This window comes from Cognatundibacterium jejuense (assembly GCF_014284255.1).
GTDB classification, from domain to species: Bacteria; Pseudomonadota; Gammaproteobacteria; order Burkholderiales; family Burkholderiaceae_D; genus Undibacterium; species Undibacterium jejuense.
Genome location: NZ_JACOFV010000011.1, coordinates 115,343 through 173,013, shown reverse-complemented (window position 1 = coordinate 173,013; position 57,671 = coordinate 115,343). Strand labels below are relative to the sequence as shown.

Annotated in this window: 55 protein-coding genes (2 of these 55 running past the window's edge); 18 read left to right on the top strand and 37 right to left on the bottom strand. The window is 45.8% G+C overall.

Translation table 11 applies throughout. The features are described 5' to 3' along the window. The 3 genes from H8K32_RS13050 to H8K32_RS13040 form a co-directional block, all read left to right on the top strand. On the top strand, window positions 1-1,203 hold the 3' portion of the coding sequence (locus H8K32_RS13050) for a hypothetical protein (protein ID WP_186912969.1). Its footprint begins 309 nt before the window's first position; 1,203 of the gene's 1,512 nt are visible here — the last part of the coding sequence; the start codon falls outside the window, past its left edge; it ends in the stop codon at window positions 1,201-1,203. Window positions 1,204-1,348: 145 nt separating this feature from the next. Continuing rightward, complete coding sequence (locus tag H8K32_RS13045) at window positions 1,349-2,389, top strand: rhomboid family intramembrane serine protease (RefSeq protein WP_186912968.1); 1,041 nt, start codon at window positions 1,349-1,351, stop codon at window positions 2,387-2,389. A 262-nt stretch (window positions 2,390-2,651) separates the two neighbouring features. Then, entirely contained in the window at window positions 2,652-4,124 is a 1,473-nt protein-coding gene (locus tag H8K32_RS13040; RefSeq protein ID WP_186912967.1) for an aminoacyl-histidine dipeptidase, read from the top strand. 87 nt (window positions 4,125-4,211) lie between these two features. Here the strand turns inward: H8K32_RS13040 and H8K32_RS13035 are convergent, their stop codons facing one another. Beyond that, window positions 4,212-4,391: a hypothetical protein gene (locus H8K32_RS13035; RefSeq protein ID WP_186912966.1), complete on the bottom strand. Its 180-nt coding sequence runs from the start codon at window positions 4,389-4,391 to the stop codon at window positions 4,212-4,214. A gap of 260 nt (window positions 4,392-4,651) precedes the next feature. On the opposite strand from H8K32_RS13035, the gene H8K32_RS13030 reads away from it, so the two are divergent. Together H8K32_RS13030 and H8K32_RS13025 are read left to right on the top strand one after the other, a co-directional pair. Further along, window positions 4,652-5,257: a DUF3617 domain-containing protein gene (locus H8K32_RS13030; RefSeq protein WP_186912965.1), complete on the top strand. Its 606-nt coding sequence runs from the start codon at window positions 4,652-4,654 to the stop codon at window positions 5,255-5,257. Between the two features lie 151 nt (window positions 5,258-5,408). Continuing rightward, entirely contained in the window at window positions 5,409-5,996 is a 588-nt protein-coding gene (locus H8K32_RS13025) for a hypothetical protein (RefSeq protein WP_246447344.1), read from the top strand. Window positions 5,997-6,157: 161 nt separating this feature from the next. Here H8K32_RS13025 and H8K32_RS13020 read toward each other — a convergent pair whose 3' ends face one another. After that, window positions 6,158-6,844 carry an outer membrane lipoprotein gene (locus H8K32_RS13020; protein ID WP_186912964.1) on the bottom strand — a complete coding sequence of 229 codons (687 nt, stop codon included), beginning with the start codon at window positions 6,842-6,844 and terminating at the stop codon, window positions 6,158-6,160. A gap of 401 nt (window positions 6,845-7,245) precedes the next feature. Further along, the gene (locus tag H8K32_RS13015; protein ID WP_186912963.1) at window positions 7,246-7,818 is read right to left on the bottom strand and encodes an outer membrane beta-barrel protein; all 573 of its coding nucleotides are present in this window, start codon (window positions 7,816-7,818) and stop codon (window positions 7,246-7,248) included. A gap of 438 nt (window positions 7,819-8,256) precedes the next feature. Here H8K32_RS13015 and H8K32_RS13010 point away from each other — a divergent pair, with 438 nt between their 5' ends. Continuing rightward, window positions 8,257-9,006: a response regulator gene (locus tag H8K32_RS13010; RefSeq protein ID WP_186912962.1), complete on the top strand. Its 750-nt coding sequence runs from the start codon at window positions 8,257-8,259 to the stop codon at window positions 9,004-9,006. 197 nt (window positions 9,007-9,203) lie between these two features. After that, window positions 9,204-10,469 carry an MFS transporter gene (locus tag H8K32_RS13005; RefSeq protein ID WP_186912961.1) on the top strand — a complete coding sequence of 422 codons (1,266 nt, stop codon included), beginning with the start codon at window positions 9,204-9,206 and terminating at the stop codon, window positions 10,467-10,469. 132 nt (window positions 10,470-10,601) lie between these two features. Here H8K32_RS13005 and H8K32_RS13000 read toward each other — a convergent pair whose 3' ends face one another. Next, on the bottom strand, window positions 10,602-11,012 hold the full coding sequence (locus H8K32_RS13000; RefSeq protein WP_186912960.1) for a PilZ domain-containing protein: 411 nt from the start codon (window positions 11,010-11,012) through the stop codon (window positions 10,602-10,604). A gap of 159 nt (window positions 11,013-11,171) precedes the next feature. Further along, on the bottom strand, window positions 11,172-11,750 hold the full coding sequence (locus tag H8K32_RS12995) for a GNAT family N-acetyltransferase (RefSeq protein ID WP_186912959.1): 579 nt from the start codon (window positions 11,748-11,750) through the stop codon (window positions 11,172-11,174). Window positions 11,751-11,931: 181 nt separating this feature from the next. Here H8K32_RS12995 and H8K32_RS12990 point away from each other — a divergent pair, with 181 nt between their 5' ends. Beyond that, a complete protein-coding gene (locus tag H8K32_RS12990) occupies window positions 11,932-12,318 on the top strand; it encodes a VOC family protein (RefSeq protein ID WP_186912958.1) in 387 nt (128 codons plus the stop codon). Between the two features lie 86 nt (window positions 12,319-12,404). On the opposite strand, the gene H8K32_RS12985 is transcribed toward H8K32_RS12990, so the two are convergent. The 6 genes from H8K32_RS12985 to H8K32_RS12960 all read right to left on the bottom strand — a co-directional run bounded on the left by H8K32_RS12985 (window position 12,405) and on the right by H8K32_RS12960 (window position 17,939). Beyond that, window positions 12,405-13,130 carry an ABC transporter ATP-binding protein gene (locus tag H8K32_RS12985; RefSeq protein WP_186912957.1) on the bottom strand — a complete coding sequence of 242 codons (726 nt, stop codon included), beginning with the start codon at window positions 13,128-13,130 and terminating at the stop codon, window positions 12,405-12,407. Continuing rightward, entirely contained in the window at window positions 13,130-13,900 is a 771-nt protein-coding gene (locus tag H8K32_RS12980; RefSeq protein WP_186912956.1) for an ABC transporter ATP-binding protein, read from the bottom strand. Before H8K32_RS12980 ends, H8K32_RS12985 begins: the two co-directional genes overlap by 1 nt. A gap of 11 nt (window positions 13,901-13,911) precedes the next feature. Further along, window positions 13,912-15,093, bottom strand: a complete 1,182-nt coding sequence (locus H8K32_RS12975; RefSeq protein WP_186912955.1) for an ABC transporter permease subunit — start codon at window positions 15,091-15,093, stop codon at window positions 13,912-13,914. Between the two features lie 11 nt (window positions 15,094-15,104). Beyond that, window positions 15,105-16,034 (bottom strand): branched-chain amino acid ABC transporter permease, encoded by a 930-nt coding sequence (locus H8K32_RS12970; protein WP_186912954.1) that lies wholly within the window; start codon window positions 16,032-16,034, stop codon window positions 15,105-15,107. A gap of 509 nt (window positions 16,035-16,543) precedes the next feature. Next, the gene (gene ispH / locus H8K32_RS12965) at window positions 16,544-17,479 is read right to left on the bottom strand and encodes a 4-hydroxy-3-methylbut-2-enyl diphosphate reductase (RefSeq protein WP_186912953.1); all 936 of its coding nucleotides are present in this window, start codon (window positions 17,477-17,479) and stop codon (window positions 16,544-16,546) included. A 4-nt stretch (window positions 17,480-17,483) separates the two neighbouring features. Continuing rightward, a complete protein-coding gene (locus H8K32_RS12960; protein WP_186912952.1) occupies window positions 17,484-17,939 on the bottom strand; it encodes an FKBP-type peptidyl-prolyl cis-trans isomerase in 456 nt (151 codons plus the stop codon). Between the two features lie 116 nt (window positions 17,940-18,055). Here H8K32_RS12960 and radC point away from each other — a divergent pair, with 116 nt between their 5' ends. The 3 genes from radC to rpmG all read left to right on the top strand — a co-directional run bounded on the left by radC (window position 18,056) and on the right by rpmG (window position 19,287). Beyond that, window positions 18,056-18,730 carry a RadC family protein gene (gene radC / locus H8K32_RS12955; RefSeq protein ID WP_186912951.1) on the top strand — a complete coding sequence of 225 codons (675 nt, stop codon included), beginning with the start codon at window positions 18,056-18,058 and terminating at the stop codon, window positions 18,728-18,730. A 127-nt stretch (window positions 18,731-18,857) separates the two neighbouring features. Further along, window positions 18,858-19,094: a 50S ribosomal protein L28 gene (gene rpmB, locus H8K32_RS12950; protein ID WP_162021243.1), complete on the top strand. Its 237-nt coding sequence runs from the start codon at window positions 18,858-18,860 to the stop codon at window positions 19,092-19,094. A gap of 25 nt (window positions 19,095-19,119) precedes the next feature. Then, the gene (gene rpmG / locus H8K32_RS12945; RefSeq protein WP_110257750.1) at window positions 19,120-19,287 is read left to right on the top strand and encodes a 50S ribosomal protein L33; all 168 of its coding nucleotides are present in this window, start codon (window positions 19,120-19,122) and stop codon (window positions 19,285-19,287) included. A gap of 462 nt (window positions 19,288-19,749) precedes the next feature. On the opposite strand, the gene H8K32_RS12940 is transcribed toward rpmG, so the two are convergent. The 16 genes from H8K32_RS12940 to H8K32_RS12865 all read right to left on the bottom strand — a co-directional run bounded on the left by H8K32_RS12940 (window position 19,750) and on the right by H8K32_RS12865 (window position 35,780). Further along, window positions 19,750-20,952, bottom strand: a complete 1,203-nt coding sequence (locus tag H8K32_RS12940; protein ID WP_186912950.1) for a DesA family fatty acid desaturase — start codon at window positions 20,950-20,952, stop codon at window positions 19,750-19,752. Window positions 20,953-21,082: 130 nt separating this feature from the next. Continuing rightward, window positions 21,083-22,402 carry a mechanosensitive ion channel family protein gene (locus tag H8K32_RS12935; protein ID WP_186912949.1) on the bottom strand — a complete coding sequence of 440 codons (1,320 nt, stop codon included), beginning with the start codon at window positions 22,400-22,402 and terminating at the stop codon, window positions 21,083-21,085. A gap of 58 nt (window positions 22,403-22,460) precedes the next feature. Beyond that, window positions 22,461-23,717, bottom strand: coding sequence for an RsmB/NOP family class I SAM-dependent RNA methyltransferase (locus H8K32_RS12930; RefSeq protein WP_186912948.1), 1,257 nt, complete (start codon window positions 23,715-23,717; stop codon window positions 22,461-22,463). 157 nt (window positions 23,718-23,874) lie between these two features. Next, a complete protein-coding gene (gene purN / locus H8K32_RS12925) occupies window positions 23,875-24,480 on the bottom strand; it encodes a phosphoribosylglycinamide formyltransferase (RefSeq protein WP_186912947.1) in 606 nt (201 codons plus the stop codon). Window positions 24,481-24,725: 245 nt separating this feature from the next. Further along, complete coding sequence (locus H8K32_RS12920; protein WP_390311616.1) at window positions 24,726-25,121, bottom strand: barstar family protein; 396 nt, start codon at window positions 25,119-25,121, stop codon at window positions 24,726-24,728. 33 nt (window positions 25,122-25,154) lie between these two features. After that, the gene (locus H8K32_RS12915) at window positions 25,155-25,526 is read right to left on the bottom strand and encodes a guanyl-specific ribonuclease (protein ID WP_390311617.1); all 372 of its coding nucleotides are present in this window, start codon (window positions 25,524-25,526) and stop codon (window positions 25,155-25,157) included. Between the two features lie 98 nt (window positions 25,527-25,624). Then, window positions 25,625-26,821, bottom strand: a complete 1,197-nt coding sequence (locus H8K32_RS12910) for a patatin-like phospholipase family protein (RefSeq protein WP_186912944.1) — start codon at window positions 26,819-26,821, stop codon at window positions 25,625-25,627. Window positions 26,822-26,948: 127 nt separating this feature from the next. Then, a complete protein-coding gene (locus tag H8K32_RS12905; protein ID WP_186912943.1) occupies window positions 26,949-27,707 on the bottom strand; it encodes a 3-hydroxyacyl-CoA dehydrogenase in 759 nt (252 codons plus the stop codon). Between the two features lie 322 nt (window positions 27,708-28,029). Next, window positions 28,030-30,225 (bottom strand): sodium-translocating pyrophosphatase, encoded by a 2,196-nt coding sequence (locus H8K32_RS12900; protein ID WP_186912942.1) that lies wholly within the window; start codon window positions 30,223-30,225, stop codon window positions 28,030-28,032. 221 nt (window positions 30,226-30,446) lie between these two features. Continuing rightward, window positions 30,447-31,103, bottom strand: a complete 657-nt coding sequence (gene adk / locus H8K32_RS12895; RefSeq protein WP_186912941.1) for an adenylate kinase — start codon at window positions 31,101-31,103, stop codon at window positions 30,447-30,449. Between the two features lie 227 nt (window positions 31,104-31,330). Continuing rightward, window positions 31,331-32,101, bottom strand: a complete 771-nt coding sequence (gene kdsB, locus H8K32_RS12890) for a 3-deoxy-manno-octulosonate cytidylyltransferase (RefSeq protein WP_186912940.1) — start codon at window positions 32,099-32,101, stop codon at window positions 31,331-31,333. A gap of 24 nt (window positions 32,102-32,125) precedes the next feature. Continuing rightward, entirely contained in the window at window positions 32,126-32,311 is a 186-nt protein-coding gene (locus tag H8K32_RS12885) for a Trm112 family protein (protein ID WP_186912939.1), read from the bottom strand. After that, a complete protein-coding gene (lpxK, locus tag H8K32_RS12880; protein WP_246447342.1) occupies window positions 32,292-33,308 on the bottom strand; it encodes a tetraacyldisaccharide 4'-kinase in 1,017 nt (338 codons plus the stop codon). The genes H8K32_RS12885 and lpxK overlap by 20 nt, the downstream gene beginning before the upstream one ends. A gap of 263 nt (window positions 33,309-33,571) precedes the next feature. Beyond that, on the bottom strand, window positions 33,572-34,021 hold the full coding sequence (locus H8K32_RS12875; protein WP_186912937.1) for an ExbD/TolR family protein: 450 nt from the start codon (window positions 34,019-34,021) through the stop codon (window positions 33,572-33,574). Between the two features lie 2 nt (window positions 34,022-34,023). After that, window positions 34,024-34,629: a MotA/TolQ/ExbB proton channel family protein gene (locus tag H8K32_RS12870; RefSeq protein WP_186912936.1), complete on the bottom strand. Its 606-nt coding sequence runs from the start codon at window positions 34,627-34,629 to the stop codon at window positions 34,024-34,026. Window positions 34,630-35,465: 836 nt separating this feature from the next. Next, a complete protein-coding gene (locus tag H8K32_RS12865; protein ID WP_186912935.1) occupies window positions 35,466-35,780 on the bottom strand; it encodes a hypothetical protein in 315 nt (104 codons plus the stop codon). A 3-nt stretch (window positions 35,781-35,783) separates the two neighbouring features. On the opposite strand from H8K32_RS12865, the gene xseA reads away from it, so the two are divergent. The 3 genes from xseA (at window position 35,784) to H8K32_RS12850 (ending at window position 38,911) form a co-directional block, all read left to right on the top strand. After that, the gene (gene xseA / locus H8K32_RS12860) at window positions 35,784-37,148 is read left to right on the top strand and encodes an exodeoxyribonuclease VII large subunit (protein WP_186912934.1); all 1,365 of its coding nucleotides are present in this window, start codon (window positions 35,784-35,786) and stop codon (window positions 37,146-37,148) included. 156 nt (window positions 37,149-37,304) lie between these two features. Beyond that, a complete protein-coding gene (gene sodB, locus H8K32_RS12855) occupies window positions 37,305-37,883 on the top strand; it encodes a superoxide dismutase [Fe] (RefSeq protein ID WP_186912933.1) in 579 nt (192 codons plus the stop codon). A gap of 152 nt (window positions 37,884-38,035) precedes the next feature. Next, window positions 38,036-38,911 (top strand): DMT family transporter, encoded by an 876-nt coding sequence (locus tag H8K32_RS12850; protein ID WP_186912932.1) that lies wholly within the window; start codon window positions 38,036-38,038, stop codon window positions 38,909-38,911. A 133-nt stretch (window positions 38,912-39,044) separates the two neighbouring features. Here H8K32_RS12850 and H8K32_RS12845 read toward each other — a convergent pair whose 3' ends face one another. From H8K32_RS12845 to H8K32_RS12835, 3 genes are read right to left on the bottom strand one after another with little or no spacing between them, the layout of a single operon-like run. After that, on the bottom strand, window positions 39,045-39,983 hold the full coding sequence (locus tag H8K32_RS12845; protein ID WP_186912931.1) for an ABC-2 transporter permease: 939 nt from the start codon (window positions 39,981-39,983) through the stop codon (window positions 39,045-39,047). Further along, window positions 39,983-40,837 (bottom strand): ABC transporter ATP-binding protein, encoded by an 855-nt coding sequence (locus H8K32_RS12840; protein ID WP_186912930.1) that lies wholly within the window; start codon window positions 40,835-40,837, stop codon window positions 39,983-39,985. Before H8K32_RS12840 ends, H8K32_RS12845 begins: the two co-directional genes overlap by 1 nt. Continuing rightward, a complete protein-coding gene (locus tag H8K32_RS12835; protein WP_186912929.1) occupies window positions 40,834-41,226 on the bottom strand; it encodes a GntR family transcriptional regulator in 393 nt (130 codons plus the stop codon). Before H8K32_RS12835 ends, H8K32_RS12840 begins: the two co-directional genes overlap by 4 nt. 434 nt (window positions 41,227-41,660) lie before the next feature. Between H8K32_RS12835 and H8K32_RS12830 the strand changes: the two genes are divergently transcribed. The 3 genes from H8K32_RS12830 to H8K32_RS12820 all read left to right on the top strand — a co-directional run bounded on the left by H8K32_RS12830 (window position 41,661) and on the right by H8K32_RS12820 (window position 46,884). Next, window positions 41,661-44,378, top strand: coding sequence for a S9 family peptidase (locus H8K32_RS12830; RefSeq protein ID WP_186912928.1), 2,718 nt, complete (start codon window positions 41,661-41,663; stop codon window positions 44,376-44,378). 222 nt (window positions 44,379-44,600) lie between these two features. Then, entirely contained in the window at window positions 44,601-45,662 is a 1,062-nt protein-coding gene (locus H8K32_RS12825) for a zinc ribbon domain-containing protein (protein WP_186912927.1), read from the top strand. Window positions 45,663-46,047: 385 nt separating this feature from the next. Then, window positions 46,048-46,884: an HDOD domain-containing protein gene (locus H8K32_RS12820; protein WP_186912926.1), complete on the top strand. Its 837-nt coding sequence runs from the start codon at window positions 46,048-46,050 to the stop codon at window positions 46,882-46,884. 90 nt (window positions 46,885-46,974) lie between these two features. Here H8K32_RS12820 and H8K32_RS12815 read toward each other — a convergent pair whose 3' ends face one another. Next, window positions 46,975-48,054, bottom strand: coding sequence for an acyltransferase family protein (locus H8K32_RS12815; RefSeq protein WP_343068001.1), 1,080 nt, complete (start codon window positions 48,052-48,054; stop codon window positions 46,975-46,977). A gap of 536 nt (window positions 48,055-48,590) precedes the next feature. Here H8K32_RS12815 and H8K32_RS12810 point away from each other — a divergent pair. Beyond that, window positions 48,591-49,910: an MFS transporter gene (locus H8K32_RS12810; protein ID WP_246447340.1), complete on the top strand. Its 1,320-nt coding sequence runs from the start codon at window positions 48,591-48,593 to the stop codon at window positions 49,908-49,910. A gap of 19 nt (window positions 49,911-49,929) precedes the next feature. On the opposite strand, the gene H8K32_RS12805 is transcribed toward H8K32_RS12810, so the two are convergent. The 6 genes from H8K32_RS12805 to H8K32_RS12780 form a co-directional block, all read right to left on the bottom strand. After that, window positions 49,930-52,302, bottom strand: a complete 2,373-nt coding sequence (locus H8K32_RS12805) for a PAS domain-containing sensor histidine kinase (RefSeq protein ID WP_186912924.1) — start codon at window positions 52,300-52,302, stop codon at window positions 49,930-49,932. Then, window positions 52,299-53,144: a phosphate/phosphite/phosphonate ABC transporter substrate-binding protein gene (locus H8K32_RS12800; protein WP_186912923.1), complete on the bottom strand. Its 846-nt coding sequence runs from the start codon at window positions 53,142-53,144 to the stop codon at window positions 52,299-52,301. Before H8K32_RS12800 ends, H8K32_RS12805 begins: the two co-directional genes overlap by 4 nt. Window positions 53,145-53,463: 319 nt before the next feature. Continuing rightward, window positions 53,464-54,678: a DUF5009 domain-containing protein gene (locus H8K32_RS12795; RefSeq protein ID WP_186912922.1), complete on the bottom strand. Its 1,215-nt coding sequence runs from the start codon at window positions 54,676-54,678 to the stop codon at window positions 53,464-53,466. Continuing rightward, a complete protein-coding gene (locus tag H8K32_RS12790) occupies window positions 54,678-55,805 on the bottom strand; it encodes an ABC transporter ATP-binding protein (RefSeq protein WP_186912921.1) in 1,128 nt (375 codons plus the stop codon). The genes H8K32_RS12795 and H8K32_RS12790 overlap by 1 nt, the downstream gene beginning before the upstream one ends. A 115-nt stretch (window positions 55,806-55,920) precedes the next feature. After that, window positions 55,921-57,435, bottom strand: a complete 1,515-nt coding sequence (locus H8K32_RS12785; RefSeq protein WP_186912920.1) for a glycoside hydrolase family 3 protein — start codon at window positions 57,433-57,435, stop codon at window positions 55,921-55,923. After that, a protein-coding gene (locus H8K32_RS12780) for a carbohydrate ABC transporter permease (RefSeq protein WP_186912919.1) crosses the window boundary here: on the bottom strand, window positions 57,432-57,671 show its final stretch. The gene runs 582 nt beyond the window's last position; the window shows 240 of its 822 coding nt (coding positions 583-822); its start codon lies beyond the right edge, outside the window; it ends in the stop codon at window positions 57,432-57,434. The genes H8K32_RS12785 and H8K32_RS12780 overlap by 4 nt, the downstream gene beginning before the upstream one ends.

Sequence of the window (57,671 nt, the reverse complement as noted above, 5' to 3'; positions counted from 1 at the left end):
TCTCCTTCTTTATCGATTGAACCGGGTATGTACATCGGTGGTGGCGGTGGCGGTAGTGCTGGTGTTGGTGGTGGTTTGATGCTGCGCCCTCATCTTGATCTGATGTTGCGCAACAAAGGTTCATCTTTTGGTTTATCGATTTCACAAGTACGCTTTCCTAGCGGTCACATAACAAGTAATCAAATCGGACTGGTTGCCAGTCTGGATGAAACCTTTATCTACACCCAGCCAGAACTCGCCGGGCAATCGATGCTGAGTTCTGAACGTGGCGGCCTTGGCTTTGATCGTATTATGATCAATGGCGGCAGCTATCAACCACGTTCTGGTACTACAAAGCTCGATGGCAGCACTGCAGGCAAGATTGGCTATGCGGGTTTCCGCGCTGATCATTTTTTACATGAACATGTGTTTTGGGGTCTGGAGGGTGGCGCTTTTGCACATGGATCTTCAGATGGTTATGCCGAAGTATTAGGCGCGGTGGGCATCGAATATCCGCTCATTTCAAATAAGTTCAAAGTCGGCGCGATTGCCGCATTGGGGACTGGTGGCGGCGGCAGAATTAACGTCGGTGGTGGTGCATTGGTCAAAGGTAGCGTGTACGCACAGTGGCAAATCACTGATCAGGTATTTATTGGCCTGGAAGGTGGCATGGCTAATTCGCCGAATGGTAACTTCAGATCACGTTACGAACTAGTACAAATAGGGATGAAGCTCGATAGTGCCAATAAGTCATCCCATAGCGATGATCTACGTCAAATTAACGGTGCTGAATGGGCGCTGGATGGTGCTGACTATTTGAAAGCCGCACGCAAATCAGGGGCTAAGGAAAGTTTGCAAACCATCGGCTTTGTAATGAACCGCGACATTACCAGCTCGACTTATCTGACGGCGCAGGCACATAGTGCCCTGCGTGGAAACGCCGGTGGCTTTTCTATCGGCCTGGTTGGTGCGGGTATCCGCTCACCGGAAATTGGTCACGGTATCTCATTTGGTTTAGAAGGCTTGATCGGTGCAGCAGGTGGTGGCGGTGTTGACTCTCAAGGCGGTGCTGTGGTTCAAGCCATCCCGTATGCAAATTTTGCGTTAAACAAACATATAGGATTACGCTTAGGTGTTGGTCGCATTCACTCTTTGAAAGGCGAGTTTAATTCGAACGTGGCCAATGCAGCGCTGGTGGTTAAGTTTGGATTACCAAGTCGATAAATAAACTTAGAATAATAGACACAGAATATCGCAAGTGGGTTCGGCATATTAGTAGTAGCTCCCTACTTGCGATCAGTGCTCAGCTTGGGTGCTATCCCCCTCCTCCTCGCTACCACCACTCAGCTCTAATCACTGGAAAGTCATCATGAAGCACCGCTATTCCATCGTTTCAATCGCCATTATTTTAATTTGCGTGGCGATCGCAGTTATTTCAAAACTTGGAAATTCAATTGACGCACTTACCCCATTGTTTATCGCCAGCCCTGGTAGCCAAGGTTTGAATGATGTCATGGGTGGGCAAGTATGGCGTCTGGTGACGCCGATGTTTATTCATTTCGGCATCATGCATCTGGTGTTTAATTTAATGTGGGTATGGGATTTGGGGCGGTTGATTGAGGACAAAAAAGGAGCCGGCTTTTATCTGGCGTTTGTTCTGATGGTCGGCGCGCTGTCGAATCTGGTGCAGTATTTTTTTACAGGCTCGCCTTATTTTGGTGGCATGTCTGGCGCGCTATACGGCATGTTTGGCTATATCTGGATACAGGGGAGGCATAATCCACGATTTGCCGATGATTTGCGTAAAGATACGATAGTGATGATGCTGGCATGGTTTGTTTTATGTTGGACAGGTTTGCTGGGACCCATTGCAAACTGGGCGCATACAACCGGACTCGTTGTCGGTGTGGTTTGGGCGTATCTCAGCAATACCGTCAACACCAATGCTCATATCGGCGAAAAGCAAGGGATACTCGCAGGTAATCAACTTCCACAAAAGCACAGCCTGCAATATTTGTCCACAGCCGACATACTGAAAATTGAAGCGCAAAGGCAGTGGGTACGTGAACACTATTTGCCAGAAGCGCGCCAGAAATACGATAGCGTCGAAGGTAAGCTCGCCATTATCGATGCGATTGTGATGCAACAACATGGTATCAAATTTTCTGCCGAAGAAATACAGTCGCTGGAAATCACATTTGGTGATGCACTGGTGCACGCAACTGGCATGGAATGGGCAACACTCGAAGACCGTTCATGCAGAACCCCAGTATTGATGACGCCAGAAACGCCACCGCGACTCTGGCCTATGAATACGGTATCGCAATGGCTCGCGCGCGGTCAAACCACCGGCATACAAGCGGCTTTTGAGGAAGCAGTGCGCCTGATAAAATCTGGCTCAACGGCTTAACACACTAACAATATGATTAAACATCTCTAGTAATATCAAGGCTTATCACTGATTTTGGTCTGGTAAGCCTTGATTTATATGGGGTTTTGATTTTTAACCATTAAGAATTTCACACATTCTCAGCCCAAGAAATTTTCATCGCGTAGTCACTCTGCGTCAGAGAATGACGTTCGTTCAGCGGGCTATGATAAACTTGAGGACCTCAGTCTCGGATATATCTATTCATATCTAGCCGGACTTTACCAGATCAAGATTCAGAAAAATGACTACTGCAACAGAAATCAATCAGCTTTTCCCACGCCCTTTGTGGCAATGGTTTGAACAAATTTGCGCGATCCCTCACCCTTCCAAGCATGAAGCAGCGCTCAGTGAATTCATTCAGCAATGGGCGAAAAGCCGCAATTTGCCCGTGGTCGTCGATCACGTCGGTAACCTGATTATCCGTAAGCCTGCCAGTGCAGGCATGGAAGATCGCAAAACCGTGGTCATTCAAGCGCATTTGGATATGGTTCCGCAAAAAAATGCAGACAAAGTGCATGATTTTGTAACTGATCCTATCCAACCATGGATCGATGGCGAATGGGTTAAAGCAACTGGTACCACGCTCGGCTCCGACAATGGCATCGGCATGGCATCTGCATTGGCGATTCTGGGTTCAAATGACATCAAACACGGTCCGCTGGAAGTGTTGTTGACAGTCGATGAAGAAGCCGGCATGACCGGTGCTTTTGGCTTGCAAGCAGGCATGTTGGACGCAGAGATTTTGATCAATACCGATTCTGAACAAGAAGGCGAAATCTACATGGGTTGCGCCGGTGGCGTCGATGCCGAGATCACCGTGCCTATGCAATGGCAAGCCGCTGATCAACAACATCAGGCATTTACACTCAGCATTGCGGGTTTAAAAGGCGGTCACTCTGGTGTTAATATTCATCTTGGTCGTGGCAATGCCAATAAATTGATCGCCCGCTTTTTAGCTGGACATGCGGTAGAGCTGAACATGGCGTTGAGTGAATTTAAAGGCGGTTCTTTACGCAATGCGATTCCGCGTGAAGCCCAATGCAGCTTTACAGTTCCCGCTGATAAAGTAGACTTACTGAATCAACGTATCGGGCAATATCTGTCCATCTTACAAGCAGAGTTAGCGACTGCAGAACCAGCGCTGAAACTGAGTCTGAACAGCACAGCATTGCCAGCAAACACGATGCAAATCGCAGCACAAAAAAAACTCATCAATTTGCTCAACGCCTGCCCTAACGGCGTGATACGCATGAGTGATGAAATTGCTGGAGTAACTGAAAGCTCATTAAATCTGGGCGTGGTAACAACAGAAGCTGAGCACGTCTCCGTGTTGTGTTTAATTCGTTCATTGATCGATAGTGGTCGTGAAAATATTGAAAGCACGCTGCAATCCTTAAGTGATCTTTCAGGCGCGGGGATTACTTTTTCTGGTTGCTACCCAGGCTGGAAACCAGACACCAGTTCACCGGTAATGGCGATCGTCAAAGAAACTTACGAAAGCATTTACCATAAAGAACCTGAAATCATGGTCATACATGCAGGTCTGGAATGCGGTCTATTTAAAAAGCATTATCCAACTCTGGATATGGTGTCCATTGGTCCGACGATACGCTTCCCACATGGCCCCGATGAAATGGTCAACATCACCACCGTTGGCCAATACTGGACTTTGTTGTTAGCGGTTCTGGAACGCATTCCGGCTAAGGTAGCCTGACACTCAATCCTGACTAATTGAGGGCAACACAATGGGAATCGCTAACGGTTCCCATTTTTTTGGGATGCGTGTAGAAGTTTTTCTTCATCACTTCTCTTTATGAACATCGGTATTGACGACTGGATTTACCATCACTGGCATCTGGATTAACGAACGTTCGACAATAATGCGACTGGTGTCGATAGGAGCTGACCTCTCACTGCTCACGATTTGCTCCGCGACTGCCTTGCGTGGACGCACAGGTTGCGGGTGACGCAGAAAAAACATGATGATCTCCTGGTGGCTTGTACAATTTGGATAGACGCCTTCAGCGCCATACAGCGTGCAAGAAGCGAATATGACGCCGAACATAGCAATTACAAGCGGCTACTACATTCAAATTCCAAACGCACGATAAATTACATTTGGTAAAAGAGTTTTTGTTTTAGGAACAAGTTTTTTGATAACATTTCAAGTCTTACTCACTTCATCTATCGAGCGCCACAACATAGGATGAGCGCAGATTGACCTAACATCAGGAACTATCCATGAAAAAAATCTCTACCTCGGCAGGTCTTCGCTTTTTATTGTGTACAGCGTCAGCTCTGACATTCAACGCCTATGCCGAGAACGTCAGCGTCAAAATAACACCAGGTCTTTGGGAAAGTGATCATGTCATGCTGGTCAATGGTCAGAATATCGTTGAGATGATGCGCAAGCAAATGGAAAAAAGCATGGCGTCAATGACAGCTGAGCAGCGCGCAGGCATGGAAAAATCTCTTGCCAATTCAGGAATGAGCGGTAAATCGCAATACTGCGTCACACCTGAGCAAGTAGCAAAAGGCATGGATGTCGAATCCTTCAAGAAAAAAATGGAATCCAGTCAAAAAAACTGCAAAGTTAACGTTATCTCTGCCAGCGAAAAAGGTGGCAAATTCAATGCGGTTTGCAACATGCAAAATGGTTCCACGTCGAATGCCACTGGCGAATACATCGTCAAGAGTGATAAAGAATGGACTTACAACATGGTCAGTGATGGCGTCATGGCTGCAGGAACTGTACCAGGCGCGCCAGCAGGCAAAATGCACGCGACCATTGATGCTCACGCACGATGGAAAGGCAGTGATTGTGGCAGCATCAAATCTGTAGAATAAATCAACGCGATATGTGTTATCCAAAATCCGGCCCGGAAAAACTTCCCGTCGGATTTTTCATTTGTAAGCACTAATTCCAGCCAATATAGCTTCACTTTACTAACGCTAACCGGCTCTATCAGATTAGCCAGAACACTCACCAGGGTGTAGGATGTCAGCTATTCTTACCTACTCAGGATTTGTTTTGCAGCACTCCACAACAAGCAATAGCATCACGGCAACAAATAACACCAGTGGCGACGCCGTCAACGCCGTTGAAGAAACGACAGAAGCAGAAAATCTGGCAATACGCGAACCCCGTTTATGGCGAGATAAAGGCTGGACCGCCCGCGTCATCAAAAACGACGATGACGAAGGCTGGGCAGTCGCCATGCTGAAAGATGGCGAACCAGAGCCTGCACTAGTCGGCCCATGGACCATGGGACGCGATAAAAAAAATCCTAAACCCCTCGATACCAATGCATTTAATACTTTGGTCAAAACAGCATCCGAAGTGATACGCAGGCACGAGCAGCAGTTGCATGCTCAGTTAAACAAAAGCATGATGCTAAGCACCGACGAAGCCGATTATAAAATTTTGCTCAATATCGTACCGGATGACGATGATCCATATGCCTATCTGAGCGCCGAAGACGCAGCAGGTAATTTGCTAGCAAAAGTCAAAGTCACTCCAAATTACAAGCTAAACAGGCAAAATGCGTTGAAATGGATAGAAAATGAATTCCGGCGACCAGAATAAGGTCGAAATAGCCGAAGAATTAAGGCTTTCTACTTGAGATACTTGATGGTCGGGAAATTTCATTACGCTCTGTATTTATTTACTTTTTCAAAAAATACAGAACGTTGATGATATTCCGTAGACTGGGTGCAGCCCGCGTTGTGCTTGCGGGCCTATGGCGTTTATCCGGCAACTACATTGCCATTAGCGATATGCACGCGATCACCTTCACGATATTCGGGTTGAAGGGAAGGCTTGAAGGTACGGACATGACCATTGTCCATCTTTACCCTGACTTCATACACGGTGCTTGTATGTTCGCGCTTTTCAATCGCATTTCCGGCAAACCCACCACCAACGGCACCCGCCACTGTCGCCAGACTACGGCCATTACCATTACCAACCTGGTTTCCCAATACACCGCCTAACACAGCGCCAGCAACGGCACCGAAACCGCTACCATGCTCAGCTTGTACTTCAAGCTTACGAACAGATTCGACGACACCACAAGTTTCGCAAATTTTGTGAGCAACAGGCTCAGAGTTCACGTCATTTTGCGCAAGCTTATTTTGTGCAAACTTGGGTTCTTCTTTTGAGTTACCTCGTTGTTCGGATGGAGGCAGATTTTCTTGCTTAACAATAGACTTAGGAACGGCTACATCAATATTTGTAGCGTTAGGTGGCAGCGCTGAAGTAGCTGCATTGCTTGCAACGCTCGTTCCAGTTTGATTGTCAACTTTTGGTGCGCTGTTCGAATTAGGCAAAATTCCCGTCATCGCTGCAACGCCAACGAGGCTGACCAATATGACTGACGCAGCGGCGCCGGCGACCAGAGGATGAATACGTTTGCTTACTTGGTTCTCTGACATGGAAAATTCCTGTAAAGATTAAAAATGTGGCATTGTGAGCTATTTAACGGTACGTAAGTGTGTCACGTTGACGCCAAGACCGTTTCATTCGTAAGCAGTTGTAACAAAATACATAGGGCTTACGCAAATTGTTCCAGCAAGGCATGGCGACGACAGTACGAGGGCACAGCCAGGAGCTATAACGCCGCTGGGGTGGTTTTGAGTAAATCCCAATACAAAGAGATGCAATTAAAATGTTGATTAAATAATATACGTGTCACGAAGCATACTCGTTAAAACGTAAAATATAAAAAAACCGGAAATATTTGCCAGAGCAAATCATTCCGGTTTTTCTGCTATAACAAAACGATCAAAACTAGGATCAATATTCGCTTGATATTCACTAGTTCAGATCATCTCAATCAGAAACTATACTGCATACCAACAGAGTAGTTAGTCACGGCTTCTTTATCACCGTTGTATTTGATCTTACGCGTTTCAACTTCACCACGCAGTGCCAGTTTATCGGTCAGCTTGTAAGTCAAACCTACACCAAACACTGGCGCAGTAGAAGTTGTGCTATCACTACCTGCGAAATTTTGATCTATGTAGTTATTTTTTGCTTTAATTCGCGCTACGCCAAGCTTCGCAAAACCAGTCAATTTGTCTGTCAATGCCTGGTTGTACAATCCAGACAATTCAAAACCAGTTCCTTTTAAGTTGTAAGCATCCAAACCTCCAGGTGTCATTTGTGTACCATTCACAGTACCTAAGGAGAAATAGCTTGCTTCAACCGCAAATTTTTCATTAATGTTGTAACCACCTAAAATTTTGTAGGCACTTGCATTTGTGGAGCAGCTAGATTGTCCTGTGCAATCTTCACTCCAAGATGCTTTACCAACTGTGCCACCAACGTACACTTGGGCGGATGCGGCTGCACTCAACATCAAACCAGAAGCGGCCAACAATGCAATCATCAATTTATTTTTCAACATGATTTCTTCCTTTTTTATCAATGTGTATTTAAATTCAACTACACACGAATTGTGTAGCGTATCTTCGGCAGAACTGCTTGTTAGCGAAGCACAGACGTAGTTTCTCATTCGCCAAAAACATTGAATATCAAAATCCGGGAAGTCTCACGTGACGAGACAAAAAGAATACTATTCCAATACTTATTTACAATTTAAATCATATTTGTAGCAAAATATAAGACACCAGCATATGTAAATCTCTAGGTTTTTTAATAGTAAATAACTGTCATGTGTTTAACTGGCAAAACCATTGCCATCTCGTGCAAACTCAGCAAGGGTAAATTTATCGTTTTTTAAAAGTTGATTGACCAAAAAAACACAAACACGCACAATAAGTTGTTCAAATTACTTATCTGCCAAAACCACTACCAACCAACGAATTTCGTGAGTGAATAAAACATGAATAAGGCTCAAGCAATGTTAGATGCATTGCGTTCCAATTATTTGACTGATTTGCCCTCACATATTGATGATATGGAAAGTTTGGTTTTAAAACTAGAAGCTCAAGGATTTGATTTAGAGGTTTGCCGTGACCTGTACCGACAAATTCATAGCTTAAAAGGCAGTGGGGGTACGTATGGTATGCACGTTATCTCAGATATTTGCCACCCCTTTGAGGACTTAATATCTGATCTGTTAGAACATAATGAATCGCTGTATCAAGGGTTCGTCGCCACAGCACTTGAATACATCGACTTATTGCGCAAAGTCACCTGTCAATACCAACAGTCAAAGAATCCCGGCGAAGACATCAAACTCAAGCTACAAGATCTTCGAAATCAAGCACTGCATAGCCCTTATTCTGCTTTGGTTGTAGAAAGCTCAGATGTGGTCGTCAACATCATTAAAGAGGTATTGAAACTTTATCGATTTCGCGTTGAAGTCGCAAAAGATGGATACCTTGGTTTGGGACGAATATTATCCGAACCTTTTGACTTGGTCGTCACTGGCTTGGAGACACCTCGCATGAACGGCATGGCATTGATCAGCGCCGCCCAACGCCTGGGGGGAAAATTCAAAAATACAAAATGTATTTTAATCACCGCGTCAAAACTTAAGCAAGATAAAGATATACCCGACTTCGTTTTACAAAAAGATGCCCTTTTCCGCGAGAGCTTCAATAGAGTTGTACATCGTCTGATTAACTAATATCGGAAGAAAATAAAGGAATTGCTTTAAGAATAGTGTATTCCTGCATTACTTCAGGTCTCATGACGCGGTACAATCAAGGACTACATGTTAACAGTAATCTGCTTGGGATTTGATCCGTCGCCGATTTATAACGTATCCTGAAGCGCACTTTTCGATTTGCCAGAATTTAGTCAGGCAAATCGATCCGTTCATTTATGCAAAATAAAAAATTCAACGCCGTATTTAATTCGTACCTGATTTATGTCGGCGTCGCGATTGCATCTGGTGGCGTCGCACTCTATACACCTATTATCGTTTCGCAAACCGGTAAGCACTTTTCCGGATTTTGGGCCGCATCCATTTTATTTGGACTCAATTTAGGGCGGGTTCTTGGATCGTATGCTGGTAGTCGATTCCCCAAGGCTGCGAATCATCCATGGGCAGTATCAGGCAATATTTTTTTAGAAGGCATTGCGTTATATTGCATGGCATTTCTTGATCATGCATGGGCATTAGCGACGCTGGCGCTACTTGCTGGGCTAGGTAGCGGATTATCTTTCCCGGGATTAAAAAACTATTTATTAAAGCTCAGGGAATTAGATCAATCAGCGCTATTTAGTCGCCTCGCATTTGCTATTCGTATGGGCTTGGTCGGGGGCTATTTGACCGCGAGCTGGGTTCCACACGATCATTTACAAGTTGTTTTTTTTATCGTTTTGGTCACCTTCATAGTTTATGGTGTGTTTATGCTCGTTGCCATGAAATCCATTGTAAAAAACGAGGCTTTGTATTTGACCGCGCAATCACAGGTAAGCATCGATGCAGGGATGATGACACAAGAAATGAGTGAAACCAATTACAGCGAAAATACGCCATCCAGAATTGCAGAATTGCCTTTAATGTTTTATTTGTCCAATGCCTTGTTTTGGTGTTTTGCGGTACAGCCAATGATAGGTTTCAGCTTACATATCCCTAAATTCACACCAGACATACCTGTCTCTACACCTTTTTGGTTAGCGGCACTGGTCATCATTTTTTTTCAGATTCCAATCTCTAAACGCGCAATCAGAACCCGTGATCATTTCAAGTTTTTACAAATTGGTTACCTGTGCTTATTCGTCAGCTTTCTGGTGATGATAATTTTTGGACATTCCAGTACTGCAGTGATCACATCCGCGATTCTACTATCGTTTGGACAAGTATTTTATGGCCCCTCACTGGATGTATTGACAGCACGCTTTGCCGACAAAGTTAAAGCTGACACCGGGCAGCTAATGTCGCGACAAATGCTATACCAAAGTATGGGGAATATGATCGGTAGTATGGCAGGTGGAGTTTTATTCGATCTGGCACAAAGTATGCACAATCCTGCGCTCAATTGGATCATATTAGCCATTGGCAGTCTGGCGATGGTCGTACTGAGCAAAAACAAGATTCCACAGTTTTATAGAAATGCGGGAAAATTTAACACTCCACATTAATCCGTGCCGTATTCATTTTTGATTAATCTTTTCGGGCACAAAAAAGAATACGGCATCATTTTGTATACCAACAAAATTTACTGCCATGGTGGACAGACCTTCGTCTGGCGGTAAGCGCTGACATATAACAGACTATACAGCCTGAAGCGGCGTCAACGCACAACGTACATAGGTCAGTTGACGTGTTTGCATGCGTTGCAAAATCAAAATAATAGTTTCACTATCGATGGGATTAAAACTAAATCCTGAGCGGATATGCATCCCACCTTCAGGTGAAGACCAAATATGTTTGAGTTGGATATTCGGCATTTCAAGCGTATTCTGATCCTCCTCTAAAATGCGCAATTGATACTGCGAAAACGCTATTTTCTCATCGAAAGAAGTCAATAACTGAATACCGCTTTCACTCATATCGACAAGCAGAGCGGACAAGCTATTCTCTTCTCCATCACGATTAAAAACCCAAACAGGAATAAATCCTTGATCCTTAGGTAAACGGAAGAACTGCACTCGCTGAAAACTACGGTTATCTGGCTGGGTCATATTCAATCGAAGTAAAAAGTTACGAAATATGGCAATACTGCGAATACATCATTAAAAAACCTTAACGACACAATAGATATTTTTTATTACTCCATCGTGACGACTGATGGGCGAGAGATTTACGAATGATGTGTTTCGCAACATCCTATCCTTTACTCTCTATCGAAAGGCACGATCGAATTGCTTACTTAACTTCACCATCCAACTTTGACTGACCTCATGGAAATGATTCTGAACGATCGCATAACCGTGTTTTTCATACAGTTTAATTAATTTATCATTGGTTGCTGCCGTCCAGGTTGTTGCCACCTTTTGTGATTGTGCTCGCATCCAGGCTTCACCTTGACGCAACAAAGCGCTGGCAAATCCCTGCTGACGATATCCGGGATCAATATAGCTTGTTGAAAATAAGCCTTCGCTTACGCCACTCTCGATAATTTCAATTCGAATAATTGTGTGACCGACAATATATCCAGTCTCATCCCCCATCAAAAATACTTGTCCCTGACATTGACTTTGATCGAGATGCCAGAGTAAACGGGCTTTTAACCAATCGACGGAATACATCGTATCTGCAAATTCCTGACTTTCAACTTCAATGAGCGTCTGACGCATCCTTGATGCAACTAAAGTGAGCTCTTGATCAGAATCTGGGTTCAAAGGACGAATCTGACTTAGCAAATCAGCATCTCTGTTCAACAAATCAGGTTCATATTCAGTTAAGTGTACGCTTCGCATTGGTAATCCTAGGTTTTTAACATTATCAGGCTATCGTCTTTTGAAATTAAACCAGCAAAGCTTTGCGTCGACTACTGACAGAAACTGACAATACATCTTCTTATTATAGCCATGCGTTAGCGCCTTTCGATGAACAGATCGGCAACACCTTTTAATGTTGTTCAATATTTGGAGATAAATAATGACAGACCCTAATTTCGTACTTTTATATGTAAGCCAACCAGCCGTCAGTGCGCAGTTTTATTCTGTTCTCTTAGGACATGAGCCTATTGAAAGCTCACCAACATTTGCCATGTTTGCGCTTTCTTCTGGCGTGATGTTGGGCTTGTGGGGCAAAGAAGGCGTATTGCCAAGTGCATCGTTGACCGGTGGCGGTGCAGAGATAGCCATTGCCGTTAAAAGCAATGCCGAAGTAGATGCGCTTTACCAGTTATGGTGTTCGCAAGGCCTGGTCATGATTCAAACACCTTGTGTATTGGATTTTGGATATACGTTTGTCGCACGAGACCCTGATGCGCATAGGATCAGAGTATTTTCGCCGTCGGCAATCGTCGCTCAAAGTGCATAGCGTTGACGGGGCGCATCTTGTATAAAAAAAGCCAGTCAGAAAAAAAACTGACTGGCTTTTTTGTTTCTCATGGTTGAATCTCAGACTTAAGCTTCACCCAGATAAGCCGCCTGGACCTTAGGATCGTCCAACATATCTTTCGCATTACCGCTCATCGTGATCAAACCTGAATCCATGACATAACCACGGTGCGCCGCTTGCAGAGCCAGCTTTGCATTCTGCTCAACGAGCAAAATAGTCACGCCTTGTGCTGATACGTTGCGAACCACTTCAAAGATTTTTTCGACCATGATAGGCGACAAACCCATCGATGGTTCATCGAGCAATAGCAAGTTTGGATGGCTCATCAATGCACGAGCCATCGCCAGCATTTGCTGCTCACCACCGGACAAAGTACCTGCCAACTGCGCCGAACGCTCTTTCAAGCGTGGGAAAACGGAGTACCATTTTTCGATATCGTCATTGATGGCGGCAGTATCATTTCTGGTGTAAGCACCCATCATCAGGTTTTCATGAATGGTCATACGGGTGAAAACACCGCGGCCTTCAGGAACCATTGCCAAGTGGCTAGTCACCAACTCAAATGACTTTTTACCACGGAGATTTTCACCCAAATAAAAAATATCACCCTCGACTTTGCAACTAGGCAAAGTGCCGGTAACAGCTTTCAAAGTGGTGGTCTTACCAGCGCCATTGGCACCGATCAAGGTAATCAGTTCACCTTTGTTGACTTCAAGATCAATGCCCTTAACAGCTTTGATACCACCATAAGCAACCTTCAGATTGCTGATTTTTAATACGTTCTCAGCCATTAGTGAGCACCTCCCAAGTACGCTTCAATCACTGCCTGATTTTTCTGGATATCTGATGGGATGCCCTCTGCAATCGGCTTACCATATTCGAGCACGGTGATGCGGTCACATAAACCCATCATCAATTTAACGTCATGCTCGATCAGTAAAACTGTTTTTCCTTCGGCCTTGATCTTGACCAGCAATTCGCGCAATGCCAATTTTTCGGTTGCATTCATACCCGCCGCAGGCTCATCAAGTGCCAACAATTTTGGTTCAGTTGCTAAGGCGCGAGCAATTTCCAGTCGGCGTTGATCACCATACGACAGGAATTTTGAAGTACGGTCGGCAAATTGACCAATACCTACAAAGTCCAGCAACTCTTGCGCACGTTGGCGCGTTTCCGCTTCTTCCTTACGTGCCGCTGCATGACGGAAAATCGCACCAAAAACACCTTGATGAGTACGAATATGACGTCCTACCATGACGTTTTCCAACGCTGTCATTTCACCAAACAAACGGATATTTTGAAATGTCCGTGCAATCCCTGCTTCCGCTACTTCATGCGGAGCAGATGGAGAATAAGGCTTACCAGCAAGTTCAAACGTACCGGTATCTGGCTGGTACAAACCAGTAATCACATTAAAGAAGGTCGTTTTACCGGCGCCATTAGGACCGATCAAACCGTAGATTTGCCCTTTTTTAATATTAATTCCTACATTCGAAAGTGCTTGTAAACCGCCGAAACGCTTATTCACACCTTCAATTTTCAACATTGTTTCTTCAGTCATCTTGATCTTCCTTAAGCTGCTGCTTCGTTCGTTTTAGCGATTCTGTCTTCGTGTTTAGGCGCTGGCCACAAACCCGCAGGACGATTCAACATCACAACCACCATCGTCAGACCGTACAACAACTGACGCAGAACTTCAGCTTCAATCCAGATTTTTCCGAACAATAGCATTTGAACTGGCTCTACCACGTGACGCAATACCTCAGGCAATGCTGCCAACAAGATTGCGCCCAGAATTACACCAGGAATATGACCAATACCACCCAATACCACCATCGCTAATACAACGATCGACTCCATCAGTGAGAACGATTCTGGAGAAACGAAACCCTGGAATGATGCAAACATTGCGCCAGATACACCACCAAACGAAGCACCCATCGAGAATGCCAGCAGCTTGATATTACGCGTGTTCAGCCCCATCGCTTTCGCTGCAATTTCATCTTCACGAATTGCCACCCATGCACGACCTAAACGGGAGTCTTGCAAACGCAATGAAACAAACACGATAAAGATACACAACGCCAGGAATAAGAAATAATAAGCGTTCACTGACGGCATCGAAAAACTGCCAAAGTTGACTATCCCCCCCTCACCCGCCAGTGACACACCAAACACGCGGATAGGATCAATCATATTGATACCTTGAGGCCCGTTAGTGAAATTGACTGGTGAATTCATGTTATTCATGAAAATACGTACAATTTCACCAAAACCCAACGTCACAATTGCCAGATAGTCACCACGCAATTTTAATGTTGGTGCACCCAGCAAAGCACCAGCCATACCAGCAATAACAGCCGCAAACGGTACAATTACCCAAACAGACAGATGAATGCCGTTTTTAGTAATTTCTGGTCCACATACTGCGACTAAAAAGTTACCGAGTGCAGGATAATTATCGATAAACGATTCGAGAATCGTTGCAAATTGCTGCGAACCAAAAATCGCCGCAAGATAAGCACCAGTCGCGTAAAACGCGATATAGCCCAAATCCAGCAAACCAGCAAAACCCACCACAATATTCAACCCCAGCGCCAGCATAATGTATAGCAGCGCGAAGTCGATAATACGCACCCATGAGTTACCGAAGTTAGCTGCCACGAATGGAAACAACAACAGCACAACTGCCAACAAGGCAAAGCTTGTGTAGGCTTTTTTTGGATTAGCTTTTACGTCAAATATAGTCGACATTGATCTTCCCCTTAAGCACGATCAGCAACACGTTCACCCATGATGCCGGATGGACGCAATGTCAGAACAATAATCAAAACCACGAAGGCGAAAATATCTTGATACTGGCTGCCTAAAATGCCACCAGTCAAATCACCGATATAACCAGCGCCCAGACTCTCAATAAGCCCAAGCAAAATACCGCCGACCATCGCACCGTAGATATTACCGATGCCACCCAACACCGCAGCAGAGAATGCTTTCAGACCGGGCACAAAACCCATCGCAAATTGTGCAGAAGAGTAGTTGGCGGTCCACATCACACCAGCAATCGCTGCCAAAGCGGCACCAATCGCAAATGTTGCGACAATCACTTTATTAGAGTCAACGCCCATCAAGCCAGCCACCCGCGGGTTTTCAGCTGTGGCACGCATAGCACGGCCCATTTTGGTTTTCTCCACCAGCAGTACCAGTCCTATCATGGCAATGGTCGCCAGAACCAGTAACAGAATCTGAATTTGAGAAATCACAGCACCGCCAATTTGTACCGGAACGGTCGGCATGATTGGTGGGAATGAAACCGGACTGCGGCCCCAGATCATCATCGCAAATGTCTGCACCAGAATAGAAACACCGATCGCTGTAATCAAGGGGGCCAGACGCGGTGCATTACGCAAACGACGATATGCAACACGTTCAATCAGTACGTTGACGGCGATACAAACTGGGATTGCGCCGATGATTGCGATCATCAGCATCGCAATACCTGGCATGCCAGGAGCGACTTCTTGCAGAACTTTAAGAATACTCAAACCGGCCATCGCACCAACCATCAGCACGTCGCCGTGAGCGAAGTTAATCAGATTAAGCACGCCATAAACCATGGTGTAACCGAGTGCGACCAGTGCATACATACTACCTAATACAAGGCCGTTAATAATTTGTTGGATAAAGGTATCCATATTTGCATCTCTCTCTATGAACGAATCGAAATTTCAACTGGCTTGGTACGAAACAGCGGATAAGCCTTCATACTTTTTACAGCAAAAATTGTTCCTGATAACAAAAACGGCACCCCTATCGAAAAGGTGCCGCTCAAGTTGTAGGGTAGGCTACCCAAAAAGGCGCGTCATCATACTGAGAGTGACAATATTACGTAAACTACACATGATTCAAATCTCCTCTGCAACTTTTGGTAAAAGTTTTTTCTAATATTTAGACTTCTTGAATACACCATGGAAGTGGCGGCGATTATACCCATCGACAGCCCTATCCTAGTGGTAAAAATACCACCCGTATCTACGTATTTTCCACAAATACGTTAATTCAGCATACACGTTTTACAAACTGGGGAATGCCCAAATTTGAATGTGCGCCATCATAAACACGAATTCACAAAATAAAATATCGAAAACCAGAGAAAAGCCTGATTTAAATCAAATCTAGAAATCACGCTTGTTGCATGGAGGTTTTACTTCGCTCCGCTTAATCCTTTTGGCATAGGAAAAGTAACGTTTTCTTCCACGCCGTCAAGTGGACGAACGCTGCGTGCACCAAGTTCACGCAAACGGGCGATTACTTCATCAACCAACACTTCTGGTGCCGAAGCACCGGCCGTCACGCCGACCCGCTGCACATCTTGCAGCCACTCAGGATTAATCTGAGTAGCATTGTCAACCATGTAAGCGGTCGCTCCCATCTTTTCTGCGACTTCTCGCAAACGATTAGAGTTGGAGCTATTCGGACTTCCGACAACGATGACTAATTCGACTTGCGGTGCCATAAATTTGACAGCCTCCTGACGATTCGTTGTCGCATAACAGATGTCACCCTTCTTCGGTTCGCTAATCGCTGGAAAACGCAGTTTCAGCGCCCCTATAATTTCCGCAGTATCATCCACGGACAGCGTGGTTTGCGACACATAGGCCAGCATGTCTGGATTAGTGACACTCAATGTCGCCACATCATCTACTGTCTCAACCAGATACATGCCGTCGTCACTTTGTCCCATGGTTCCTTCGACTTCAGGGTGTCCTTCGTGACCGATCATAATGATCTCACGCCCCTCACGTCGCATTTTAACGACTTCCATATGAACTTTTGTGACCAGCGGACAAGTTGCATCGAAAACGGTTACCCCACGTTCTTCCGCTTCTTTGCGCACTGCCTGCGACACACCGTGTGCAGAAAAAATTAAGGTATTCCCAGTCGGGACATCTTCTAAATTTTCAATAAAGACCGCACCTTTGGATCTCAAATCATTGACGACATAAGCGTTATGCACGATTTCATGACGAACATAAATTGGCGCACCAAATTGCTGCAAAGCACGTTCAACAATCTCAATTGCGCGATCAACACCAGCACAGAAACCGCGCGGCTGCGCTAACAGAATTTCCTTATCCATATTTTTACAAAATTCCTATGATCTTAGTTTCGAACAAGACAGATTGACCTGCCAAAGGATGATTGAAATCGAAAATGTAACCTTGCTCATCGACCGAGCGCAACACACCTGCAAAACGACCGCCTGAAGGCGCAGAAAATTCAACCAGATCGCCAATTACATATTGCTCACCAAAAGCGGAGTTTGCTTTCAATGTTTCAACTGAAACGCGCTGAACCAGTTCAGGATTACGTGGACCAAAAGCTTTTTCTGGCGCCAGCTCTTGTGTGACGTGCGAACCTTCGGCAAATCCTAACAAAGTATTTTCCAGTTCAGGTGCAAGCTGACCTGTACCCATTTGTAAAGTTGCGGGGCTTTCATTAAAGGTGCTGATAATATCTTGACCATCTAATGTTGCAAGTCGGTAATGTAATGTCAGGTAGGCGTCTTTGGTGACGACAGGGGTATCGGGTGTGGTCATATCTGGTTTAATCAAAATGAAAAGCTTCGACAAATAAGTCAGCGAATAAGCCAGTATTGTAAGCCAGCTTTTGCTCTTGAAAATTTTTCTCTCATCTCTTATAGGAGAATAAGGTAATGGCAATCAACGAATGGCCTGAAGATCAGCGTCCACGCGAAAGATTAATTAAATTAGGTTCGACTGCTCTTTCAGACGCAGAATTACTTGCCGTTTTTCTTAGAACAGGTGTCAGCGGCAAGAGTGCTGTTGATCTTGGGCGAGACATGATTAATCATTTTGGATCACTTTCCAAACTATTCAGTGCCAACATCAAAGATTTTTCTGCCTTACATGGCCTTGGAAGCGCCAAATTTGCACAATTACATGCAGTTTTAGAGTTAGCCAAACGTGCCATCAATGAAGAGTTAAAAGTCAATACCTCACTATCGTCACCTCAAGCAGTCAAAAACTATTTGCAATTACTTATAGGAAATAAAACCTATGAATCATTCGCAGTTTTATTTCTCGATATCAAAAACAGGCTGATCGTTTCAGAGGAGCTATTCAGAGGCACGTTGAATCACGCCAGCGTCTACCCCAGAGAAGTCGTCAAAACGGCACTGTTTCACAACGCTGCTGCCATCATCCTCGCCCATAACCACCCGTCTGGCTCGTGCGAGCCCAGTCGTGCGGATATTGATATGACGAAAAATTTACAACAAGCTTTAGGTCTGGTCGATATCAAAGTTCTGGACCATTTTATCGTTGCCAACCCGCATGTGTATTCGTTTGCGGAGCATGGTTTAATGTAGCAAAGTCAAATTGTTAAATTTTATAATCCAATAAGACACAATTGTTTTTCACAAGTCGTTGATAAATCACAGTTTTTTGTTTATACTCTCATTTTTTCCAATTTCGGAAACTATTAAGGAGTTAATCATGGCACGTGTATGCCAAGTGACTGGGAAGGGGCCAATGGTTGGCAACAATGTTTCCCACGCTAATAACAAAACAAAACGTCGCTTTTTGCCAAATCTGCAAAATCGTCGCTTTTTCGTAGAATCAGAAAACCGTTGGGTTTCTCTGCGTTTGTCTAATGCTGGTCTGCGCGTCATTGACAAAGTCGGCATCGATGCCGTTTTGGCTGACCTGCGTGCTCGCGGCGAAAAAGTTTAAGCTAAACTATTGTTAGGAAAATATCATGGCTAAATCTGGTCGCGACAAAATCAAGCTGGAATCTACAGCTGGAACTGGTCACTTCTACACAACCTCCAAAAACAAGCGCACTATGCCTGAAAAAATGGAGATCATGAAGTTTGATCCAAAAGCACGTAAGCACGTTATCTACAAAGAAACCAAAATTAAATAATTTTGCTTCTTTCTGGAAAGTAAAAAACCTCGCATTTTGCGGGGTTTTTTACTTTTAGCCTTTATGCTCAGACATCAATGCGATGGCCGCAGGTAGTGCCCACTACCAAAAAAACATTCTCTTACCTAAAAAGCAACGGCACTACGACGTTTCGTCGCTTTAAACACAGTAATTTGCGAATCAATAAATACCAATCAACGTAGTAGGGAGGATACAAATTTCGCCGAGCTTACAGTTTGTGCAAAAATAACGGTTTGGATCAACCCTATATCTGCTTCATTCAAGAACTCAGAATTCCTCCTCCCTCACAGCCTCTGCCTCTTCTTCCGTTTGCGCAAGAGTGATACATTCACGGCTATTTGTGACGACGCGTAGCAGCAAGAGCCTTAGAGTAAAGTCATCATCAATACTCGAAAAAAAAAGACACCCGCATGGTGTCTTTTTTAAACTAACTTGCCATCATTAGGCGTAGGTGCGTAAGCGACGGGAGAAATCATGCAAGGTTTGAATGCCCGATGCTTCAGCACGTGTGCACCAGTCTTGCAATTGCTGCACCAACTGTTCACGGCTCACGGTAGAGCGTTCCCAGATCAGCCCCAGTTCCACGCGCATCTCATGCATCGTCTTCAATGCAGCGCTATGTGCAAGCACTTCAGACAATTGCTGCTTCTGAGGTGCTTCCAGCTTTGTAGGTTCGCGTTGTAGTAATTTCTTTGTTAACTTCAGGCGTGCGGCTTCAAATTGCGCTTTTTCGCGCAAAGAAGCCACTTCATCACGCCAGGTACGACGCAGGGACTTAGTGTACTTTGCCATGACATCGTAGCGATGAGTAATGACAGCTTGCAAAGTTTCCATGTCAATCACGGACTTCAATTCCGCAAATTTTGGTTCCGGAGCAACTTTTTTAACCTTTGCCCAACCGATGGTTTCCATGCAGCGGATATACATCCAGCCGATATCAAACTCGTACCATTTTGAGGACAATTTTGCCGAGGTGCCAAAAGTATGATGATTGTTGTGCAGCTCTTCGCCACCAATCAAAATGCCGATAGGGAAAATATTTGTCGATGCATCAACGCAATCGTAATTGCGATAACCCCAGTAATGACCAATGCCGTTAATAATTCCAGCAGCTGTCACAGGGATCCACATCATCTGCACAGCCCATACTGTAACGCCAACGACACCGAACAACAGGAAATCAATAATCAGCATCAAGGCCACACCCTGCCAGCTGAACCGGGTGTAGACATTACGTTCCATCCAGTCATCTGGTGTACCGTGACCGTATTTTTGTATTGTTTCTAAGTTTTTAGATTCAATGCGGTATAACTCAGCACCTTCAGTTAAGACCTTTTTAATGCCGCGCGTTTGAGGGCTGTGAGGATCTTCTTCGGTTTCACATTTAGCATGATGCTTGCGATGAACCGCCGCCCATTCTTTAGTGACCTGGCCTGTCGTCAGCCACAGCCAGAAGCGGAAGAAATGACTTGGAATCGCGTGCAAATCCAAAGCACGATGCGCTTGGCAGCGATGCAGAAAAATCGTCACACTCGCGATGGTGATATGGGTAACAACCATCGTAAAAATAAAGACTTGCCATCCCGTAGCACGGGTAAAACCGTTGGACAGGAAATCGACAACTGTATCAATAAATGTACTCAAAATGACATGTACTCCGTTGTTAACGTATGCTTCTTAGCTTATATGACATAGAAGCGAGGGCGAAATAAAATATAAGCGCGACCGCATTGTACGCGCTTTTAGAGGATACGCACCAATTTATCATTATACCTTAGCGAACTGGAGGGACAATTGGGGTATTAGTGGCACCCGGAGATACTAAAGTAACCACACGCTGGGGATATGGTAGATCAATCTTATGCTCCTGTATCACCTGCCAGAGTGCGCGATTGACATTCGACAACACGCCAGTACGTCCATTTTCCGGGTCTGGAATCCAGAATGCAACACGTAGCTCTAAACCGTCGGCCCCAAATTTCATCAAGTATGCAGCAGGTGCAGGATCTTGGGCAACCCTGTCTACTTTTGCAGTTGCCTCAATTAACAAAGGCAAAATTGCTTCGAGATCAGTCTGGTAAGAAACAATCAGATCCGTCGTCATCACGACGCTGCGATCAGTCAGGGAGAAATTCTGTACCGGGCTCGAAACCAGCATTTCATTGGGAATCACTGATTCGGCGCCATCAAACCCTTTTAAGACCGTGTAGCGAGTATTAATCTGTGTCACAGTCCCATTAAACTTATCTACCGTGATCATGTCGCCGATGGACATACTACGATCGAGCAAAATAATGAAACCAGATACATAACTGCTGGTGATTTTTTGCAAACCAAAACCAAGGCCAACGCCTAGTGCACCGCCAAACACTGATAGGACCGTCAAGTCGATCCCAACAAAAGTCAGACTCACCAGAATAGCCACTAAAATTAACAACGCCCGCCCCACCCTCGACAACACAACCTTGAGCGAGGAATGCATGCTTGGCAAAAGCATGAGTCGCGCTTCTAGCGCTGCACTCGCCCACAATGCAATCACCATCGTCAAGACGACTGAAATACTCGCTTGCAGAATATTAAGCAAAGAAACTTTGTTTTTACCTATAGGCAAAACAATATCGTCAAGCGCTTGAAACACATCCGGCCAGAGTCCTGTGAAATGCAGAACAACACCGACCCAGACCAGACCTGCAAACAATTTTTCAAAGATGGCAAGAAAATTACCAATTTGGCCGTCACGCGAAAACGTCTTTCGCACCACATAAAAACCGAAGCGAATAATCGCTAAAGAGCCAATGATAGGAAATAATAAGGTCAACAAATGCGTATGCTGCCAACGCCCCAAAATCGCTTCACCAATCAGCAAAAACACCATGTTTAAGGCTGGCGAAAGTACCCGGGAAAAACTTTCTACACCTAAGCGCATCACACCATGAGTTGACTCACCGTGGGAAAAGAGCCTGCGCAACACACGCGAAAGTTGCCACGCCAATAAAAAGCAAACAACGACTGTGCCGACCTGCCATAAGAACTGCGGGGCACGAAAATCATCTGCTAAATCTGAAATGAGTGTCGTGATAATTTGAGCGGTCATAATGTAAATGACAAATAACTCACCTCCGCTGAGTACGGAGATGAGTAAATGAAGTGAATTATTTGTTGCGTTCGAGAATGGCGGCGAAGAAACCGTCAGTCTGATGGATGTGTGGATAAAGCTTCAGAAAGTCGCCCATTTCAAGCTCGACTTTTTGCTCGGCTAATACTTTAGAAGCAGGAACCAGCGTAAAGTCTGCGTGTTCCGCCAGGAAAGCATTCACGATATCTTCGTTTTCTTCGTCCAGAATACTGCACGTCGCATAAACCAGACGACCACCTGGCTTCACCATGCGTGACGCACTTGCCAGAATCGAAGCCTGTTTGACGTTCAATTCTGCTACGCCTTCTGCAGTCTGACGCCATTTCACATCAGGATTACGGCGCAAGGTGCCCAGACCACTGCACGGCGCGTCGACTAAAACACGATCAAGTTTGGCTGACAGACGTTTGATTTTTGCATCTTTTTCATGCGCGATCACTACTGGATGCACGTTAGACAAGCCGCTACGCGCCAGACGTGGTTTCAGCTTTGCCAGACGTTTTTCAGAAATATCGAAAGCATACAAACGACCCGTGTTGCGCATCAGTGCGCCTAATGCCAGCGTTTTGCCACCAGCACCAGCGCAGAAATCTGCCACCATCTCACCACGACGTGCGCCCACTAACTGCGCCAGCAATTGACTACCTTCGTCCTGGACTTCGATAGTGCCATCTTTGAAAAGAGGTAAATTTTGGATCGATGGCTTCTTGATGACGCGCAAACCACTCGCAGAATACGGTGTAGGCTCAGCCAGAATCGGTGCTTGCGCCAAAGACGCGATCACGTCTTCACGGCTACCTTTGATTGCATTAACGCGTAAATCCAGCGGTGCTGGTGTGTTTAAAGACGTGGTCAACGCCAACGCCTGCTCTTCACCAAAGCGGGTGTTCAATTTATCCCAGATCCAGGCAGGCATGTTGGCCTTCATTGTTACTGGCAAGTGGCTACGGTCAATTTGCATGACGCGCTCCAGCCACGCTGTTTCTTCTTCCGTCAGACCACCAAGAGAATCAACACCAACAGCGTCCGCCAGACCCAATAAAGTCAAACGACGCATCGCCGGACCAGAACCAGATTCAGAAAAACTGGTGTACACCGACTTATTACGTAACAAGCCATAAATTGCTTCAGCGATGACGCCGCGTTCACGTGAGCCAAGCCGTGGATGTTCGCGGAAATAACGCGACAAAGTACCATCCGCAGGGCCGGTAAATCGTAAAATCTCACGCAATACTTCTTCTGCGTGACCAATGATGGCTGGAGGTAATCTCATGGTGTTTCCTTAAAATACGATAGCGGTCAATGTGACCTTTTTTGATCTTCAAGAACTTAAGCACAATATAATCGTTCAGACACAGCAATTCACACCAGTCAATAGTGCAGCAAGCTAAAGCGGTGACGCTAAAAACGATGTTACGTAAGTCTGTCTTTTAGTCGTTGAATCTGACGATATTACCAACGATACTGATCTTACCTTCCACAAACTGACGTACAGCTCGTGGATAAATGATGTGCTCTTGCTCAAGCACGCGTTGAGCCAGACTGTTTTCAGTGTCATCGTTATGAACTGGTACCGCTGCCTGGGCAACAATTGGCCCATGATCCAGCTCTGCAGTCACAAAATGCACAGTTGCCCCATGTAATTTCACACCGGCGTCCAACGCCTGACGATGCGTTGCCAGACCAACAAAACTTGGCAGCAATGAAGGGTGAATGTTTAACATGCGCCCCGCATAATGCTTCACAAACGCAGGCGTGAGTATCCGCATAAATCCGGCTAAAACAACGATATCGGGCGAAAATTCATCAATTTTTTGCTGAAGTGCGGCATCAAATGCTTCACGCTGAGAAAACTCTTTACTAACCACGACCGCGGTTTGTATGCCCTTGCTTGCAGCATATTCTAAACCACTGGCATCTGTTTTATTGCTGATTACGGCGGCTATCTGAGCTGGCCATTTTTGGTTTACACAAGCTTCAACCACCGCTTGCATATTGCTACCACGACCAGAAATGAGGATAACAATCTTTTTCATGGCGGCATTGTACCGCTGTCCGGGCTTAAGCCCCAAATAAAAATGTTAAACAGGTGATTTATTTCAATAAAAACAATGGTGTAGACCTTTGAAAAACCCTTGCAAATAATCAACACGAAACCAGTGAGGGATAGCATAATTCGTAGGGAAGCTACAATCCGTGCGGATGACATGCAATGTGAGTTTCGGCGGGTTGCACTCGACCAAAAGTCAAGGCCGCCAAAGAGATTATTCAAAGGTTTTAATTATTCGAAAGAATAAAAAACTCTGAACGCCACTTTCTTCTCAGCCCAAAAATCTGCGGCATCTCGAAATACATCCAATAAAGTCTCACGGGCTTCTTTATCAAATTTGGGACTATCTGGTAATTGCTCCAACACAATGACAAAACCAGATTGCGGTCCAGCCTGGTCGATCAGATCAGTCAGACAATCAGACAAGGCATCGAGGTTTCTACATGTTTTGGGAAAACCAAACGATGCTGCAATCTTGGCAATGACTTGCAAGCGTGTTTCTGCCTCAAGGCAATAAGCATAAAGAAAGTGTTGTCCGGTCTTGGCAGCTTCCGCTTGCAGATCAGGAATATGAAAGGCGCGGATTGACTCCACCATGTTAGGTGCAGTACCTGCAAGTAAATCTATTTTTTCCTCAGTCATAGAATTCACCACTATTCACTATTCTTTGATACGACGAAAAGTCTGGTAATGATCATCGGTATAGTAATACTCGCCTGAACTGACGGGATCGGCGCCAGCGATAATTCGGCGTATACCGCGATTTCTGGCGCCCGGTGTGGGTACCGTATATTCATGATAGTAACCACGCCTTTGCCGCGGCAAGCGCGATTCATAGTTGCCAAAGGTGACGCCATCTTTGGCATACGGAAACGGACCACCTTGCTTGATTAAGCTCAATGTAGCCTGAGCTTCTCTTGGCAGTTCAGCTACTGCAATGTATGCACTATTATCTTTGGCGACGGAAAGCGAAGCAAGCAAAGAAAACAGTAAAAGCAACAAAAAACGCGACAAATATCTAACATTAAGCATCATATCGCTCAAAAAAGTAATTTTCAGAAAAGCATATTATTAACGTAAAGATCATAAAGGATTCACGCGGAATAGACAAACTCAAGATAAATCCTCTATCAGTCCTCCATCATGTCGCCTTGTGGCGGAGAGGCAAAGAAGTTGAGTACATCTTGCTTTCTGGCTTGCGTGTCTTTGCGACCTAGTTCAATTAGCTCCCGGGTGTAACTCGATTCAAATAACAAATACGAAGCCAGTGCAGAACCACGTGCCTCGGTCGCGCCGATACCACCCAACATCGTGCGTACCGGTAATGGCAGACTGTGCGTATGCCGATTTGCGATATCGTCAAGTCGCTCCGAAGGTGCAATCACCAGTAAATCCAATGGTCTGAGCGGTGTTTTCTCTAAAAATTCAGGAGGTAACATCGACAAAGTTTTGTTAATACGCATGAGTCGTTCAATATCCACTGCAAGGCTATCAAGAAAAATACTTGATAAAGCATGCCCTGCAATTTGCGCCAGACTAGGATAGCGCGCCACTTCGGTTCTGACTGAAGGTGGCTCTGCCAGACGTCCCGCACCGACGATAAGTATTTTTTGTGCGCCGAGATGAATTGCCGGAGAAATTGGCGCTAACTGGCGCATGGAACCGTCGCCGCAATACTCTAATTGACCACCCCAATTTAAGGGTACGGCCGGAAAAATAAACGGAATCGCTGACGAGGCCATCAGATGTGGAATTGCAATAAAATCCCTTTGCGCCAGGCGCTGACTTCTGACCCAAGGCTCAATATCGGCCAGGGTTTGATAAAAAGTCAGATGTTGTCCTGCCGTATAGGAAGAAGCAGTCACTGCCAAAGCGCGTAAGCTTCCGCTTTGAAATGCTGAATCCAGACGCGGCAAATCAAGCATGCGGTTTAACAGATCTTCTAGTGGCGAGTTATCCAGCAGAGAGTTTGGTGGCGACTTACGCCATTTATTCAACAGCCAACCAAATGACCACAGCGACAACCACCGCGCACCGCTTCGAATAACGCCAAGCGAGTCAGCGCGATAGACCTGTGCAGCATCAAAGTTTTCCCAAATGCTTAACACATTGGCGATGGATTCACCAAAATGGTCTGCACGGCAAGCGAGGGCGGTGGCATTGATCGCCCCCGCCGAGGTGCCGCAAATAATACCAAATGGATTCGTTTCGGACTTCCAGGAAGCCTCGATTAATATCTTAGAAATCTCGGACAAAACACCGACCTGGTAAGCAGCACGAGCGCCGCCGCCAGTCAGAATTAATCCCGTTGTTGCGTTGTGACTCATTCGACTCCAATAAAAAAGGGCAAATCGAGATTTGCCCTAGTGTATTAGCCTGCTAAGAAATTGTCATGCTGCATTGCCGTTCGAAATTGTGATTGATTGTCAAAAACAACAATCGACAATAGCCTGTTTATTTTGGCTGCATCCGAATTGCGCCGTCGAGACGTATTGTTTCGCCATTCATCATCACGTTTTCGATGATGGTTTTCGACAGGTGCGCATATTCTTCCGGTTTGCCGAGGCGTGGTGGGAACGGCACCATTTTTCCGAGAGCGTCTTGCACTTCTTGCGGCATGCCCAATAACATTGGCGTTTCGAAAATACCTGGTGCAATCGTCATCACCCGAATACCGCTGCGAGACAAGTCGCGTGCCATCGGCAGCGTCAAACCAACCACAGCTGCTTTAGAAGAGGCATATGCAGCCTGACCAATTTGTCCATCATATGCAGCAACTGATGCGGTATTAATGATTACGCCACGTTCACCTTGTTCTGTTGGCTCCATTTTCCCCATCGCATCGGCAGCCAGACGGCACATGTTGAAAGTGCCGATCAGATTGATATTCACAACACGTTGGAATACATCGAGTGGATGCGGACCATCTTTACCGACGGTTTTGATTGCCGGAGCAACGCCAGCACAATTCACCAGACCGCGCACCGCGCCCATTGCCAAAGCTGCGTCAACAACCGCTTTGCCATCGGCTTCGGAAGTTACGTCACATTTCACAAATTTACCGCCCAATTCAGCTGCCAACTTTTCACCAGCTTCAACCTGAACGTCGGCTAAAACAACTTTACCGCCGTTTGCCACGATCATTTTTGCGGTTGCTGCACCAAGGCCGGAGGCACCGCCAGTGATAATAAATACGCCATTCTGAATTTGCATGTTCTGTCTCTTTTCCGTTCGCTGAATAATGAAATAAATTCGCAGTGTTTGGGTTTAATCACCCGACCACCTGCACAGTCTGCTTAATATTGGCTTAGGTTGCCCTAGCTCGCGTTTATCTTAGCGTCTTCGCGTCAAAATAAACAGTTACGCATACGGTCATCGCATATTACGTTTACGTAAACGTCACATCTGTATTATTGCATCTAATTTTTGCGATGGAAATAAAAAAAGATGGCTAACGAGGCGTTTGCCATCTTTTTATTCGCGCACGATTTCGCGTTCAATTTCCTTTGAAACAATAATGAATACGTCAGCAGGATTATTGCTTGAGCACTGGAGTGGTTGCTTTAGCGTCTTTCAATGGTACGGATGAGAGCAAAGTGCTAACTTTAGCTGCCACCGGTAAGTCAGAACTCGCCGCATTGACAGCCACAGATTGTGTCGAAGCGGCGCTGAATAATGTCGTTCCAGTTGCGGGTAACAATGGGACTAGCAGCAAAGCAACAATATTGATAATTTTAATCAGAGGATTGACTGCTGGCCCTGCTGTGTCTTTGTAGGGATCGCCGACGGTGTCACCAGTCACCGCCGCTTTGTGCGCCTCGGAACCTTTGCCGCCAAAGTGACCATCTTCTATGTACTTTTTAGCATTATCCCAGGCACCGCCACCTGTTGTCATAGAAATCGCGACAAACAAACCTGTAACAATGGTTCCCATTAGCAAGCCACCCAAAGCTGCTGGCCCCAGCAAAAGCCCCACCAGAATCGGCACGATCACCGGTAACAAGGAAGGCAGGATCATTTCTTTGATCGCTGAGGTGGTCAGCATATCTACCGCTTTATCGTACTCAGGCTTACCCGTACCATCCATGATACCTTTGATTTCTTTGAACTGGCGACGCACTTCAACCACAACGGCACCGGCAGCACGCCCTACCGCCTCCATTGCCATCGCGCCGAACAGATAAGGAATCAAACCACCGATAAATAAGCCAACGATGACTTGCGGATTGGATAAATCAAACGAGGTCGATTTGCCGACCGAATCCAGCGCATGCGTATAGTCGGCAAATAATACGAGCGCCGCTAAGCCAGCAGAACCAATCGCATAACCTTTTGTGACAGCCTTAGTCGTATTACCTACGGCATCAAGCGGATCAGTAATAGCCCGTACTGAAGCTGGCATTTCCGCCATTTCGGCGATACCGCCCGCATTGTCCGTAATCGGGCCATAGGCATCAAGTGCGACAATAATCCCAGCCATCGACAACATGGCTGTCGCTGCAATCGCAATGCCGTAGAGACCTGCTAATGAATACGACACCAGAATCGCCGCACAGACTGCTAATACTGGCCACGCCGTTGATTTCATCGATACGCCAAGACCGGCAATAATATTCGTACCATGACCTGTGGTAGAGGCTTGCGCCACATGCTGTACGGGTTTGAAATCAGTACCGGTATAGTATTCGGTGATGTAGACCATCAAGCCCGTCAGCACAATACCCACAACAGTTGCGCCCATCATTTTGTAGCGCATCGCATCGTCTGGCCATACTTGCCAGGTCACGATAGCGAAGCCGATCAATGACAAACCAGCCGCCCACCATAAACCGGTGTACAGCGCCGACATGATTTTTTTACCAGGTTTGGCTTTGACTGCTGAACAACCGACGATAGAAGCAAGAATAGACACCGCGCCTAACAACAAAGGATACACAATCGCTTCTGTGACCGCATTGGTGATGACAAGCGCGCCCAATAACATGGTGGCGATCAGCGTGACGACGTAGGTTTCAAACAAATCCGCCGCCATACCCGCACAATCGCCGACGTTATCGCCGACATTATCTGCAATCACTGCTGGATTACGCGGATCATCTTCAGGAATACCTGCCTCGACTTTACCAACCAGATCGGCGCCAACATCCGCGCCTTTGGTAAAAATACCGCCACCAAGTCTGGCAAAAATAGATATCAGGGAAGCGCCGAAAGCCAGACCAATTAAGGGTTTGATGACATCATGTTGGGACAGAACCTGTCCAGCTGCATTTGATGCTGAACTCACCAACACCCAATAAAAAATGGTCACGCCTAGTAAGCCCAGACCGACCACCAACATGCCAGTGATAGCGCCACCGCGAAACGCTACATCCAGCGCTTCGTTCATGCCTTTAGTCGCAGCTTGAGCGGTACGCACATTGGCGCGCACAGAAACGTTCATCCCGATGAAACCACAAGCACCAGATAAGACCGCACCGATCAGAAAACCAACGGCCGTGGTCAGTCCTAAACCAGGAATCGCCGCAATCGCGATAAAAAGAATAATACCGACCATCGCAATGGTGCGGTATTGTCTGGCGAGATAAGCTGCCGCTCCCTGCTGAATCGCCGCAGCAATTTCCTGCATGCGTGGGTTACCAGCATCCTGACGCAAAATCCAACTACGTGAGACCAGACCGTAGAGCACGGCAACCACGCCGCATGCGATGACGAACCAAAGACTTGCTGTCATGTTGACTCCTCCTATTGTTATTGTCGGCCCACCTTATGAGTGCGGCTGACTTTTTGACGACAAAGTAAAACCAGATAAAACAAGACCATTTCTTCTTTGCTACACTTCAATCGCATCCAGCGATCAAACGTGCAGATAAAAAGCACTGCAAACCTCATTTACCAGCAATCTGCCGCCCAATAAAAGGCGTAAAAAAAAGCGGACATTCAGTCCGCTTTTTTTTATTCTGCTAATGCTGCAAATGCGCTGTCGCGTATCGTTTCAACCGGACCAACACCTGCAATCTTGCGATATTTAGGTGCACCTGGCTGACCAGATTTTGCCCAGTCCCCATAGTAACCAACCAATACTTTGGTTTGATCGTGGTAGACAGCTAAACGCTTTTTGACAGTTTCTTCTTTGTCGTCATCACGCTGAATCAGATCTTCGCCTGTTTCGTCGTCTTTACCTTCGACTTTTGGCGGATTAAATTTAACGTGATAGCTGCGACCAGAAGCTGGATGCACGCGACGACCACTCATACGGTCAACGATGGCTTCATCTGGTACGTCAATTTCCAACACGTAATCGATGTGAACGCCAGCGTCCTTCATTGCGTCAGCTTGAGGAATCGTACGCGGAAAACCGTCGAACAAGTAACCGTTGGCGCAATCAGCCTGTTTGAGTCGATCTTTGACCAGACCAATGATAATATCATCCGACACCAAACCACCAGCATCCATCACTTTTTTAGCTTCCAGACCCAATGGCGTGCCAGCTTTCACTGCTGCACGTAACATGTCGCCGGTAGAAATTTGTGGAATATTGAATTTTTCTTTGATGTAATTGGCTTGAGTGCCTTTGCCAGCACCTGGTGCTCCCAATAAAATAAGACGCATTTTCTATTTCCTAAGACGAGTTTGAATTTATTTTGGGCATGTACCAAGCAGGTACATACTGAATTTTTACTGCTTTTATTTGCACTTCACTTTTTTTCAGCACGTATTTATTTTTTCTTTTGGCGCTGAAAAGTCAGTAATAGCACAGTTTCTTTTCACGAAACTTACCACAATTTTCTGCATTATTGATGCTTTAGCATGAAATCGTGGCGAAGTTCTTTAATTTTTTAAACAATTTTTGAGAAAAATTGCCTGACTTTTTCTAAATCTTCGGCAGTATCCACCCCTGGCGCCGGGCTAGCAGTGGTCACATGCACCGCAATAGAGTAGCCATGCCACAATACACGCAACTGTTCTAAGGCTTCGATTTGCTCCAAAGGCGATACCTCGAGCTGCGGATATTTTTTTAGAAAATCGTTGCGGTAAGCATACAACCCGATGTGGCGCAAAGGCTGATACTCCGTTGGAAAACGCTGACGATTGGCAACCAAGCCATCAGCAAATCCATCGCGGTGCCACGGAATTGTCGCTCTGGAAAAATACAAAGCACGTGCCTGCTTATCCAAAACTACCTTCACCACGTTTGGATTGAATGCATCCTGCACATCATGAATAGGATGCGCAGCCGTTGCCATAGGAACAGTCGCATTGACCAAGGCAGCCGTGGCCGCAATCAACGCAGGGTCAATCAAAGGTTCATCGCCTTGCACATTCACCACCACAGCATCGTCAGCCAAATTCATGCGAGCGGCGACTTCGGCAATCCTATCTGTACCAGACGGATGATCTGCACGGGTCATGCAGACCGGGATACCATGCGCTTCGCAAGCCGCCACAATATCCGCATGGTCAGTCGCCACCATAATGGCACTGGCACCGGAAGCCAGTGCACGTTCCGCGGTGCGGACTACCATGGGCTTACCAGCAATGTCTGCCAAGGGCTTGTTAGGAAGACGACTCGAAGCGAGACGGGCGGGAATAATGGCAACAAAACTCATGCGGGATTCCTGATTTCTTTCAAATTATCGTGCGTCGATTTCTTCCGTCGTCAGCGTGCGCGCCTGTTCCGCCCACATGATAGGAATATCATCACGAACCGGAAATGCCATTTTGTCGCCATAGCAAATCAATTCTTGCGCAGTTTTGTTATACACCAATGGTCCCTTGCATAAAGGGCAAACTAAAACATCAAGCAGGCGAGCGTCCATGCTTTTTCTCCGAAATCATTTGTAGAAGGTCAGTCGCAAAACCGCTATCAAGTTGTGCCAGTACCGGCACGACCCAGATCCGCGCATCGTTTTGCAACACTGGAATTTGACGACATTTTACTGCATCCTTTTCTGTGATCAGAATGCAATCGGCATCTATCTGCATAAAAGTCTGCGCATCGAACTCAAAATGGTCAGCTAAAGGCAGACTTGAGCACCTCAGTCCGGCGGCACTTAACATACTAAAAAATCGTTGGGGGTTACCAATACCTGCTGCTGCAACCATTTTTTCAGCACGCAAGTCTGTTAGCGGTTTGCGTACTTTTGGGTCGCACAGTTGATAGACGTGCTGTGGCAATAACTGCATACGCACCGTATCTGCAGGCATACCAGGAACACTGGCCAATGGCACATCAGTCCCAGCATTGAGCACCGTGAAGTCGCGCCGACGCTGCACAGGTTCGCGCAGAGGCCCGGCAGGCAGCATCCAACCATTGCCCGTGCCGCGCTGATCAAACAGCATGATTTCAATATCTCTGGCAAGAAAATAATGCTGCAAGCCATCGTCAGCAACTAACACATCGATTTCCGGGCGTGTTGCCAACAAACAGCGTGCAACGGCCACACGGTCACGCCCTACTGCGACCGGCACATTGGTGTACTGTGCAATCAGCAAAGGCTCGTCACCCACTTGCGATGCCTGCGACGCGGTGTCCAGTACGACCACACTGTCAGCATGCGCGCCATAACCGCGAGAAATGACACCGGGATTGAAACCAGCAGCCTGCAATTGCTGCACCAGCCAGATGACCAAAGGCGTTTTCCCAGTCCCGCCGACAAAAATATTGCCGACCACCACCACCGGCACTTCGACTCTGGTCTGTGGTTTGTAACCAAGTACGAACAAGCCAAAGCGGAATGAAACGATTAATTGAAATAACCTGGACAATGGCCATAAAGCGCAAGCCCAAAGACCACGCTTTTGCCAATTTCTCATGATCCATGACTGTAGCCATGATTGTAGCGAGGAGCCCAAACGCGCTTGCATGCAAATACCTACCCACATTCCCGGAAAAAACTTACTCCCCGGCAGTATTACTATAAAAATTTAATCTCGCATTGAAATTAAACAATCTCAGAGCAACAAAACCAGATACTCCCGCCCTCTTTTTGCAATCGCTTCAGAGAAAAGGCCATCTGGTTTTGAATTATTAACTGCATTTTTTGCAAGTTGCTCACGTAAGCGTGCTCTAACTCGCCTTATTTAGGACTCGAAGCCTGCGCAGCAAACGTGACTTTCGCCATGCCTGCAATGCGGGCCGCTTCCAGCACATCAATGACTGACTGATGCGTGGTTGCGCGATCTGCGTTGATGATCACAATCGGGTCAGGTCGAACGCCAGTCTTGCCTTCATCCAAAGCAGCAGCGGCTTTTTTGAGATCATCTGCCAAGGTAGCCGTATCCAAAAAAGAAACGGCCTGGTCATTGATCTTATAACGCCCCTGAGCATCAATACCGATGTTAATCTGATTCGGCTTGGTATCTTGCGCTTTCTCAGCATCAGCAGTTGGCAGCGTGATTTGTAATTCGGTAAAACGACTATAGGTCGTTGTGACCATCAGAAAAATCAATATCACCAGCAACACGTCAATAAACGGGATCAGGTTGATTTCAGGCTCTTCCCTGCCCTTTCCTTTACGAAAGTTCATGCTTACTTCCTGGCGCTGTGAACAACATCAACAAATTTGACCGCTTGCTGTTCCATATCGACCACCAGACTGTCAACCAGAGCACGGAAATGACGATAAGCAACCAGAGATGGCATCGCAATCAACAAACCAAAACCAGTGTTATACAAGGCCACCGAAATACCATGCGCCAATTGCGCCGGATTGGCCCCCGTTGCGGTTTGAGAACCGAAAATTTCAATCATACCCACGACCGTACCAAACAAACCCATTAATGGCGCGAGTGAAGCGATCGTGCCTAAGGTAGTCAAAAAGCGTTCCAACTCATGCGCCACAGCACTACCCGCTTCTTCTATCGATTCTTTCATTACTTCGCGCGGCGCACTGACGTTGCGCAAGCCTGCCGCCAGTACTTTCCCTAACGGCGAATTACCCGCCAATTGATCAATCACTTCTGGTTTTATTTTACCGACCTGATAGACGCGTATTACCTCATCTAACAAAGTAGATGGCAAAATTTTATTTCTACGTAATGAAAGGCTACGTTCTATGATCAACGTCAAAGCGATCACAGAGGCAGTCAACAAAAGATAAATAGGCCAGCCGGCGGCTTGAATAATAGCGAACAAAGGTCACTCCTTGAAGGTTCAGAATTCCAACCCCGCAATGTAGCGTGTTGTGTGCCGTCGGGCAAGTGTACTTTGTTGATTTATCTTTCAACAACCGAAACACAATCAAAAACCAACGTTTTACACAAAAACTGTGCGCAAGCTTGTGGATAAGCTGTACAAATCGAGGTAAGCCTTTGAATTAAAAGACAATTAAGGTTTCGCTCAAGAATTAAGCAGGCTTTCCCGATGCAAAAAATGAGAAAAAACACTGAATTATTCACTTCTTTCTGCACACTTTGTGTGGATAAGCTTGTGCACAAGGCTGGCAAATATACATAAGCGTCTGATTTTAAAGTAATTTATACCTCTGCAAATAATTTAATCAAAAGCCTGTTTCGAGAGGATTTCCGCTCAAAAATAAAGCAAAATTTCGACATGGGGATAAATCTGTTTGTTTTTCACAAATTATGTGGATAACGTTGTGCAAAAGCTGAAACTATTCACTTAATCAATTGATTTATATAGATAATTCAATACCGCCCATTTTTTAAGCAAAGCTAGTTTTATACACAAAAAAGCACTTTTAGATATTAAAAATATAACTTTTAAAGCATCTCCATTGAATAAGCCTGAGCTTTTGCACAAATAATGTGGACAAGATTGTGAAAAAGCTGAGGAGATCAAATTAAGTATATGATTTATATGACTAATTTTACAGAGCTTAAATTTTAAGCAGAAGCACGAATAAAGCTTTATTGTGAGTAACTTTGAAATCACCAACATTTTTTATGGAAATTTCCGATTTTCTACACAATATTTGTGGATAACGTTGTGTAGAAGCCGATTATAAGTAGTTAAGTAACTGATTTTATTAACGTTTCTATTACTGCATAGATTTTAATCAATCCACAAAATCCAGAACTCCGGCGAAGATATCCACTGTTTATGCACCAATTCTGTGGATAAGTTTGTGCACAAGGCACTTGATAAGCTGCAAAGCCCTTGATTTGTAAGGAAATTTTCATATTGCTCAAGTTATTTGCATTTGAAAAACCAATGAAAATCAATAACTTATAGAAGATATTTGCATTTGTTTTGACATCTGTAGCACACAATGACATCCTGATGACCATTTCACGCTTCTGTGGAAAGCTTTTTTGTTTTTTCATCTGATGAATACTGACTTTCGTTCACTGAACTCAAACGCCACGCCATCTGTCTTGACAGTTTCAGCGCTCAACAACGCCGTTGCACAGTTGTTGGAGCGAAATATGCCACTGACATGGGTTTCCGGCGAGATTTCCAATTTCACCCGCGCCGCCTCTGGGCATTGGTACTTCACCCTCAAGGATAATGCGGCCCAGGTGCGTGCTGTGATGTTCCGCGGCCGCGCCCAGTATGCAGACTTCCAGCCACGTGAAGGTGACAAGGTCGAAGTCAGAGCATTAGTGACACTATACGCCCCGCGTGGCGACTACCAACTGAGCGTCGAAGCTATCCGGCGCGCCGGTGTGGGCAATTTGTACGAGGCTTTCTTAAGATTAAAAGCACAACTGACACAAGAAGGCTTGTTCGACCCGGAACGCAAACGCGGTTTGCCTGTATTTCCCAAGACCGTTGGCATCGTGACCAGCCCACAAGCAGCGGCGCTAAGGGATATTCTGACAGCCCTGAGGCGCCGCGCGCCGCATGTGAATGTGATTTTGTACCCCACTCCGGTACAGGGCGACGGCGCAGGCAACAAGATTGCCCAGGCGATTGCCACCGCCGCTGACCGCGCCGAATGCGACGTGCTGTTGGTCTGCCGTGGTGGTGGCAGCATTGAGGACTTGTGGGCGTTTAATGAGGAAATCGTCGCCCGCACGATTGCGCATAGCCCGATCCCCGTGATCGCTGGTATCGGTCATGAAACCGATTTTACGATTGCCGATTTTGCTGCCGATCTGCGCGCCGCGACCCCAACAGCCGCAGCCGAACTGGCCGTCACGCCACGCATTGAATGGTTGGCTCAATTGCAAAGGCAACAAGAGCATCTGCAACGTAGCATGCAAAGGCAAATGGCGACCCAAAGCCAGACGCTGGACTGGTTGTCACGCCGTTTATTGAGTCCCAAAGCGGCGATTGCCGCCAAACGCCAGCAATTGCAGCAAAGTGCACAAAGTCTGCGTTACGCGAGTGAAATGCCGTTGCAACGTGCACAACATCAACTACAGCAACTACAACAGCGCTGGCATACGGCGCGCCCTGACCCGGACAGGCCACGTCAATTGCTTCTGGACTGGCAACGGCGTATGACCCAGGCGCAACAACAAGGCATACGCCAGCGCCAGCAAAGCCTGGCGGGCTTACAAGCACAATTAGAGCTGCTAAACCCGCAACGCACGCTGGAACGTGGTTACGCCATTCTCAGTGATAAACATGGCAAGGCGTTGCGTTCAAGCACTGAGCTGCAAGCGAATACACTGCTCCACGTCAGACTCGCACAAGGCAGCGCGGACATTAGCGTGACTAGCGTACAGCAAAGCCTGACCGATTAAAAATTGCGCTTTGGCCAGATAGTGAAAAGACAGAGATAAAGGATTTTGATGTCGGGTAGCTGCAAGCTTTCGCACAAACGCTTACAATGACAGTTTAGCACCACGTATTTGCCGTTATTTCGACGGTAACCTCTGAAGAAAACTAAAGGACGCAACATGGAACATACCCTACCGGCATTGCCCTATGCACTGGACGCTCTGGCTCCGCACATCTCTCAAGAGACTCTGGAATACCACTACGGTAAACACCATCAGACTTACGTCACTAATCTGAACAACCTGATCAAAGGTACAGAATTCGAAAATTCCACATTGGAAGAAATCGTTAAGAAATCTTCGGCTGGTATTTTCAACAATGCAGCGCAAATCTGGAACCACACATTCTACTGGAACGGCCTGAAACCAAACGGCGGCGGCGCTCCAGCTGGTGCATTGGCAGCAGCTATCGACGCAAAATGGGGTTCTTTTGACGCATTCAAAGAAGCATTCACTAAATCCTGCATCGGCAACTTTGGTTCTTCCTGGACATGGTTGGTGAAAAAAGCGGACGGTACACTCGACATCGTCAACACATCTAACGCAGCAACACCGTTGACAACAACAGACAAGCCACTGATCACTTGCGATCTGTGGGAACATGCTTACTACATCGACTACCGGAATGCACGTCCAAAATACCTGGAAGCATTCTGGGCATTGGCAAACTGGGATTTCGCCGCAGCAAACCTGGCGTAATTCTGATCATTTCGGTGCCCACACCGGAATCGATGAAAAAAACCTGCGTATGCAAAAGCATCGCAGGTTTTTTTTCATCTATCGTCTGAAGTATTTATGCGAATATTTAACGATGCACACATTCAAAAAAATTATTTCGAGACAGTTTTAACATGACAACATCTGGCAGCTCCTTTTTGCATCGCTCCTTACCCGGCGTATTTATTTTTATTTGGGCATCTGGCTTTGTCGCTGCCAAGTATGGTCTCCCCTATGCCGAGCCACTGACCTTTCTCAGCATGCGCTATCTTGGCGTCGTGATCCTGATGTTGACACTGGCATTGATAATGCGGGCACCGTGGCCTGCCCGTAAAGAATGGCTACCGATAGCGATTGCGGGCGTACTGATGCAGGCAGTCTACCTTGGTGGCATCTGGTGTGCGGTCAAATTGGGCATGCCCGCTGGCATGGCGGCGTTGATCGCCAATACCCAACCAATCCTGACTGCCATCATGGGTCCGATCATTGGTGAGCGCATTCGTGGCAGGCAATGGCTGGGGCTGGCTTTTGGTATCGCTGGCGTCGGACTCGTCGTCGCGAATAAAATATCCGTGGTGCATCTGTCAGTGGCAAGCGTAGCGCTGGCGATCATGGCGCTCTTGGCGATGACATCCGGCACGATTTACCAAAAAAAGACGTGTCCGTCTTTTGATGTACGCACTGGTCAGGTGATCCAGTTTGGTGCCTCGTTGTTAGTGACGATTCCCCTTGCTTTGCTACTTGAAACACAAACGATTTTATGGACGTCGCATTTTTTTATCGCCATGGCATGGTCGATTTTCATCTTGTCTGGCGTTGGGATTTCCGTGTTATACGTGCTGATACGCCACGGTGAAGCAACCAAGGTGACTAGCTATATGTATCTGGTACCCGCGGTAACGGCACTCATGGCGTGGTTGATGTTTGGAGAAAAATTTACGCTGACGGCGGTGGTCGGGATGGTGATTGCGTTAATGGGTGTAGCTTTGGTGGTGCGGCCTGCGAGGTGAAGATTAGCTATAAATCTCTTTAAACGTAATGAAAGAGGATAACAACCAGGCTCATCAAAAATGAATTCGATGAGCCTGTTTCAATTTTCATTTACAGAAATCTGAGGTTGCCAACTTCAAAACAAGACATGAACTAATCACCTCTTCCGCGACGAATTCTGGCGGCCATGAATAGCATACCTATACCAACAATAACACCTATCCACAGATCAGACGTTGCAAAAATATCCCAAGACGACAAATCAGCCTTAAGCACAACATTTTGTATCGACGCTGGGAGTGATAGTGTTTGCTCATACTCAGTAAGATAATAGTGATAGCTCCACGAATCTGGAACAATGCTAAATACCCCCCGGAACAATAAGGCGTACGCAACATCCCTAACAAATTTCACACCTACCGCGTCATTTGCAAATGCTATACACGCGAAAACACCAACTGGAATCAGAATAGCCCACATACCAGGACGACTTTTTACCCACGATGAAACGAGTATCATCCAACCTATCGTAGGCAAAGCCCAAGCGACATATATAGGAAAGGACTTTAGCGTATTTCCTATCTGTCCCCATATTCCGTTACTACTGAAAACTAAAGAAAATAAACCTACACCATGAGCAGCATAAGCACCGCATAAGGCAAACATCGATATCAAGTTAGTCAGGACAAGAGTAAGCATTCCCATTAATGGAAAAAGAATCAGCGCAACAATGACTTTAGAAATCACCGTCAATTCGTCCGATACCGGCAAAGATTTCCAAAACAAAATACTGCGATCTTTTCTTTCATCGCTTAGGGATCCGGTTGCATACGAATACACCGCAAATACCATAAGGATAGAAAATAAAATTAATCCAGATGTAAAGTAGTGCCCCACTGCCGTTACCAAGTCATTCAACTGCACATCAGCCTGGAGATCTGCTTTGATTGCAGCATCTTTTAAACGAAATATGCCGGATAAAGTAAAGATCAAAATCAATCCAGCCAGAACCAAATTGGACCAGATTAACATTGCTTTATTTTCCCAGATCTCACGCTTCAATAACCATTTCAAGGTGGTCAGCTGTTTCATTATTTTGCTCCCTTCATCGTAGCGACAAACAAGTCCGCAATACTAGGCCGGCGTAGTTCGCCCAGCGCTTGCAATATGTCAGCGCCAACACCATCAAATAGCATCACGTTTTTGCCAAACATCGAACGTTGATCAATGGGATGCAATGCCTGCGCTTGTTCGACATGCATAGGGCTGACTGCCACTTCGATGAAACGTTGTTCGACTTCTTCCATACTTGCTGACAAGCTGATTTTTCCGTTTTGGATAAACAATAAATCAGTCAGAATATGCTCCACTTCTTCCACCTGATGCGTTGTGATGATGATGGTTTTGTTCTGATCAAAATAGTCTTCTAACAAATCCTGATAAAACTGTTTGCGGTACAAAATATCCAGCCCCAAAGTCGGTTCATCAAGCACTAATAATTTGGCATCAATTGCCATCACTAAAGCCAGATGCAATTGCACCACCATGCCTTTCGACATGGATTTAACTTTCATCTCCGGTGTGAGTTTGGTCTTGGCTAAAAAACGTTGTGCTTTGTCACGATTAAATTTGGAATGCACACCTTCGACAAAATCGACTGCATCTTTAACTTTGAGCCATGACGGTAAAATCGCCACGTCAGCAATGAAGCAAATTTCCTCCATCAAAGCATCACGTTGGGTGTGCGGATTGAGGCCCAGCACGCTGAGTTCACCTTCATACGAAGTCAGCCCTAAAATTGCTTTCAAAGTCGTGGTTTTGCCTGAACCATTCGGGCCGATCAAGCCGACGATGCGTCCAGACGGAATATCAAAACTGATTCCATCTACGGCGACTTGCTTGCCATAGGTTTTACGCAAGTGTTTTGCTGAAACTACCGCATTCATTCTTGTTCTCCTTGTCGGTCTGGTGCTACTTGGGATACGTTAAGGCCAGGCATTAAATCATCGAGGGGCAAACCCAAGCGACGAATACGTTGGCATGTCGCAGGCCATTCTTCTTTTAAAAAACGTTCTCGTTCAGAAATCAATAATCGCTCAAACGCATTGTCGGTAACGAACATACCTACACCGCGCCGTTTTTCTACCAGTTCTTGTTCCAATAATTCCTGATACGCTTTTGAGACGGTGATCGGGTTAATCTGGTATTCGGTCGCGACTTGTCGCACCGAAGGCACAGCATCGCCCGGTTTTAAAATCCCATCGAGTATCATCGACAGGACCTTTTGCTTCAATTGCCGGTATATCGGCGATTGATCGTGCCAATCGACAGTCATACATCCCCCATAAGAATTTGACCTACACCGCAAACAATAGTCATCAGAACAGATCAAAGTTAGTGTTATACATAACCAACACACAAAATCACTATACATGAGCAAAAAATCAATTTCAACTTATTTCGTTAAAAGAATAATTTGCCTTAAAACCAATTCAGCAGACTTTCAACAGTCTCATAAAAATTAGTGAAAATATTTTTCCACTTTTCATTTCATTTCGAGGAACTTAAAATCATCAACTTCAGTCAATACAGCTCACTTTCAGGCTATTGGTCTGAAATTCATCCAGAAATGAACGATTCTTGTCGGCCAAGTACTGCTGACATGACGTTCCGGATGCAAAACAAAGCACCACAACGGTGCTGCGACAGCTTTTTGTCTTACCTTCAAATAATTATCAATAAAAAAGCATCTCCAGGAGCCTTCCACCCATGTCCCCGAAAATTATTACCCTAAGCATCGCGCTCGCCTGCAGTGGCGCGCTGGTCAGCCTGACCCCGCAAAATGTTGCCGCGGCAGTCTCGAACAGCAATATCAGCACAAACACCGTTGTTTCCAAAATCAATCCCGCTGACCTGACACTAGAACAACTGTACCGTGCTAAATCCTACGCAGGGCAACAGGCTAAATTGCTCAACTTCAGCCACGACGGACGTTATCTTGCTTATGCTTGGAATCCGTTTGATGAGTTGGGTTCTGATTTGTACATTTACGACACGCAAACTGGGGTCAGCAAACGTATTACATCACCAGCAGTAATGAAAGCCTACGATGCCCCTGAGGTGTGGGACAGATTCGATAAAAAGGCCAAACAAAAAGAAAAAGAAGAAGCTGAGCGTCAGGCAAAGGCTGAAGCCCAGGCCGCCTATTTACGTGGTGAAAACGTCAATCTCAAACAATGGGAAGATGCTGATTTAGCCCTGATCAAAAAAGAACTGGCAGAAAAGAAAGCCAAAGAAGTGATAAAAAAAGCCGAGGCCGATGCGGAAGCTGCGAAAGAAAAAGCCGCTGCAGCTGCTGCGGATAAGAGTGCGAACACCGCCAGCGTCGATGCAAAAAAAGAAGATAAAAAAGAAAATAAAAAAGACGATCAGAAAGACGCTAAAGCCGATACAGAAAAAGAAATCTGGGAATTGCGTGACGAGCTGAAAAAGAAAAACGACAAAGAAAAACTCAAACCTAGCGATCTTTATCCAGGCATCGATAATCTGGTCTGGGCCAACAAAAAGAATGAATTAATTTTTGAATATCGCGGTGATTTATTCCGCCTCGACGCCAGCACCTATAAGGTCGAACGCCTGATGCAAACTGACAAAAAAGAACGTATCGTCGCTTACAACGCGGACGATAGAGGCTACATTTATATGGACGAAAAAAGCTTATACAGCGCCAGCTTTGATCACAGTACCATTCGCCAGTTAAACCGCGAATTGATTCATCCGGATGATGCCGATAAGAAGTACAAAATCGTGAGCACGGTTCTGAGCGAGAACAAACAGTGGATGGCGATTTCTGCAGAAGCACCGGACATCAATCCGGAAACGGGCAAAGTCAATCCACCATCTGAGCGCAAAGTCGAGATCATGGATTACAACACCCGTTTCGCTACTGCTAAAAAAGTCGATCGTGAAGTTGCTGATGACAAGCGCAAAGTGTTACCGACTGCCTTATATATTCGTCGTGTCAGCGATAGCAATGCCCGTCAACCGCAACCAGTGTTCACAAATGAAGGCGGCGATGTGTGGTTTGAAATGAGTGATGTCAGCTGGGCAAAAGATGGTAGCCGTTACACATTCTCGACTTGGGAACGGGAAAAGAATTTGTTGCGCATTTACGTTGGTAAAGCTGATGAAGCTAGCAAACCAAGCTTGGTATTTGAGCGCCGTGGCAATGTCGGTCATGAAGTCGTCGGCTTCATATCACCGCAATTCACCCCTGATAGCAAACAATTGATCGCGATTCTGGATGAACAGGGTTACCGTCAACCTTACGTGATCAATACTGACACCGGTGCTGCCAAACCAATCTTAAAAGGTGATTTCGAAGCGCACCATATTGTCGGCTTCAGCCCCGATAGTAAGTTCATGTTTGTGCTTGCCAACAAAGACGATTTTGCCGCAATGAATGCGTTCAAGGTCGATATGGCAACCGGTGCGATGACTGCACTGGGTCAGGCGGGCGACTACCACCGCGCCAGCGCAATTGCCGATACTGGCACTGAGCTCGCCAGCGTTGCCGGTCAATGGTCTAGCCGTCCAGAATTAAAATTAATTGATACCAGAACGGCCAAAGCTAAAACACTGACACAAAGTAACGACCCTTTGTGGAACGCCGTCGATATCATGCGTCCGATCCGTTTCAGCTATCCAAATCGCCACGGTGACATGATACAAGCGTATACATTCAAACCTGAAGGATGGAAGGAAAGCGACCAACGTCCTGCCATCGTCTATACCTACGGTGGACCTCTGGGCGATCGCCATATTATTGAAACCGATAGCTTTCAACAAACCGCCTACCTATTTGGCATGTATATGGCCGCTAAACATGGTTATGTCACTGTTGCAGTAGATCCTCGTGGCCATTCAAATTACGGTAGAAAATTCAGCGACGCTAACTGGGAACAACCTGGCAAACCACAAACCGAAGATCTGGAAGATCTGGCAAAATACATGCAACAACATTTCGGTGTAGATGGTAAGCGTATTGGTCTGACAGGCTGGAGTTTTGGTGGCTTCCAGACGCAATATACGATGTACACTAGTCCAGACACATTTGCTGCGGGGATTGCCGGAGGTGGCCCGACAGAATGGGAAAACTACAATAGCTGGTACACCGGTCGTACTTTAGGTAAAACCGAAAGAAGCAAACTCAGCTTACGCCGTTTCTCTTTATTGCCTTTAACATCCGGCTTGAAAAAGCCTTTGATGCTGGTACACGGCATGCAAGATCCTAATGTGCTGTATCAGGACACGGTCAATGTCTATCGTGCCTTGCTGGAAAATGGCAAAGAACAATTGGTCGATTTATTCCTCGATCCTGACGGTGAACATGGCATGGGCGGTGCGATCAAAGCCAAGACCTGGCATAAAAAATATGAAAGCTTTTTTGTTCAGCACCTTGGTGAAGGAAGCCCGGCTAACAAATAATGTTCTTCCTTTTTATTACGTTTTAATCTGATAAACAGCGCCCTACCCATGGGCGCTGTTTTTTTTACCCAATTTCTTTCTCAAAGCCATCAATATAAATACAAAAAATATATCGGATGGGAAATTAAATTAACGGTATAAAATGGCAACTCCAGTTCCATAGAAATTGAATAAAAAAAGATTTTTACGGAACTGCTCAACATCAAAATTGAAGGAGAAGGTATGTACACACAGCTGCGTGGGCCTGAAAGATTTTTTCGATTTGGACAGTGGGCTATTGCCTTATTATTTGCATTTTTCCTCATCAAAGTCGGTGCGAGTCTGATTGCCGATTTACCGCTTTTGTCAAAATCACCAACACCGGAGGATTTTGTCGATCATGCTGCAAATCAAAAAATTGAATTACTCATCGCTCCTCAGCGTAAGCAGATACTTGCGTTCGAAAATCAACAACGCCTTCTGAGCAATCAACTGAACACAAGTCGTGAAAACTATGCAAAGGACAAGCAGAGTTTCGATAATTGGCGGGCGGCACGCAATAGCACTGAACAGTCAGATCAAAATCCAGAAGTTGTCGCGAAAGCACGCAAGCTTGATGTGCAGTTGCAAATGCAACAGCAACTCGAAGATAAAATTAAACAGATCGATCAACAAAAACTAGTGATCGAAGAAAACATACGACCACAGCAACAGCAACTCGCAGACCTGGAAGTCATTGCAAATCGTGCATACGAAACCGCACTCTACAAAGATTCGCTCAAGGCATTCGGTATTCGTTTGTTATTCGTGGCACCTCTGTTAGCAATCGCCATATGGCTGTTTCGTCAGCATCGCAAAAGTCAGCAATGGCCTTTCGTTTGGGGCTACATCGTTTTTGCACTGTTCGCATTTTTCTTTGAACTGGTCCCTTATCTTCCGAGCTTTGGTGGTTATATCCGCTATGGTGTTGGTGCGGCGCTGACATTCATCGGCGGAAAAGCATTAATCAAATCGCTGCAAAATTATCTGGAGAAAAAAAGTCTGGAGCAGGCTGCTCCGCAGGAGGAACGTAAGCACGAGATCCGCTATGAAAAAGCGCTTGAATCTATGGCACGCGGACAATGTCCCGGGTGCGACAGAGCAATCCCGGCAATTGAAGGCGTGCAGGTTAATTTTTGCATGCACTGCGGCCTAACAACCTACACCAAATGCCATGCATGTGGCTTACGACACAACGCGTTTTACCCGTATTGTCCAACTTGTGGCGTACCAGCCAACGATCATAAAAATAAAAAAACATCCTGACGCGCGAGCCGATAGTTGCAGGGGATTGTTGAGGTAGCATCTGGTTTTAAGTTACACCACGTCTTTGCGCGTCGCGTCGTCACACTACATTTCCTTGCAACGTTTCAGATAATAGACAGACTCACTCCTCAGGATGAGTCTGTCTGTCTCCACAATTTTTCACAGCAATTGAACAACACTTACAAAATATTTAGTAGTATTTTTATAATTTTTAATGTAAAAATGCTAAATCTTATAAGCCATTTTAAGAACGTTCCCGCTTTGAATCAAGATAGAAAAAAACGTTGCCACATGGAAATTTTGTACTATCCTATACAATCAATACCTAGCAATTTACATTTTTTAACACTATCATCAGATCTCAATGTTTCGAGGGAGGCCTTTCATGGATCGTTTAGCCATCTATAAAAATATTGCCGAACAAGCCAATCAGGGCGATTTGGTATTTCCTACCCATGTTGAAGAAACCTTAAAGTTAAAGCGCATCCTCGACAACCCAGATTGTCATCTCGAAACAGCCGCAAAATACATCATTGCCGATCCTGTACTATCAGCCCGAACAGTAGCGATGGCTAATTCATCGGCATTTAATCGCTCTGGCAACGATATCAACAATGTCCCCATGGCGATCAGCCGTCTCGGCTTTCGCACCCTCAGAACACTGGTAAGCGCGACCCTGGTACGTCAGCTTAATAGTCAGCTACGCGATCCGGTATTAAAACAAAAAGCCAAACAACTATGGGAACATTCAGCCCACGTAGCGGCATTAGCGCAAGTTATCGCCAGACACATCACCAGAGTCGATCCAGATACAGCGATGTTCGCTGGCATCGTGCATGAGGTTGGCGGTTTTTATTTAATTTCGAGAGCAGAAGAGTTTCCCGGCTTACTTGATGGTGAACCTGAAATCTGGCGCGAATATGGCGAAAAATTAATTGGCCGTGGCGTGATGAAGCAATTAGGTATTCCGGAACACGTGATGAAAGCGGCTGAATTACTCTGGCAAGGTATATCTGGTGTGCCACCAATATCATTAGGTGATACGCTGATCTTGGCCAATGATATTGCCCCTGTCATTTCCCCATTACATGAACAAGATGGCTTAAACACCAAGAAATTCGCCGCCAATATCGATTTTGAAGTTGACGATACGACACTGCAAGAAGTTCTTGATAATGCCGACGACGAAATCGAATCTTTATCGGCTGCATTATTGGTATAACTGCAGTAAAGCTTGAATGGCTAGAACGAGCGCCTTACTTTTTGTGGATAAAAAATGAAGGGCAGTGTTAATGTAACCTCCCTCTATTCGTCAGATCACTATACGCCACCCCTTGCGCGCCATCCCATACATGAGCGCGGCGAACACTGCGGTAAATGCCAACGCAAACGCAACCGACGAAAAGTCCTCACCGAATCGCGCGCCCAACAATGGCAAGAAGACATGCTTGTAAATGGCGTCTCCCCAACCGCTAAATGCAAGCAAACAAGTCGCCACCCATGATCCAGCATAAGCAGCGATGGAATTGATGCCAAAACTACGCCCAATCCCAGGAAAATTCTTGAGATCAATCAGCCAATGAAACGCAGCGATAACGATATAAGCGGCGCCACTGGTCCAAAACACAAATGAAGCCGTCCACAATTGCTTATTCATTGGCAACCAGTAAGACATCAAATAGCCCACCACCAACATGCCGACACCGATCAGACATAAAGCAGATAATTTACTTTGACGCAAAAACCAGGCGGCCTGAACACCCAACAAAACACTGGCGAAAGCCGGGAATGTAGAAAAGATACCTTCAGGGTCATGTGCCAGCCCTGTCACCGCATCAAAGCTATAAGCGAAATGACCTAATAACATCGTATCAATATGGTCTGCCAGGTTTTGTCCTGGCAATAAAGATCCGTATGCCAACAGTGCCAAAGTAGAAGTCACCAGGATCAAAGCAGTCAATATCCAACGCTGTATGAAGGAGCGTATGTACAGTACGCATAAACCTGCAAAAGCAAAACAAATACCAATTCTTTGCAGCACGCCAAGCAGTCGGAACGCACGCCCATCAATCGTTAACGTAGCAATCAAATGCAATGCCAAGCCCAGACAAAACAAACGTACAGCGCGCCACAGCACGGAAGATCGCAAGGCATTCACGTTGGCGCCACGTTCTAATTGTGGGCTCAATGCAAGAGAAACCGATAATCCGACAATCAACAAAAAGAAAGGAAAAATAAAATCTGCCGGTGTACATCCGTGCCACTCGGCATGCTCAAGCCATGGGAATACGTGGTCCCAATCACCAGCATTATTGACCAATAACATGGCGGCGACGGTGAGGCCACGAAATACATCTACCGATAAAAAACGACCTTGTTTTTGTTTTTCCACGTACTTTGTCTCCATTTTTATACAAGTAATTTTATTGATGTACTAGAAAGCACTAAAAAAAACTACCTTCTTGTCTTTATCAAATAACCCGTGCAAGCTACCCGGCTCTGTGCAGCACAAAACTCTGCAACAACAAAACTCAGAAGGTCTTACAGTTCCGCATTTGAATTAATTCCAATACCAATTACCGAGAAAATCATCTTCCTGGCATCCTGAAAACAGCAAAAAATAAACTTAGCGATGACAATACCAGTTAATCAATCAACACATGTTAACCTAGCAGATGCAACACCCAGACAGCGTGCTGATAATCGGCGATTTATGGAAGATTCTCAGTGTATTAAAGTAAAAAATATGCTCGATATTTAAACCAAACAAATAATACTGGCACTTAAGTGGCATTGCAAATATAAAACCAGTTGACCTAGATGACAGGCGCTAGTATGTTCTGAATCCTAAGCTTTGCTGTCGACGTTATAAAGATGAAAATTCAAGCCGATCAGCACCATAATAATTTATGCCATTGAGACTATCTTATGACTACTGAAAAGACAGTAAGCGTCCACCCTATGCGTTGGGTACCCACCTTATATCTGGCAGAAGGTTTACCCTTTTATGCCGTCGCCTTGGTCGCAGGTCTGATGTATAAAAGTTTAGGTGTTCCCAATGATCAAATTGCCCGCTGGACTGGCTTGATTGGTTTGGCTTGGGTATTTAAATGTCTATGGAGTCCATTTCTGGAAGCTGCTAGCAGTAAAAAACTCATCGTTGTCTCGTTTCAACTCATCGGCGGTGTCTGCCTTGGACTAGTCGCATTATCGTTACAAATGCCTATGTATTTTGCTATGAGTATTGCACTGCTAGGTGTAGTAGCAATCGCTTCGGCAACCCATGATATCGCTGCCGACGGTTTGTATATTGCCAGCCTCAGCAATAAGCAACAAGCCGCCTACGCAGGTTGGCAAGGTGCATTCTTTAATGCTGCTAAATTTATCTCGCTCGGTGGACTGGTCATTCTGGCGGGTTATTTAGAAAAACAAATGGATGCGCATCACGCCTGGATGATCATTTTTGGCATACTGGGCATCATGCTGACAGCGCTCGGTTTATATCATAGCTGGGCGTTGCCAGGGACTAAAAACACTAACACTGAAGCATCAATGCGCAGTGTATTCACGACCTTACTCGATGTGATTATCGATTTTTTCAAAAAACCGGGTATCTGGCTTGCAATTACTTTCATCATTTTATTTCGCGCAGGTGAAGGTCAAATTCAAACAATAGGTCCCTTGTTTTTGCGCGATTCACGGGAACTCGGTGGATTAGGTCTGAGTACAGATCAGGTCGGTGTCGTCTATGGAACGGCAGGTACAGTCGCGTTTCTCGGGGGGAGTATTCTCGGTGGTTATTTCGCGTCGTGGCTGGGCTTACGTCGGGCACTGCCTTGGTTGATTTTGGCGATGAATGTACCAAACCTGGTGTTCTTTTTTCTGAGCAGCACGCTGCCCGACAATATGAGCGTGATCGCGACTGCATTGAGCTTTGAAATGTTTGGCTATGGTTTTGGTTTTGTCGGATTAATTCTTTTCATCATGCAAGTTGTGGCGGTCGGTAAATACCAGACTGCGCATTACGCCTTAGGTACTGGTGTCATGCAACTGGGTTTTGTGTTCTTTAAAATGATCAGTGGCGATATTCAGGTTGCTTTGGGATACAAGAATTTTTTTGTATGGGTATTAATCTCAGCTATTCCTGTTTTGATACTGACACGCTTTGTCAAGATTAAGGACGGCACACCAGCGACCAACGATACTGTCGTCACAGATCAAAGCATGGAAGCAAATAGCAAAGCTTAATCGGCAACCAATAGCGCCCTCAGATTGGCGCCTTTAACGGGATGTTGAGAGTAAATACGGTACCCTTGCCATAAATGCTCTCAACACTCAAATTTCCCCCTAAAGTTTTGGTGGCAATATTGTGTACGATGTTCAAACCTAAACCTGTTCCACCACGCCCTAATTTGGTGGTGTAAAACGGATCAAAAATTCGTGATAGGTGATCTGTTTCTATCCCTATGCCATCATCCGTAAAAATAATTTGAACCGTATTGTCGTCAAGTAGAGATGCGCTCAAATACATCTCGCCTTGATCTTTATCCTCAAATGCATGCGCCAGAGAATTGGTGATTAAATTTGTCACGACCTGCTCTAACGGGCCGGGGTAACTATCCATCAATATCCCTGAAGGAACCTCAAAATTAAAACGGTAAGGTGTTTTGCGTAACATCGGACTCAATACTGCAACCACATCGACGATAACGTCATGCAAATCAAATGGCCGGCGTTGTTCTGTGGTCTGGTCGACAGCAACATGTTTAAAATTGTTAACGAGATCACTGGAGCGATTTAACGCACGGATTAAAATAGAGGTTCCCTCATCAGCATCGCTCAGATACTCACTGAGACTCGATTTGCGTAAGCCACCTTCAGCAAATAATTGATTCACATGTTTGGTTTTTTCACGCAAAGTGCTCGCCACTGTCAGGCTATTGCCAATCGGCGTATTGAGCTCATGCGCGACTACGGCAACGATATTTCCTAAAGCTTTGAGCTTTTCAGAGCGTATCAATTCATCCTGCGCCAGCTGTAATTTTTCCATTGCTTCAGCTAACTCATCGTTGGCTGTTTTCAGTTCCGCAGTTCTCACAACAACTCTTGATTCGAGTTCATCATTAAGTTTACTCAGTGCAGCTCTAGCCTCAACTTGTGGCGTAATGTCGCGCGCGATCCCCAAAAAGCCGACGACGTTTTCAAACTCATCGCGCATTGTTGTGACGACAAGGGAAACATTAATACGTTTGCCGCTTTTGTGAATATACGTCCAGTTAGTGAAATCAGAACCATCTCTAATCGCTATCGCGGTAAAAATCTCGATACCAGAAATGTGGCGCGAAAATTGTTTAGATAATTGCCGGCTACGTTCGCGCAATTCTTCTTTGTCGTGAAAAGGTGCTGGTGTCAGTCTGCCCAAAAACTCATCTGCACTATATCCCAACATTTTTTCTGCGCCACTATTGAACATCGTTATTTTGCCGTAGACATCCGTCGCTATGATCGAGACTTCTGAAGCGGCATCCAACACCGCTTGAAGTTTGCGACGACTCATCTCCACCTTCACTTCTGACTCAAGACGCTCCGTAATATCTTTACAAATAGTGACGATGTGAGGAACTCCATCAATGTTCAGAAGCTTTGCTGACAACAGTATCGCTTTTACCGTGCCATCCTTAGCCAGAATGGATGTCTGATAATCACTCACGTAGCCGTTGACTTTAACAATTTTTACCCAACGTTTGCGATTTTCGATATCGAGCCAAATTCCCATTTCCAGGCTGGTTTTACCCATGGTCTCATTACGTGTGTAGCCAGTTATTGCTTCAAAACCCGCGTTCGCATAGACGATCATGCCATTGTCTAATTTGCTCAGTGTCAGGTAATCAGGAACTGCTTCAAATACCGACTGCAATCGTTCGGCGGTTTCACGTTGTTGCTGTTCACTATGCTTTAAGGTGAGAATATCGCGCTCTAATTGTTCTCCCATAACATTTAAAGCACGTCCTACTATCCCAACTTCGTCATTACCTGTATGCGCAATGCGCAGTCCATATTCACCACGAGAGATTGCGTTTGCAGCGACTTCAAGACGTTTTAAATGACGTGTCAGCCAAGAACCTAGTAAAGCGATAAAAATAAAAGACAGTAAAATTTCTACCGCGGCAATCAGAATAGATTCTTTCAACAAATTGTTACGTGCATCCAGTACAAATTGGGTGTTCACGCCAAACATCAAATCACCATAGGGCAAACCAGCCAATGTGACAGGCAAGCGTGCATCAATGCGCGTTGGACTTTTTGCGGTTTGAAAATGGGAAAGGTCCTGTGGCAATTCACTATCCCAACCATTCGAGACGATCAAATGATGATCGTGATCAAACAAAAGAAAATAAACAATACCGTCTTTGCGACGACTACTGCGAAACACATCGTTAATCGCAGCGTAATCTTCTTGAGCGAGCGCTGGGGCGATGGATGCATTCAATAAGACTGAGACTTCTTTCAACCGAAGATCGACCAATTGCAACATGTGATCATGATTGAGCCGTAAACTATTAGCAACCAAAAAGCTCAGCATGACCACTTCTACCAGTACGCAGCCTAAAACCAATTTCCAACGTAACGACAATCTCATTGCAAATCCAGATACTTTAAGGTTTCAGGAAGAAATTTATCCAATTCAGGCATACTCGACAACTCAATTTTTTTTACCCCACCAAACCGACTATTTTTTAAAAATTGCGCGCCAGCCTCAGTTTCTGGCAAGTTGAGCAGTGCCGCCGTCAAGGCCAGCCTTTGCTTCTCGGTTAATCGCGAAGAAAACGAGATCATCATATTTGGCAAGGTCTGAGTACGAAAAATTTCACGACAGCAACGCGCTTGTTCTTCAGGCATTTGATCCAAGGCAAAATGAGCGGCTATCGCAGCGTCATTTTCGCCTTTAACTATGGATAACAGCGCTGCGTTCTGATTCAAACTTGGCCTAACTATCAAATCACCTTCACGTATATGGTCTTCTTGAAGCGCTTTGAATACCGCTAAATTAACCAACACTGCCCGGTCAGTGACAGCCAGCTTCTTCCCCCGCAAATCGGCCAATTTAACTATCTTGGAATTATCCGCCACAAACACGGAACCATACAAATCATTAGTAAATTGAATCGCGGGAATATAACCGGCTCTTTTTTGTAGAAATCTGGAAAGATGTGCCGACATGATGAGCACATCATAATCCTGGTGCAGAGATTTTTTTAAGATACCAGGTACATCAGTAGCGGTATAAAGTTCAACCGGGATTCCAGTTTGTTGTTGCAATTGCTCGCGAACCGGAGCAAACAAAGTGATCAGAACCTGGGGGGAAAGGTATGGAAGAATGCCGACCTTGATATTGCGCTGCAATTCAGCGGCGTCGGGCATAGACGTAGCAAATGCAAAAAACAAAGCCAGCCAGCGTAGACGGGTCAATGTCCAGGACATCTAACAAGCTCCATCAAAAAATATGCTTTAACAATAAGATATTCAGCAATAAACTTGCTGCGAAGAATGTCCAATTATTGCATGCGGGCGAATCGCGGGCTATAAGTCTTGGATTGCAATGTAGTGAAAAGCTAGAAAATGTATTTTTTTGATACGATAGCATGTTAAACATACAAACGGTTACCCAGCAAGCGCATCAATAGCAATAAAAATAACAAGCTGGGACACCCCACCCGACGAGTCCAATATAAAAATTGAACAAGACAAAAAAGGCAGAACCTTTAAAAAAATTATACTCAAGCCTGCCATTATTACATTGTCACAATTTTAATTTTAATCCTAACCTATTCAAAAACTTTACGAGGTAAATTAACAGCCCGACGTAAATAAGGCTCGATAGCATTCCAAAGATGCCAGTCCGCAATATGGGTAACAATTCGAGTTGCAAGTACTGTGAACCACTATAAATCAAAAACGGCAACAAATAGATCAGCAGCGAATTTTTTGCCGGGGAAAGCAAAAACTGATACCAGTTTTCCCATCGCACAACATCAATCACCAAATAGAGTAACAAACTAATAGTGCTGCAAAAAGCGATTGAAAACCACGCCCACGAGGGTGTTGCATGAATTTTTGAAATCGGAAAATAGCGATGCAAGATCATCGCAATCACGAATGCACTAACGCTCCAGATCAACAATAAGCGCAAACGTTGATACTGCTCTGCTACAGTTGTCGCGGGCAAACCATACAACATCTGCGAAACACATGCACCGCATAGCACCAACATGGTATGCGTGAACTGATTCGCTTCGTCTCGCAGACAATGCAGCACCGGAATTTGAGACAAATACTGTGGCTGGAAAAGTATAAATCCAAGCAAGCACAGGAGTTGACTAACTATGATGACCGGTAGCGAAAGACCAAAGAAAATCGCCACTAAACTGGCAAATAGCGACGCCCAACCTATCAAGCCAAGTATGCCCCACCATTGCACTTGCAATCCTGATTGGCCATCCTCACCGCCGCGATAAATCAGAGCTAAAGCCACCAATACGGCAATGCCTAGCCAACGTAAGAACAAACTGCTGCGCGGAGAAAATTTACTCGCAACATGCCACACCATAATCATCGCGACTAATGAAAATGCGGACCATAAATGGATAGAGACAGGCATGGCTTTTTGCTGGAACCCATCTTCAGCATTCACCATCATCACGCCAATGACGATCAGCGAAAGTGAACGCAGCAGCTGATGCGCCAGCAGGTGAGATCGATTTGCTCCAGCCCGCTGTCGCTGCTTTAGCGCCAGCGGCAGAGATAAACCGACGATGAATAAGAAGGCAGGAAAAACCAGATCAGCCAAAGACATGCCGTCAACATCTGCAGGCATATGATTCAACCAAAGCGGCACAGCAGAAACGCCAGCTAAGTCATTCACAAAAATCATCAGCAAAATCGTGATACCGCGAAAGACATCAATGCTCAGACTTCGATTACCTGTGCTAGCACAATTGACGGTAGCCGTATTCATCAAACTTCACTCGCCAGTGTCGAAGTCAAACGCGACAACGCTGCACCCGCTTTGGTAAAGGCATAACAATGCTTTGCTTCTACCTTCAGGCACAATTGTTGACCCGCCAGTAAAGACTGATGCGTTGCCGGGAATTTTGCAGCCAACAGATTTTCGGCACCAGGAAAATTCGCATAAACGATATACGTGTCGCCTAAATGCTCAACAAAATTCACGTTAACATTCAGTTGATTTTGCTCTGTTTCACGAGCATCGCTAAGACACAGATGTTCCGCTCTTATTCCTATGGTCAGCTTATCGCCAATTTGTATGTCACCAGCATCGACCAAGACTTGCAAAAGACTACCATCCGTCAATTGCACGATTAAACCTTGAGCGCTGGCAGTCATCGCAGAGGCAGATAAAAAATTCATTTTTGGTGACCCGAGAAAACCAGCCACAAACAAATTAGCCGGATGTTCATACAATGCCAATGGCGTACCAACCTGCTCAATAACGCCGCCGTTAAAGACGGCGATACGCTGCCCCAGCGTCATTGCTTCTACCTGGTCATGCGTGACATAAATCATGGTTGACTGCAATTCTCTATGCATTTTGCTGAGTTCTATACGCATTTGTACGCGTAGGCTGGCATCAAGATTAGACAATGGCTCGTCAAACAAAAATAGTTGCGGTTGACGCACGATAGCGCGACCAATTGCAACCCGTTGTCGTTGTCCACCTGACAGGTCGCGTGGTTTACGATCCAGCAAATGCGTGATTTGTAATGCTGCGGCGGCTTTATGCACAGCATCAGAAATTTCAGCCTTAGGCATTTTAGATAAACTCAGACTGAACGCCATATTCTCAAATACCGTCATATGCGGATATAAAGCATACGATTGAAAAACCATGGCTAAGCCTCGTTGCGCGGGCGGCGTGTCATTCACGCGCATCCCACCAATCATTAAGTCGCCTTCGTCGATCTCTTCCAGACCAGCAATCATGCGCAGCAATGTCGATTTACCGCAACCAGACGGTCCGACAAAAACCATGAACTCGCCATCCTGTATGTGCAAATCGATCTGTCGCAGTACCTGATTATTGCCATAGGACTTTGCGAGTTGTTGAAGTCTGACGTCGGCCATGATTTGTCTCTGATGATTTTATTTTTTTGAAAACGGGTTTTTCAGATCAGCAGATTGAGACTCAAAGGCCTGGCTCAATCTGCTGATCTTCTCTGTGCAGGGATTTGAAATATTTTTAGTTAAATCCGTGAACAGGAATTTTTCCGTCTGCACTGATTTCACCTGCAAACCAAGCGCGAGCGGCATCCACCGCTGGTGGTGCAAAGCCATATGTCATCAAGGCTGGTGCCTGAATATCCAACATTTGAAACGGATTCCACAACACCAGATGCAAATCAGGCTTCCAACTATCGCGGACTTGTTGGCTGTATCGAATACGTACTGTGGATGCCAGAATCACAAAGCGACCATCTTGCGGCAAAGCGTTCCAGTCAAAGCTATTGGCGTCTTCAAAACAAACAGTCTCAACGTCGTACACGCTACTGAGCATGGCCGTGACTTTTTCGGCAGGAATACCTGCTTCAGAAACGCCATCACTCACAACGTCGGCACTGATGACCAGACGCACCTTACTACCTTTGGCTGGTGCAGCTGGATTGCCGCTGACGGTCAATCCACGCTTCCATGCGGACGACATCAAAATACGGTCTGCCATGTCTGATTGATATGCAGTAGATTGACATGGATAAGCATCAGTCAGGCTACGCACACGCTCCAGGCGCTTGGCAATTTCTTCTCGGGTAATCTGACCACTCGCAATGACTTCAGTTAAGGCTTCGAGCGTTTCAATTTGTGTTTCTGTTGTGCCCAAGGCCATCACTAGATCAGCACCCGCCAATAAGGCTTTGACGGCGGCATTACCAACGCCGTAGCGACCAGCGATCGCATGCATGTCCATACCATCGGTAATGACCACGCCCTGATAATTCCACTGATCACGCAACAAGCCGGTCAGGATAGGCTTAGACATCGTTGCCGGGTTGTCTGCATCCAAAGCCGGATAAACGATGTGTGCGGTCATCATTGCTGGCGCGTTGCGGCTAACGGCGATCTGGAATGGAGCCAGTTCCAGCGCCTGCAATTGTTCAAGTGATTTATCCACGGTCGGCAAGTCGCGATGTGAATCGACATTGGTATCGCCATGGCCTGGGAAGTGTTTGACGCAACACGCCACGCCTTCAGATAAACTACCGTCCATCCAGGCCAGCGCCAATTCGCTTGCACGTTGTGGATCAGAGCCAAATGAGCGTTCAGAAATGACTGGGTTATCGACGTTATTATTCAAATCCAGTACGGGTGCAAAATTCCAGTTAAAACCCAACGCCTTCACGCCGCGTGCTACGGCTGCGCCAACCTGATAACATAATTCTGGATCATCACTAGCACCGAGTGACATTGCTGCAGGTGGTTGCGGTACCCAAGTGGCACGGACTACCGCCCCACCCTCTTGATCAATAGCGATCAAAGATTCTGACCCCATCACTTCACGCAAATCAGATGTCAATTTTTTGAGCTGAATTTCATCTGTCATATTGCCGCGGAACAAGCAGATGGCACGGATGTGATGTTGCTTCAAATAGTGTGCTGATACCTCATCCAGACTGGTGATCGGCATACGTATCATCACCAACTGACCAGCCAGTTGTCGTGCTTCTTCAAGGCTCATTACATGCTGTTTGTCTTGCGTCATTTCACTGCTCCATCCATACCGCGCATAAAAAAGCGCTGAGTAAATAAAAAGGCGACCAGAATTGGTGCGACTGTCAAAATAGTTCCCGCTGCAATCACGCGGGTGCTGCTGCCGTAGGTGCCGCGCAAATACAAAACACCTGCCGATAAAGGAAAATCTTCCGGCTTAGCAATGATGATCGACGGCCAGATATATTCATTCCACGCTTCCACCGCCGTCAAAATACCAACCGTCGC

Excerpts from the sequence above, each read along its gene's own strand:
- H8K32_RS13045 (WP_186912968.1), top strand. The coding sequence starts at position 1,349 with ATGAAGCACCGCTATTCCATCGTTTCAATCGCCATTATTTTAATTTGC.
- H8K32_RS13040 (WP_186912967.1), top strand. The coding sequence starts at position 2,652 with ATGACTACTGCAACAGAAATCAATCAGCTTTTCCCACGCCCTTTGTGG.
- H8K32_RS13035 (WP_186912966.1), bottom strand. The coding sequence starts at position 4,391 with ATGTTTTTTCTGCGTCACCCGCAACCTGTGCGTCCACGCAAGGCAGTC.
- H8K32_RS13030 (WP_186912965.1), top strand. The coding sequence starts at position 4,652 with ATGAAAAAAATCTCTACCTCGGCAGGTCTTCGCTTTTTATTGTGTACA.
- H8K32_RS13025 (WP_246447344.1), top strand. The coding sequence starts at position 5,409 with ATGTCAGCTATTCTTACCTACTCAGGATTTGTTTTGCAGCACTCCACA.
- H8K32_RS13020 (WP_186912964.1), bottom strand. The coding sequence starts at position 6,844 with ATGTCAGAGAACCAAGTAAGCAAACGTATTCATCCTCTGGTCGCCGGC.
- H8K32_RS13015 (WP_186912963.1), bottom strand. The coding sequence starts at position 7,818 with ATGTTGAAAAATAAATTGATGATTGCATTGTTGGCCGCTTCTGGTTTG.
- H8K32_RS13010 (WP_186912962.1), top strand. The coding sequence starts at position 8,257 with ATGAATAAGGCTCAAGCAATGTTAGATGCATTGCGTTCCAATTATTTG.
- H8K32_RS13005 (WP_186912961.1), top strand. The coding sequence starts at position 9,204 with ATGCAAAATAAAAAATTCAACGCCGTATTTAATTCGTACCTGATTTAT.
- H8K32_RS13000 (WP_186912960.1), bottom strand. The coding sequence starts at position 11,012 with ATGACCCAGCCAGATAACCGTAGTTTTCAGCGAGTGCAGTTCTTCCGT.
- H8K32_RS12995 (WP_186912959.1), bottom strand. The coding sequence starts at position 11,750 with ATGCGAAGCGTACACTTAACTGAATATGAACCTGATTTGTTGAACAGA.
- H8K32_RS12990 (WP_186912958.1), top strand. The coding sequence starts at position 11,932 with ATGACAGACCCTAATTTCGTACTTTTATATGTAAGCCAACCAGCCGTC.
- H8K32_RS12985 (WP_186912957.1), bottom strand. The coding sequence starts at position 13,130 with ATGGCTGAGAACGTATTAAAAATCAGCAATCTGAAGGTTGCTTATGGT.
- H8K32_RS12980 (WP_186912956.1), bottom strand. The coding sequence starts at position 13,900 with ATGACTGAAGAAACAATGTTGAAAATTGAAGGTGTGAATAAGCGTTTC.
- H8K32_RS12975 (WP_186912955.1), bottom strand. The coding sequence starts at position 15,093 with ATGTCGACTATATTTGACGTAAAAGCTAATCCAAAAAAAGCCTACACA.
- H8K32_RS12970 (WP_186912954.1), bottom strand. The coding sequence starts at position 16,034 with ATGGATACCTTTATCCAACAAATTATTAACGGCCTTGTATTAGGTAGT.
- ispH (WP_186912953.1), bottom strand. The coding sequence starts at position 17,479 with ATGGATAAGGAAATTCTGTTAGCGCAGCCGCGCGGTTTCTGTGCTGGT.
- H8K32_RS12960 (WP_186912952.1), bottom strand. The coding sequence starts at position 17,939 with ATGACCACACCCGATACCCCTGTCGTCACCAAAGACGCCTACCTGACA.
- radC (WP_186912951.1), top strand. The coding sequence starts at position 18,056 with ATGGCAATCAACGAATGGCCTGAAGATCAGCGTCCACGCGAAAGATTA.
- rpmB (WP_162021243.1), top strand. The coding sequence starts at position 18,858 with ATGGCACGTGTATGCCAAGTGACTGGGAAGGGGCCAATGGTTGGCAAC.
- rpmG (WP_110257750.1), top strand. The coding sequence starts at position 19,120 with ATGGCTAAATCTGGTCGCGACAAAATCAAGCTGGAATCTACAGCTGGA.
- H8K32_RS12935 (WP_186912949.1), bottom strand. The coding sequence starts at position 22,402 with ATGACCGCTCAAATTATCACGACACTCATTTCAGATTTAGCAGATGAT.
- H8K32_RS12930 (WP_186912948.1), bottom strand. The coding sequence starts at position 23,717 with ATGAGATTACCTCCAGCCATCATTGGTCACGCAGAAGAAGTATTGCGT.
- purN (WP_186912947.1), bottom strand. The coding sequence starts at position 24,480 with ATGAAAAAGATTGTTATCCTCATTTCTGGTCGTGGTAGCAATATGCAA.
- H8K32_RS12915 (WP_390311617.1), bottom strand. The coding sequence starts at position 25,526 with ATGCTTAATGTTAGATATTTGTCGCGTTTTTTGTTGCTTTTACTGTTT.
- H8K32_RS12910 (WP_186912944.1), bottom strand. The coding sequence starts at position 26,821 with ATGAGTCACAACGCAACAACGGGATTAATTCTGACTGGCGGCGGCGCT.
- H8K32_RS12905 (WP_186912943.1), bottom strand. The coding sequence starts at position 27,707 with ATGCAAATTCAGAATGGCGTATTTATTATCACTGGCGGTGCCTCCGGC.
- H8K32_RS12900 (WP_186912942.1), bottom strand. The coding sequence starts at position 30,225 with ATGACAGCAAGTCTTTGGTTCGTCATCGCATGCGGCGTGGTTGCCGTG.
- adk (WP_186912941.1), bottom strand. The coding sequence starts at position 31,103 with ATGCGTCTTATTTTATTGGGAGCACCAGGTGCTGGCAAAGGCACTCAA.
- kdsB (WP_186912940.1), bottom strand. The coding sequence starts at position 32,101 with ATGAGTTTTGTTGCCATTATTCCCGCCCGTCTCGCTTCGAGTCGTCTT.
- H8K32_RS12885 (WP_186912939.1), bottom strand. The coding sequence starts at position 32,311 with ATGGACGCTCGCCTGCTTGATGTTTTAGTTTGCCCTTTATGCAAGGGA.
- lpxK (WP_246447342.1), bottom strand. The coding sequence starts at position 33,308 with ATGAGAAATTGGCAAAAGCGTGGTCTTTGGGCTTGCGCTTTATGGCCA.
- H8K32_RS12875 (WP_186912937.1), bottom strand. The coding sequence starts at position 34,021 with ATGAACTTTCGTAAAGGAAAGGGCAGGGAAGAGCCTGAAATCAACCTG.
- H8K32_RS12865 (WP_186912935.1), bottom strand. The coding sequence starts at position 35,780 with ATGAAAAAACAAAAAAGCTTTCCACAGAAGCGTGAAATGGTCATCAGG.
- xseA (WP_186912934.1), top strand. The coding sequence starts at position 35,784 with ATGAATACTGACTTTCGTTCACTGAACTCAAACGCCACGCCATCTGTC.
- sodB (WP_186912933.1), top strand. The coding sequence starts at position 37,305 with ATGGAACATACCCTACCGGCATTGCCCTATGCACTGGACGCTCTGGCT.
- H8K32_RS12850 (WP_186912932.1), top strand. The coding sequence starts at position 38,036 with ATGACAACATCTGGCAGCTCCTTTTTGCATCGCTCCTTACCCGGCGTA.
- H8K32_RS12845 (WP_186912931.1), bottom strand. The coding sequence starts at position 39,983 with ATGAAACAGCTGACCACCTTGAAATGGTTATTGAAGCGTGAGATCTGG.
- H8K32_RS12840 (WP_186912930.1), bottom strand. The coding sequence starts at position 40,837 with ATGAATGCGGTAGTTTCAGCAAAACACTTGCGTAAAACCTATGGCAAG.
- H8K32_RS12835 (WP_186912929.1), bottom strand. The coding sequence starts at position 41,226 with ATGACTGTCGATTGGCACGATCAATCGCCGATATACCGGCAATTGAAG.
- H8K32_RS12830 (WP_186912928.1), top strand. The coding sequence starts at position 41,661 with ATGTCCCCGAAAATTATTACCCTAAGCATCGCGCTCGCCTGCAGTGGC.
- H8K32_RS12825 (WP_186912927.1), top strand. The coding sequence starts at position 44,601 with ATGTACACACAGCTGCGTGGGCCTGAAAGATTTTTTCGATTTGGACAG.
- H8K32_RS12820 (WP_186912926.1), top strand. The coding sequence starts at position 46,048 with ATGGATCGTTTAGCCATCTATAAAAATATTGCCGAACAAGCCAATCAG.
- H8K32_RS12810 (WP_246447340.1), top strand. The coding sequence starts at position 48,591 with ATGACTACTGAAAAGACAGTAAGCGTCCACCCTATGCGTTGGGTACCC.
- H8K32_RS12805 (WP_186912924.1), bottom strand. The coding sequence starts at position 52,302 with ATGAGATTGTCGTTACGTTGGAAATTGGTTTTAGGCTGCGTACTGGTA.
- H8K32_RS12800 (WP_186912923.1), bottom strand. The coding sequence starts at position 53,144 with ATGTCCTGGACATTGACCCGTCTACGCTGGCTGGCTTTGTTTTTTGCA.
- H8K32_RS12795 (WP_186912922.1), bottom strand. The coding sequence starts at position 54,678 with ATGAATACGGCTACCGTCAATTGTGCTAGCACAGGTAATCGAAGTCTG.
- H8K32_RS12790 (WP_186912921.1), bottom strand. The coding sequence starts at position 55,805 with ATGGCCGACGTCAGACTTCAACAACTCGCAAAGTCCTATGGCAATAAT.
- H8K32_RS12785 (WP_186912920.1), bottom strand. The coding sequence starts at position 57,435 with ATGACGCAAGACAAACAGCATGTAATGAGCCTTGAAGAAGCACGACAA.